This is a genomic window from Micromonospora musae (genome assembly GCF_003626545.1).
GTDB classification, from domain to species: domain Bacteria; phylum Actinomycetota; class Actinomycetes; order Mycobacteriales; family Micromonosporaceae; genus Micromonospora; species Micromonospora musae.
The window spans coordinates 56,957-114,627 of sequence record NZ_RAZS01000016.1 but is presented as its reverse complement, the minus strand read 5'-3'; the positions used below and the strand labels follow the sequence as shown (position 1 = coordinate 114,627).

The window sequence follows — 57,671 nt, the reverse complement described above, 5'->3', positions numbered from 1 at the left end:
GCTGGAGGATCTGGCCTTCGGCACGCTCTTCCCGAAGCGGTTCGAGGAGATCAACCGGCTGATCGGGGAGCACCAGCCGCAGCGGGAGGCGCTGCTGCGCCAGGTCACCCAGAAGGTCTCCACCGACCTCAAGGCCGCCAAGATCAAGGCGGAGACCACCGGCCGGCCGAAGCACCTCTACTCGATCTACCAGAAGATGATCGTGCGGGGTCGCGACTTCAACGACATCTACGACCTGGTCGGCGTGCGGATCCTGGTCGACACGGTGCGCGACTGCTACGCGGCGTTGGGCGTCATCCACGCGAACTGGCAGCCGGTGCCGGGCCGGTTCAAGGACTACATCGCCATGCCCAAGTTCAACATGTACCAGTCGTTGCACACGACGGTCATCGGGCCCACCGGCAAGCCGGTGGAGATGCAGATCCGCACCTACGCGATGCACCGCACGGCCGAGTTCGGTATCGCCGCGCACTGGAAGTACAAGGAGCACAAGGGCGTCCCGGTGGTCGGCCCGCCGGCGCACATCGACGAGATGACCTGGCTGCGTCAGCTGCTGGACTGGCAGCGGGAGGCGGCCGACCCGAGCGAGTTCCTCGACGCGCTGCGCTTCGACCTGTCCAGCCAGGAGGTGTACGTCTTCACCCCGAAGGGTGACGTCATCCCGCTGCCGACGGGGTCGACGCCGGTGGACTTCGCGTACGCGGTGCACACCGAGGTCGGGCACAAGTGCATCGGGGCGCGGGTCAACGGCAAGCTGGTGCCGCTGGAGTCGACGCTCTCCAACGGCGACGTCATCGAGATCTTCACCTCGAAGTCCGACACCGCCGGCCCGACGCAGGACTGGCTCGGCTTCGTCAAGAGCCCGCGGGCCCGTACGAAGATCCGCCAGTACTTCAACAAGGAGCGGCGCGAGGAGGCGATCGAGGCCGGCAAGGACGCGATCGTCAAGGCGATGCGTAAGCAGGGCATGCCGTTGCAGCGGATGCTGACCTCGGACGCGTTGATGGGGATCGCCCGGGACCTGCACCTGGCCGACGTCGCCTCGCTCTACGCCGCGGTCGGTGACAGTCAGGTCAGCGCCCAGTCCGTCGTGCAGAAGCTGATGGCCTCGTACGGCGGCGAGGAGGGCGCGGCGGAGGACATCGCCGAGACCGCCGTCGCGACCCGCCCGCCGCGCAGCCGCGCGAGCAGCCACGACCCGGGCGTGGTCGTCCGGGGCGTCAGCGACGTCTGGATCAAGCTGGCCCGGTGCTGCACCCCGGTGCCGCCGGACGCGGTCTTCGGTTTCGTCACCCGCTCCGGCGGGGTGAGCGTGCACCGGGACGACTGCGCGAACGCCGAGGACCTGAAGGCCCAGAGCGAGCGGGTGGTCGAGGTCAGCTGGAAGCTCACCTCCGCCTCGACGTTCCTGGTGGCCATCCAGGTCGAGGCGCTGGACCGGCACAAGCTGCTCGCCGACGTCACCCGGGTCCTCTCCGACGAGCGGGTCAACATCCTCTCCGCCACCGTCACCACCACCCGGGATCGGGTGGCGGTCAGCCGGTTCAGCTTCGAGATGGCGGACCCGAAGCACCTCGGCCACCTGCTGGCCACGGTTCGCAAGGTCGACGGCGTCTTCGACGCCTACCGGGTCACCTCCGGCGCCTGACCCGGCCCCGTCCTGGGCCCGTGAGTGCGTCCGGCCCAGTGCTGGGTCGGTGGGCCGGCCTTCGGGCGCCTTGATCGACTCGACCTCAAGGAAGTCGGGGTGTCCGCGTGTCAGGACACCCCGATTTCATGGAACCCGAGTCGATCAAGGCGCCCGCCGCCTGCCGCGGCCGCCCGTCCGGCCCGGCTGCCCGTCCGTGTCCGGGCGGGGCAGGAGACGAAAGCGCCCGCCGGGGAAACCGGCGGGCGCTTCGCGGTACGGGTACGGGTCAGCTCTGCGGGGCGCTCATCGTCAGCTTCTTGATGACGACCTCCTTCTTCGGGTGACCGCCACCGGCCTGCTGTGCGAAGGCACCGTCGTCGCCGGTCTTGGCCACGTCCTTGACGAGGTCCATCCCGCTGGTGATGGTGCCGAGCACGGTGTAGTCCGGGTCCAGCGGCGAGTCGCCGAAGACGATGAAGAACTGGCTGCCCGTGCTGCCCGGCTGTTGCGATTTCGCCATCGCGATCACGCCCTCCGGGTACGGGGGCCGCTTGTCGGTCGGCAAATTCTCCTCGGCCATCCGGTAGCTCGGCCCGCCGGTGCCGTCGGTCTCCCGCCACCCGGTGCCGGTCGCGCTCGGGTCGCCGCACTGGAGCACCTGGATGCCCTCGGTGACGAGCCGGTGGCACTTGGTGTTGTCGAAGAAGTTCTTCTCCGCCAGGTGGGTGAAGCTGCCCGCGGTGCACGGCACCAGGGACCGGTCGACCTTGGCGGTGATCGGGCCCAGGTTCGTGTCGAGGGTCAACGTCTGGACGCCGACGTTCGACTGCTGGTTGGACGGCACCCCGACGTCCTTGATCTCCTTGGTCCGCTGGTCGGCGGGGATCTCGACGTAGGGACACTGGACGAGGTCCTGTGCCGCCGTGTCGGTGCCGGCGGCGTCGTCGTCCCCGCCCAGGCTGGTGGCGAGCCAGACGGTGCCGGCCACCACCAGCAGCAGGGCGAGACTCGCCCCCACGATCGCCTGGGTCTGCCGGCGCCTGCGGGCCCGGGCCCCGCGCTCGGCCATCTCCTTCTCGAGCCGGGCGCGTGCCGCCGCGCGCTGCCGCTCTCTGGTGGACGTCACGCCTGATCCTCCTGGACTGTCTGTCGGGGCGCGGTGGGGTGCCGTTGCGAGGTCTGGGGTCGCTCAGCCGGCGTTCGGGCTGGGCGGGGCGACCGAACCGGACGGCGTCGCCACCGGCGCGCCGGTCGCCGGCTCGCCGACGGTGAGGCTCTGGATCACCACGTCGGTCTGGGGCTTGACCTTGGCCCCGGCCCCATTGTCCACGGTCGGGAGCTTGCCGATCTTCTCCAGGACGTCCAGGCCGCCGGTGACCTTGCCAATGATCGGGTAGGTCGCCTCGTCGGGGGCGTAGTCCTTGAAGAAGAGCAGGAACTGGCTGCCGTTGGAGCCCGGCGGGTTGGCGATCATCGCGACCGTGCCCTTCGGGTACGCCGGCGGTCGCTTCTCGGTCGGGCTGGCCGACGGGCTCGGCTCCGGCACGTCCGGCACGTTCTCGTTGTAGAACGAGTAGGTGGGGCCGCCCAGGCCGGTGCCGCTCGGGTCACCGCAGCGCAGCGCGCCCTCGGCCATGATCTCGTGGCACTTGGTGTTGTCGAAGAACGACCGGCTCGACAGGTGGGCGATGCTCGCCGCGGCGCACGGGGCCGAGGCCAGGTCGAGTTCGGCGGTGATCGGCGCACCCTGGTTGGTGGTGACCGTCATCGCCCGGGTGCCGTCGGTGGGCAGGCCGGTGGTCTCCGGGGTGCCGACGTCCTTGAGGCTGGCGTTGGCGGTGCCGTCCTGAGGCGTCCAGAGGCAGACCTCTTCGGCGGCGGTGTTCTCCTTCGGCTCGGAGTCGAAGGCTCCGAGCGCCCAGGCCGAACCGACCACGATCAGCGCGAGCACCACGGCGGCGCCCACACCGGCCTGGATCTGTCGCCGTCGCTTGACCCGCGCCGCCCGGCGGACCATCTGGCGATCGAGCTTGGCCCGTGCCAGTTTGCGCTGCCGGTCCCTGCTGGAAGCCACCCGTGCTCCCCTTCCTCTACCCTGGTCGTCGCCGGCGCCGTGGACGTTGCACGCCCGTGTGGGGCAGTGCGCCACGCCACACGCTCGCCAGAGTGTACGGCTACGAGCTGTGTGTGTGGTGTACGAGGTCCTTGCTGTGCTTATCGGAGCGCGTCACTGTGTCTGGCGGGACCGGCGGGGCGGATGGTCCGGCGAATATGCCGCGCGGCGCCGGTTAGGCTGATCAGGGACGGACCTCATGTCGACGGAAGGGGAGCGGACGTGCTCGTGGCCGGCTTTCCCGCCGACGCCTTCGGCACCAACTGCTACGTGGTGGCCACGGCGCCGGGGGAGCAGTGCGTGGTCGTCGACCCCGGCATCGGCGTACTCGACCGGCTCGACGCCGTGCTCGCCGAGCACCGCCTGCACCCGGCCGCCGTGCTGCTCACCCACGGCCACCTCGACCACACCTTCTCGGTGGCGCCGGTCTGCGGGGCGCGGGGCATCACCGCCTACGTCCATCCGAGCGACCGGGAGCTGCTCGCCGATCCGGCCAAGGGTCTCTCCCCTGATCTCGCCGCGCTCTTCGGCGGTCGGTTGACCTACTCCGAGCCGGAGGACGTCGCCGAGCTGACCGACGGCGCCACCCTGACGCTGGCCGGCGTGGAGATCACTGTCGACCACGCACCGGGCCATACCGGCGGGTCGGTGCTGTTCCGGATGCCCGGCGCCGGCTCGCGCTGGGAGGCGGAGGAGATCTGCCTCTCCGGCGACGTGCTCTTCGCGGGCTCGATCGGTCGCACCGACCTGCCGGGCGGCAGCATGCCGGCGATGCTCACCAGCCTGCGGGACAAGATCCTCCCGCTGGCCGACGAGACCGTCGTCCTGCCCGGCCACGGCCCCACCACCACGATCGGCCGCGAGCGCGCGACCAACCCGTACCTCATCGAGGCGGCGGGGTCCGGCGACGCGCGCCCGGCCGTACCCACCCGAGGCCTCTGATCCGCCCCCGCGCCCGGCGCGGGCACCGACCGACCGCGCGGCGCGCGGAAGTCAAGGAGTACGTCATGAGCAAGCCCACGCCCATCTCCGGCTTCCCGGAGTGGTCGCCGTCGCAGCGGATGATCGAGCAGTACGTGCTCGACCGGATCCGCGCCACGTTCGAGCTGTACGGCTTCGCCCCGCTGGAGACCCGTGCCGTCGAGCCGCTCGACCAGCTGTTGCGCAAGGGGGAGACCTCCAAGGAGGTCTACGTGATCCGGCGGCTGCACGACGACGAGGCGGGCCCGGCCGGCGACGACGCGCTCGGCCTGCACTTCGATCTGACCGTGCCGTTCGCCCGGTACGTGCTGGAGAACGCCGGCAAGCTGCAGTTCCCGTTCCGGCGCTACCAGATCCAGAAGGTGTGGCGGGGGGAGCGGCCGCAGGAGGGGCGCTACCGCGAGTTCGTCCAGGCCGACATCGACATCGTCGACCGGGACACCCTCGCTCCGCACCACGAGGCGGAGATGCCGCTGGTGATCGGGGACGCCCTGCGGTCGCTGCCGATCCCCGAGGTCCGGATCCAGGTCAACAACCGCAAGATCTGCGAGGGCTTCTACCGGGGTATCGGGTTGACCGATCCGGAGGCGGCGCTGCGCGCGGTCGACAAGCTCGACAAGATCGGCCCGGCGAAGGTCGCGGAGCTGCTGGCCCAGACCGCCGGGGCGAGCGAGGCGCAGGCGAAGGCGTGCCTGGCGCTGGCCGAGATCTCCGCCCCGGACGCGTCCTTCGCCGACGCGGTGCGCGCCCTCGGGGTCACTGACCCGCTGCTGGACGAGGGAATCGAGGAGCTGGTCCGGGTGGTGGAGACCGCGGCCGAGCACTCGCCGGGGCTCTGCGTGGCCGACCTGCGCATCGCCCGGGGCCTCGACTACTACACCGGGACGGTCTACGAGACCCAGCTGCGCGGCTACGAGCGGTACGGCTCGATCTGCTCCGGCGGCCGGTACGACAACCTGGCCAGCTCCGGGGCGGTCCGCTTCCCCGGCGTGGGCATCTCGATCGGGGTCACCCGGCTGCTCGGCCTGCTCTTCGGCACCGACGCGCTGGAGATCTCGCGGGACGTGCCGACCGCCGTCCTGGTCGCGGTGACCAACGAGGAGCAGCGGGCGACCAGCAACCGGGTCGCCGAGGCGCTGCGTCGGCGGGGGATCCCGACCGAGGTGTCGCCGAGCGCCGCGAAGTTCGGCAAGCAGATCCGGTACGCCGAGCGGCGGCGGATCCCGTACGTCTGGTTCCCGGGCACGGACGGCGCCGGCGACGAGGTGAAGGACATCCGCTCGGGCGACCAGGTGGCGGCGACGGCCGAGGCCTGGACGCCGCCGGCGGTCGACCTGAAGCCGCTGGTGAGCTGACCGGCAAAGCGGTGATGGCCGCGTGCGGGCCGCTCGTGGGCCCGGACGCGGCCGTGGTCCGCAGCTGGCCGGGCTGCCTGGCCGCCGTGATCGCGGGCTCGGTCCGCGCTGCCGCGCCCGGCCCGGCCCGGTCCTGCCCGGCCCGGTCCTGCCCGGCCCGGTCCTGCCCGGCCAGATCGCCGTGCCCGGCTCAGGGCGCGGGGGTGACCGGGAAGATCAGGCAGGTGCTCGTGGCGTGGGCGATCAGGCGCGAGTCGGCGTCGGTGATCCGCGCCTCGGCGAGCGCCGTACGCCGGCCGCGCTGCAGCACGGTGCCCACGCAGACGAGGGTGCCGGAGTCGACGGTGGCCGGGCGGAGGAACTTCACGTTGAGATCCAGCGAGGTGTAGGCGACGCCGGCCGGCAGGGTGCTGTGCACGGCACATCCGGCGGCCGTGTCCAGCAGGGTGGAGAGGATTCCGCCGTGGATGCTGCCGAGCGGGTTGTAGTGGAACTCCTGGGGCACCATCTCGACGGTGACGAGTCCCTCGTCGACGGTCATCCGGGACATGTCGAGCAGCCGGCTCACCGGCGGCGGGGGCAGCTCGCCGGAGAACGTCGCGCGGAGCGTCTCGAGACCACTGCGGCGGCCGAGCTCGGCGGCGTTCACCGCCGGGTCGGACCAGGAGAAGGTGCGGCTGCGCGTCGAGTCCTGCGTCTGCGTCATGGACTCAGGGTGGCAGCGCCTTGCTGAGTCTGTCAACGAGACCTAGCCTGGCGTCATGAGACCCGCGGCGCTCGACTGGTCGGTGGAGAACTGCACCATCGGCCGGGCGATGGAGATCCTCGGCGAGAAGTGGACCCTGGTGGTGCTCCGCGAGGTGTTCAGCGGCATCCGCCGCTTCGACGACATGCGGGTACGCACCCAGATCCCGCGCCAGGTCCTCACCAACCGCCTGGCGGTCCTGGTCGAACGGGGGGTCCTGCGCCGGGAGCCGTACCGGGAGCCGGGCAGCCGGGTGCGACACGAGTACCGGCTCACCGAGATGGGCCTGGACCTCTGGCCGGTGCTCGTCGCGGTGCTCGGCTGGGGAGACCGCTACCTCGCCGACCCGGACGGCGCGCCGCTGAGCGTCGGGCACCGGGACTGCGGCGGCGAAGTCCGCGTCGAGCTGCGCTGCGACCAGGGGCATCTGGTGGATCAGCCCCGCGACGTGATCCCCCGCCCCGGCCCCGCCGCCCGCCCCCAATCCACCTGACCCACCCCCACCCCACCCGGTCCCGGGCCCCTCACGCCCGGTCCCGCTGCGTTGATCATGAAGTTAGCGGCGACAAATCGGGCAGATTGCGCCGCTAACTTCATGATCAACGGGTGGGGTGGGGTGGGGTGGGCTACCAGTTGAAGCCGGCGGGGTAGGAGATGGTGGCCAGCACCTGCTGGCCGCTGGCGTTCGGGTGGAAGTAGTCCCAGCCGGAGAGCTGGTTCAGCGTGAACGGGTAGCCGAACACGGCGTTCCCGTCGAAGTCGCAGTTCGGGCCGTACGCCGCGCAGGCCTGGGCGAGCTGCGTGTTGTAGTCGACGACCCGCTGGCGTACGCGGTTGCGCCGGTCGACGTCCGCCTGGGCGGTGGAGGTCGGGTTGGCCAGCAGCGACTGGCAGATGCCGAAGAGCGACCAGGCCGTACGGGCGCTGCCGCTGCCCTTGCCGACCGACCAGAGCCGGTGCACGTCCGGGATGCTGATCACGAATACCCGGGCGTCGGGCAGCCCGGTGCGGAGGCGGTTCAGCGCCGAGTCGATGTTGGCTCGGAACGTGCTCACCGGGGTCATGCTCGACTCCGAGCCGGTGCACGCGTCGTTGGCGCCGATCAACATGGTGACGTAGTCGACGCCCTGGCCGACCGCGGTGCCGGCCTGTCCGTACATGTCGGCGGACTTCGCGCCGGTGCGGGCGTCGTTGTGGTTGTGGCCGTTGATGGCCGGGTCGACCGCCCGCACGCGCAGGTAGTGGCTGTTGACGGCGGAGTTGTCGCCGGTGCTGAACGACCGTGAGGTGCAGTCGACGTACCACCCGCAGGCGTTGAACCCACGGGTGATCGAGTCGCCGAGGCTCGCCATCGAGCCCGGCGGCGGACCGGGATCGGCGACCGCCGGGGCGGCGGGAAGCAGGGTGAGGGCGGTGAGCGCGGCGAGTGGGGCGAGTAGGCGCCGGAAGGGGGACATGGGGGCCTCCGGATCGCGGTAGCCGACGGGTATCGGTGCGCTGACCAGATCGTATAGATGTCCATCTGTGTCCACAATGCTGCCGGTCGGCGGCCGCCCGGGTCCGCGGAGATGGGCGGAGAGCGCTCTTGTTAAGGATCTTAAGCATGTGAATACTTCATTGCGTTCGGCCGGTTCCCCCAGTTCGGCCGGACCCTTCCGGGCCCCGCCGCCCCCGGCGAGGGCCGTCGCCCCCTCTTTGGAGGTTGTTAATGCGACCCACGAGGTCCACACTCCGCCACGCCGCCACCATTGCCGTGGCCGGAACCCTGGTCGTCGGCTCGCTCATCGGCGCACCGGCCCAGGCAGCCCCCGCCGCCTCCCCCGACGCCGCCACCACCCTCTCCGAGCGGCTCGGCGCCCGCTCCGCCGGCGCGTACGCCGACGCCAGCGGCAAGATGGTCGTCACCGTGACCGACGAGGCCGCCGCCCGCGAGGTCCGCTCCGCCGGCGCGACCCCGAAGTTCGTCGAGCGCGGCGCGGCCGAGCTGGCCCGGGTCACCTCCGACCTGGAGCGCAGTGTGAGCATCCCGGGCACCGCCTGGTGGAACGACCCGGTGAGCAACCAGGTCGTCGTCTCTGTCGACCCCACCGTGACCGGCGCCAAGCTGGACCGGGTCAAGGCCGCCGTGGCGCGGGCCAACGGCGCGCTGCGGATCGAGTCCGAGGCCGGCGTGCTGAGCACCCGCATCTCCGGTGGCCAGGCCATCTACGCCGGTGGCGGTGGCCGCTGCTCGCTGGGCTTCAACGTCCGTAGCGGCAGCACCTACTACTTCCTCACCGCGGGACACTGCACCAACATCTCCGCGAGCTGGTACTCGAACTCCAGCCAGACCAGCCTGCTCGGCACCCGCGCCGGGACCAGCTTCCCGGGCAACGACTACGGCATCGTCCGGCACAACAACTCGGCGAACGCGACCGGCAACGTCTACCTCTACAACGGCAGCTACCGGGACGTCACCGGCGCGGGCAACGCCTCCGTCGGCCAGTCCGTGCAGCGCTCCGGCAGCACCACTGGCCTGCGCAGCGGCTCCGTGACCGCGCTCAACGCCACCGTCAACTACCCGGAGGGCACCGTCCGCGGCCTGATCCGCACCACGGTCTGCGCCGAGCCGGGCGACAGCGGCGGCTCGCTCTTCAGCGGCAGCACCGCGCTGGGCCTGACCTCCGGCGGCAGCGGTAACTGCCGCACCGGCGGCACCACCTACTTCCAGCCGGTCACCGAGGCGCTGAGCGTCTACGGCGTCAGCATCATCTGACCGTCATCTCGCCAGCGGGCCGCCGGAGTCGTCCGGCGGCCCGCGTCGCGTCTCCGGCCCGCGGCCCGAGCGGCGCTGCGCGGCGCACGGCACGCGGCCCGAGCGGCGCTGCGCGGCGCACGGCGCCCGGCCCGAGCGGCGGTGCGCGGCGCACGGCGCGCGGCCCGAGCGGCGGTGCGCGGCGCACGGCGCGCGGCCCGAGCGGCGGTGTCGGGCGCGCGGCCCGAGCAGCGGGCCGGAGTGCTCTCAGCGGGCGCTGGACCTGGCGGCGAGCTGCGCCCGCCGGGCGGAGAGCACCGCCAGCAACGGCCAGAGCGCGACGGCCAGCGCGGTCACCCGCTCGGCCAGCCCGGTCCGGGAGCCGACGTTCACCTCCAGCGCGAACCAGCCGACGAGGCCCAGCAGCAGCGCGGTGACGCTCAGCCCGACCGCCCGGCGGAACGCCCAGGGCGGCTCGGGGGGAGCCAGGTGTCCGACGACCGGCCCGCGCGGCAGCCACAGCGCCGTACCGGCCGGCCAGAGTGCCAGCGCGAGGACCGCCACGGTCGCCACGGTGCCGTGACCGAGGGAACCGCCGACCGACGGCCGGGGGAAGGCGATCAGCGCGATGGTGGCCACCCCGCCGAGGGCGAGCAGGAAGCGGCTGGGCAGGCCGGCCGAGTGCAGCGCCGCGGCGATCGCCAGATAGCAGCAGCCGAAGAGCAGCAGCGCGCCAGTCATGATCCAGGGATCGGTGGCGTCCGGCCCGGCCAGCTCGCTGATGGTGTCCCGGACCGGGTCGTACCCCGCGGGCTGCCGCGCGCCCGCCACCGTCCAGCCCGTCGCGAGCAGCACGGGCGCCGCCGCCGCGGTGGCGACGGCCCACGTGGGTACGGCCCGCATCCGGCCACGGTAATCGGCCCGGCGCTCCGTCGGCTCGGGTTCGCCGGTTCGCCCCCCGATGGCTCGTACTGTCGTTGCGTCCCGCTGTCCCACCAGCTCGGTGACATCGCGAAAAGCAGCCGGGGACCGGGCCGCCGCCTGCGCTCAGGCCGCCGTCATCATGGCGTCGGAGAGCACCACCAGCGTGGTGGGGAGTTCACAGTCGATGCGCAGGGTGACCTCGTCGGCGCCCTCCACACTCGCCGACAGGGTATTCGTCGAGTCCTGCCGGGCCTCCGAGCCCCCGCGCGTTATCCGGTTGACCGTGCCGTCGTCCTGTTTCTGGGCGACGATGACAGAGACGTACACCTTTGCCATCGGGTCCTCGGGGGAGTACGGCCTGATCGTGGCGGTCAAGTTCAGATAGCGCTGGTGCAGCGCGTATGTCACCTCGTGGTGCGGGTCTCGGGGAGTGTTCTCCGGACAGGTCACGACGATGGAACGTTCGTATCCGGGCCGTCCGGCCAGCGCGCGGGGAAGGGCGACCAGGTTGCTCGCGCCGCCCTGTGCCGGCAGGCCGGCAAGTTGCGTGCCCGCCGTTCGGGTGGGCGGCACGGTGCCGCTCGACGCTCCGTTCTCCGGGCCGGTGCTGCCGGTCGGCGTGCTCAAGTGGGCGGTCGGGCTTGCCGCAACCGCATCGGGCGAACTTTCCCAGCCGAAGTAATCCCGGAGCAAGCTGCCGCCGCCGATCAGGAGGCCGATGACGGTCGCCGCAGCTGTCAGGAGAATTCCCCAGCGCGGGCGGCCCGTGCCCGGAGCCGGGTCGGTGCCGGTGGGCTGTCCCTCGTCGACGGTTGCCACGTCTCTCCCCGCTCGTCGTCGGCCGGCGCATCGCGACGGTGTTTCTATCATCACGGGACGGCCAGTGGACGCAGCGGTGATCACTGTCGCCAATGTGATAGCGGCGAGTACGCGTTTGTGAGATAAAGGCGCGCCTGTCGGGCGAGATCAATAGCTACGTCTTCTCGGAGGTGTGCTCGTGAGCGAGCCGCGCGGATCGCACAACTTTGCCGGCCAATCGGTTCCGGGTTCGACCGAGCCCGCCGGGCCCCAACCACCTCGCGTGGCTCGTCCGGCCGGCCACCGGATAGCCCTGCTCGCGGTCGGCGTCGCGACGCTGGCGTTGCTCGTGGCGTTCGGTGCGTTCGGCTTCGCGTGGCGGGCCGTCGACCGAGCCGAGGACGCGAAGACGACCGCGCTCGGCCAACCGGCTCAGGATCCCACACCGTCGTCGGCGTCCGGCGGCGAGACGGCAACGCCTGAGGAGTCCGCCACCGTTGACGCACCCACCCCGGCCAACCCTCGGAGCCCTGGCGAGGCGCCGTTGCTCAACGAGCGGACCGTCTACCGGCCGAAGTACGACAAGCAGACGCTCATTCTGAAAACGAGGTGCGGCTACTCGATGTACGCCGACCTGGACGAGCCGCGGGCGCAGAACGAGGACACCGGCGCGGACCTGCGCCTTGTCATGGGGTGCGGGGGTGACCCGACGGTGTTCCGGCTCGGCGACGGAGTCGAGGGCAGCGACGCGGCCGAGTCCGGAATGGGCCCGCAGGACTGCGCGGACAAGATCCGCATCGCGCCCGTCGGGGAAGGAGCGCCGGTGCCGGTACGCAAAGGCGCCGCGCTCTGTATCACGACCGACTACGGCAGGGCTCGGGCGAGCGGGGACGAATGGCGGATGGTGCTGATCGAGGTGATGGGCGTGGCCAACGACGGGGCGACGACGGTCCAGGTGACCGCCTGGGACATCCCGGACGCCTGAGCCCGGGCGGGCCGGTGGCACACCAACATGCGGCGAATGATCTCCCACACCGGGTTGCCGGGTGGCGCGGAGCGCACTCCGACGAGCTGACAGAATGCGGGGGCAGCCCGATCAGTGACGAGGAGACGCAAGCCGTGATCCGTACCCACAACGCCGGAAGCCTGCGCGCCACGGACGCCGGCACCACGGTGACGCTCGCCGGCTGGGTGGCCCGCCGGCGCGACCACGGCGGTGTCATCTTCGTCGACCTGCGCGACGGCTCCGGCGTGGTCCAGGTGGTGTTCCGCGAGGAGGACGCGCACGCGCTGCGCAACGAGTTCTGCGTGAAGGTCACCGGCGAGGTGACCCGCCGCCCGGAGGGCAACGAGAACCCGGAGCTGCCCACCGGTGAGGTCGAGGTCACCGCCGTCGAGCTGGAGGTGCTCTCCGAGGCTGCGCCGCTGCCGCTGCCGGTGGACGACCAGGTCGAGGCGGGCGACGACATCCGGCTCAAGTACCGCTACCTGGACCTGCGGCGCGGTGGCCCGGCGAAGGCCATGCGGCTGCGCTCGCGGGCCAACCAGCTGGCCCGCAAGGTGCTGCACGAGCGGGACTTCCTGGAGATCGAGACTCCGACGCTGACCCGCTCGACGCCCGAGGGTGCCCGCGATTTCCTGGTGCCGGTCCGGCTGCAGCCGGGCAGCTGGTACGCGCTGCCGCAGTCGCCCCAGCTGTTCAAGCAGCTGCTCATGGTGGGCGGCATGGAGCGCTACTACCAGATCGCCCGCTGCTACCGGGACGAGGACTTCCGCGCCGACCGGCAGCCCGAGTTCACCCAGCTCGACATCGAGATGTCCTTCGTCACCGAGGACGACGTGATCGACCTCGGTGAGGCGATCGTCTCCGAGCTCTGGTCCGACCTCGCCGGCTACGAGATCTCCCGGCCCATCCCGCGGATCACCTGGCACGACGCGATGGCCCGCTACGGCTCCGACAAGCCGGACCTGCGCTACGGCGTCGAGCTGACCGAGCTGACCGACTACCTGCGCGGCACCGAGTTCCGCGTCTTCGCCGGGGCGATCGACGCCGGCGGCTACGTCGGCGCGGTGGTCATGCCGGGCGGCGCGAGCCAGACCCGCAAGGAGCTGGACGGCTGGCAGGACTGGGCGAAGGCGCGCGGCGCGCGTGGCCTCGCGTACGTGGTGCTCGACGCCGAGACCGGTGAGGCGCGCGGCCCGGTGGCGAAGAACCTCTCCGAGGCGCACCTGGCCGGGCTGGCCGACGCCGTCGGCGCGAAGCCGGGCGACGCGGTCTTCTTCGCCGCCAGCACCAACACCCGCGAGGCACAGGAGCTGCTCGGCGCGGCCCGGATCGAGATCGCCAAGCGGTCCGGGCTCATCGACGAGAGCGCCTGGGCGTTCTGCTGGGTGGTCGACGCGCCGATGTTCGAGAAGACGGAGGAGTGCGGCTGGACGGCCGTGCACCACCCGTTCACCTCGCCGAACGGCGAGTGGGTGGACCGCTTCGAGGAGGCGCCGGACCGGGCGCTGGCGTACGCGTACGACATCGTCTGCAACGGCAACGAGATCGGCGGCGGCTCGATCCGTATCCACCGGGGCGACGTGCAGCAGCGCGTCTTCGACCTGCTCGGCATCACCCCGGAGGAGGCGCAGGACAAGTTCGGCTTCCTGCTGGAGGCGTTCAAGTACGGCGCCCCGCCGCACGGCGGCATCGCCTTCGGCTGGGACCGGGTCTGCATGCTGCTCGCCGGCGCGGACTCCATCCGCGAGGTGATCGCCTTCCCGAAGACCCGGGGTGGCTTCGACCCGCTCACCGGCGCGCCGACGCCGATCACCGCGCAGCAGCGCACCGAGGCGGGCATCGACGCCAAGCCGAAGCCGCAGGCGGCGCCGCAGGTCGGCACCGCCGGCCCGGCCGCCCCCGTCGCCGACCCGACCTGATCCCCACGCTGGCGGAGCGGCTTGGCGATCAAGAGGTTTGCGTCATGATCGCGTGTCAGGATGACGCAAACCTCTTGATCACCTGGGTTGAGGAGGGCGTGGCGTGACGGTTCTGGTGGCGGGGGCGAGTGGGTTCCTGGGGGCGGAGGTCTGCCGGCAGGCGGTTGCCGCGGGTGAACGGGTGGTGGGGACGTACCACTCGGGCGTCGTCGAGATCGCCGGCGTCGAGGCGCACCGGCTCGACGTCACCGACCGGGCCGCGGTCCGGGACCTGGTCGCGCGGATCCGGCCCACGGTGGTCATCGGCACGCCCTACCGCTACGGGGACTGGGCGGTGACCGCCGACGGGGCGGCGCACATCGCGTACGCCGCCGCCGAGGTGGGTGCCCGGCTCGTGCACATCTCCAGCGACGCGCTGCACGCCGGCCGCTCCGAGCCGTACGGGGACGACGAGCCACCCACCCCGATCTTCGCGTACGGGGCCGCGAAGGCGGCGGCCGAGACCGCGGTACGGGTGATCGATCCGGCCGCGGCGCTGGTCCGGACGTCGCTGATCCTGGGGGAGCGGAGCAAGCAGATCCAGCTCTGCCGGGACGCGCTCGCCGGGCGGGCCGCCCTCTTCACCGACGAACTCCGCTGCCCGATCGACGTCGACGACCTCGCCGGCGCGGTGCTGGAACTGGCCGGCAGCGACTACGCCGGCACACTCAACGTGGCCGGGGCGGACGCCGTCAGCCGCGCCGAACTCGGCCTGCTGGTGGCCCGCCGGGAGGGCCTCGACCCGACCCTGTTGAAGACCACCACCGGCGTCGAGGTCGGCGTGGTGCGCCCCACCGAGGTACGCCTCGACTTCACCCGCGCCACCGCCCTGCTGCGTACGCGGCTGCGCGGCGTACGCGAACTCCTCGCCGTCTGACCCCCGCCGGACCGCGCGGCCGGTACTCCGCGCGGCGGCCCGTACTTCGCCCGACCCGCACTCCGTGCAATCGACCGCCCGGCGTGTGCACAAATCTTCTGCACAAGACTTGTGCACACATCTTATGCACAGATATTGTGCATGCATGTCCGACGCTCCCCGCACCGATCGGCCCGCGCCGCGCGAGGTACAGCTCGACGCCCGGCAGATCCGCGTCCTCGCCCACCCGCTGCGCATGCGCCTGCTCGGCACGCTGCGCGTCGACGGGCCGGCAACGGCGACCGCCCTGGCCGACAAGCTCGACACCAACACCGGAGCGACCAGCTACCACCTGCGGCAACTCGCCGACGTCGGGCTGGTCGCCGAGGACCCCGACCTCGGCACCGGCCGGCAACGGTGGTGGCGGGCCGTGCACGACATCAGCAACTTCGAGCCCACCGACTTCGACGACGACCCGGACGCCCGGGCGGCGGTGCGGTGGATCGAGGCCAACCACGTCCGGCTGATGGCCGAGCAGGCCGAGCGGTGGATGGCGGTCGCGGAGGAGCACCCGAAGGAGTGGCGGGACGCCGTCGGCATGAGCGACATGGTGCTGACGCTCCCGCCGGCCCGGCTGCGGGCCCTCAACGACGAGCTGTGGCAGGTCATCATGCGCTACCACGACGAGTCGGTGACCGACGCGCCGGACGCTCGGCAGGTGCAGGTCTACCTGGCCGCCTTCCCCTGGACGGAGGGTGCGCGATGAGCGCGTTGTCCGTACGCCAGGTGCGGTTCCGCTTCCTGCTGCTGCACGGGCTGCGCTGGCTGCCCACCGGTCTGACCATCCCGGTGATGATCCTGCTGATGCAGGAGCGTGGGCTCTCGCTCTCCCAGATCGGCCTGGTCACCGTTGCCCAGGGGGTGGTCGTACTGGTGCTGGAGCTGCCCACCGGCGGGCTCGCCGACGCCCTCGGCCGGCGCCCCGTCCTGCTGGTGGCCTGGCTGCTGGGCCTCGTCTCGCTGCTGGTCTTCGCGGTGGCCGACTCGTTCGCGCTCTTCTTCCTGGTCTGGGCGATGCAGGGCGTCTTCCGAGCACTGGACAGCGGCCCACTCGAGTCGTGGTACGTCGACGCCACCCTCGCCGCCGACCCCGACGCCGTCTACGAGCCCGGCCTCGGCTACGCCGGCACCGTCATCGGCGTGGCGATCAGCGCCGGAGCGCTGCTCAGCGGCGGTCTGATCGCCCTCGGCCCGATGGGGCCGGTCAGCGCGCTCACCGTGCCCGTCCTGGTCGCCGCCGCGCTGCAGGCGGTCGCGATCGGGTTCCTGCTCGTGCTGCTGAAAGAGGTGGGTCCCGCCAAGGGCCGCGGCGCGCTGCGGGCGTCGATCGTCGAGGCCCCCCGGATGATCGGGCAGGCGGCCGGCCTGCTGCGCCGCTCCCGGGTGCTGCTCGCCCTGGTCGCCGTCGAACTCTTCTGGGGCTTCGGCATGGTCACGTTCGAGTCGCTGCTGCCCGTACGCCTCTCCGAGGTGGTCGGCGACGCGGACCGGGCGGCGGCGCTGCTCGGGCCGGCGAACTCGGCGGCCTGGCTGGCCTCGGCGGCCGGCGCGGCGCTGACCCCGCTCCTGCTGCGCTGGCCGGGCGCGGCGCCCGGTGCCGCGCTGCTGCGGATCGCCCAGGGGGTGACGGTCGTCGGCATGGGGTTCCTCGCCGGCCCCGTCGGGGTGCTCGTCGCGTACCTGGCCTGCTACACCGTGCACGGCGCGTCGAACCCGCTGCACGTGGGCCTGCTGCACCGGCAGGTCGACGGCCCCTACCGGACCAGTGTCATCTCGCTGAACTCGATGATGGGCCAGCCCGGCTTCGCGGTCGGCGCCGTGCTGCTCACCGCGCTCGCCGACCGGTCGAGCGTCACGACCGCGATGCTGGTCGGCGCGGTGGTGCTCGCCGTGGCCGCGCCGCTCTACCTACCCGCCTGGCGCTCCGGCCGGCGGCCCGTCGAGGAGACGGGCCCGCCGGCCCCGGCCGACCCCACGCCGCCGTCGTCCGACCCCACGCCGCCGGTGCCTGGTCCTACGCCGCCGTCGTCCGGCGGTCCGGTCGACGTCCGATCGTCGGCGAGCGACGGGGCCCCGGTGGTCGGGTCGGCGGGTTGAAGTCCGGCAGGCCGGGGTGATCGACTCGGGTTCATTGAAGTCGCGGTGTCCCTCGACGGGGATGCCCCGACATCAGGGAACTCGAGTCGATCACCTTGCCGCCGCGCCGCCGCGCCGGGCCGCGCCGCGCCGCGCCGCCGCGCCGCGCCGGGCCGCGCCGCGCCGTTCCGGGCCGGGCCGCCGGGCCGTGCCGGGCCGTGCCGGGCCGTGCCGGGCCGTGCCGGGCCGTGCCGGGCCGTGCCGGGCCGTCCGGCGGGCTCAGGCGAGACGCAGGGAGGTGCGGGTCGCCGTGTTGGTGAAGCCGAGGCGGCGGTAGAGCCGGATCGCGCCGACGTTGACCAGGTAGACGCCGAGCGCGGCCTGGTCGTACCGGGCGATCAGCGCCCGGGTCATCGCGGCGGTGAGCGCCGCGCCGAGGCCACGGCCGCGCTGCTGCGGGGCGACGGTCAACCCGGCGAGGAAGCCGATGTCACCCCGGCTGCGGTCCGCCCCGCAGGCGACGAGGCGGTCGCCGTCGCGGATGCCGTACCAGCCGACAACCCCCGGCGCGCCGGGCCGGGAGGTGGTGCTCGGGAACGCCTCGTCGATCAGGGCGGTGAGCGCCGGGTAGTCCGACTCGGTGAGGCGGACGACCTCCTCCTCGCCGGGCTGGGGCGGGGGCGCCTGCGTGGTCCAGAGGAAGTGCCACTCGTCGCGTTGCGCCACCGGCAGCCGGTCGGTGAGGCCCGCCGGGTCGATCCGGGGCAGGTTCAGCCACTGGCCCGTCCCGAGTACGCCCTCGGCGATCAGGTCGGCGCAGACGTCCAGGGCCGGCCCGGCCGCGCCCAGGGCCGCCACCGCCGGCCCGTGCCCCGCCGGCAGCACCCACACCACGGCGCCGTCGCGCTGCCAGCCCCGCGGCTCGCTGTCGCGCCCGAGCGAGTGCCGGGCGTACGGGTGGTGGCCGGTGGCGGCCAGGACGGCGGCCCGACCGTCGAGGATCTGGTCGGCGATGATCATGCACTCAGCCTAGGAGGCGACGGGGGAGGCGCTGCCGTCGGTGCCCGAACCGGGTCGGGTTGTCCACGGTGGAGATTGACGAGCGGTCCGATCGGGTACATCCGGCGACAACCTACTGGGAACCCCCACCGGAGGACGTCATGCTCGCCATTCTCGCGGCGATCGTATTCGGCTTCGCCCTGCTGCTCGACCTGATGGACACCAACTTCGGAGCGCCGGACCTGTTCAACTGGAACACCCTGGTGCTCGTCGGGCTGCTGCTGCTCTCGCTCTACCTGGCCGGTGTCGGCCGCGGCCCCGGTGGCGGCGGCGGACGCTGGTACCGGGGCCGTCGACCGGGCCGTGGTTAGGAGACTGTCGAGAAACCCCGCGGCGGCTGCGGCGAGTCCAGGGTTTCACGACAGTCTCTGACCGGAACCGATCAGTACGGGTCGGGTCCGTGGCGCGATTCCGGCGTCACCGGCCCGGCCCGGTACTGTTCTCGTGATGCAGTCCGACGCCCTGTTCTCCCTCGGCGAGCCCGCCGGAGCGCCCAGCGCCCCCGCGGGTTCCGGTGGTGCCGACGGATTCACCGACGTGGGGCCGGATTCGCCCCTACCCGTCCGGATGCGCCCGGCGAGCCTCGATGAGTTGGTGGGGCAGGAGCACCTGCTCGCGCCCGGTGCGCCGCTGCGGCAGCTGGTCTCCGGTGGTGCTCCCATGTCGGTCATCCTCTGGGGACCGCCGGGCAGCGGCAAGACCACCATCGCGCACCTGGTCGCCCGGGCCACCGACCGCCGGTTCGTCGCCATGTCGGCGCTCTCGGCCGGGGTCAAGGACGTCCGGGCGGTGATCGACTCGGCTCGCCGGCAGCGCCGCAGCGGCGGCCCGCAGACCGTGCTCTTCATCGACGAGGTGCACCGGTTCAGCAAGACCCAGCAGGACTCACTGCTCGCCGCCGTCGAGGACCGCACCGTCACGCTGCTCGCGGCCACCACCGAGAACCCGTACTTCTCGGTCATCTCGCCGCTGCTGTCGCGGTGCGTGCTGCTCACCCTGCAACCGCTGGACGACGACGCGGTCCGCGGGCTGCTGCGCCGGGCGGTCACCGACGAACGGGGCCTCGCCGGTGCGCTGGTCCTGGAGCCGGCCGCCGAGGACCACCTCGTCCGGCTCGCCGCCGGCGACGTACGCAAGGCGCTGACCGCCCTGGAGGCCGCGGCGGCCTCGGCCGGAGCCCTGGGCACCGGACGGATCGACCTCGGCACCGCCGAACAGGCGGTCGACGTGGCGGCCGTCCGCTACGACCGGGACGGCGACGCGCACTACGACGTGATCAGCGCGTTCATCAAGAGCATGCGCGGTTCGGACGTCGACGCCGCGCTGCACTGGCTCGCGCGGATGCTGGTGGCCGGTGAGGACGCCCGGTTCATCGCCCGCCGCCTGGTGATCTTCGCGAGCGAGGACGTCGGCATGGCCGACCCCAGCGCGTTGAGCGTGGCGACCGCCGCCGCGCACGCCGTGGAGTACGTGGGTCTGCCGGAGGTGCAGCTCAACCTCGCCCAGGCCGTGATCCACATGGCCACGGCGCCGAAGTCGAACTCGGCGACCAGCGCGATCGGTGCGGCGATGGCCGACGTACGGGCCGGGCGGGGTGGCCCGGTGCCCCGCGGCCTGCGCGACGCCCACTACGCCGGCGCCCGCGGTCTCGGCCACGGCACCGGCTACCGCTACCCGCACGACGATCAGCGGGGCGTGCTCACCCAGCAGTACGTGCCGGACGACCTCGTCGGCACCGACTACTACCGGCCGACCCAGCACGGCGCGGAGCGGGCGGTGGCCGGGCGGCTGCCGCTGCTGCGCCGTATCGTGCGCGGCCTGCCCACCCCGGTCACCCGCCCCGAGGCGACGGATGCGCCCACGATGCGCTCCGATGCCCCTGCCGCGTCGGCGCCGGACCCGGCGGACGGCCGGGGGAGCGGGCCGGAGCAAGCTTCGGACGATCCGGCGGTGGCTTCGCCGGCGGCGACCCAGGCGGTCCGACCCGCGCCGACCGCTACGGCGGCCAACGGCGGCCGGACGATGGGGGCGCGCGACGCCGACGCGGAGAAAGATGGCGGCAGGCCAGCCGTCGGAGAGGGTCAGCAGTGAGATCGCGTGGTGCGGAGCGACCGGAGGACGGCCCCGACGAGCGGCGCGATCCCCGCGCCAAGGGCCGCCGCTGGGGACGGAACCGGGCCGAGGCCGAACCGGAGGAGCCGGTCAGCGGCGAGGAGTTCGGCTGGATCGACGACCTGCGGTCGGCCAAGCAGCAGCGGGCCGAGCTGGGGCCCGACGCGCCGGACGGATCCGCGCCGGCCGCACCCCGGGGTGCTGGTCGAGCGCCGGCCGGCCGGCCCGGACCGGAGGGCCCACCGCCCGCCGGAGCGCCGGTGCCGCCGGCCGCGCCGCCCGTGCGTCGTGGCGGCCCGGAGACCCCCGGCCCGCGGCCGCGCCCGGTGGACGGGCCGTGGCCCGGCGCGCCGGAGCCACAGCCGGCTGCCCGTCGGCCGGAGCAGCGACCCTCCGCGCCCCCGTCCGACGTGCCCGGTCCCGCACCGGCCGCGCCGCAGCAGGCCCGCCCCGGCGCAGCCGCGCCGCAACCACCCATTGCCGGGCCGGGCGCCCCCGGCCAGCCCGGCCGTGGCGCCGTACCGGTAGCGGGCACCGGCCCGCACCCGAACGTCGGTGGGCCGACGGGTCCGCAGGCTCGTCCGAGCGCGGGTGGGTCGACTGGCCCGCAGGCTCGTCCGAACGTCGGTGGGCCGACGGGTCCGCAGGCTCGTCCGAACGTGGGTGGGCCGACGGGTCCGCAAGCTCGTCCGAACGTGGGTGGGCCGACCGGTCCGCAGCCCCGCACGGCGGGTCCCCGGCCGGGCTCGGGTGAGCCGATCGGCCCGCCGCCGGGCCCGGTCCCAGGCAGCCCGCCGGCCCCGTTCGGCCCGGCACGGCCCGGCGGCGACCCGGCCGGGCCCACCGGCCCGTCCGCCGGCCGCGCTGCCGCCGCGGTGCCGCCCCCCGGCGGCCCCGCCGCACCCCCCGCACACCCCGTCCCCGGCGCGCCGGGGGCACCCGGGCACCCGACCTCCGGTGCGCCGTTCGGGCAGCGACCCGAGACGACACCGCCCCGACGGCGCGCCGGTGCGGAACACACCCGGACCGGCGAAGGCGCGCCCGTGGGACGGCGCGCGGCCGCCGACCCGACCGACCCGGCCCGGGCCGCCGCGCCCCCCGGCCCCGCCGACCGCTCGACGGCGACGAATCCGTCGCTCAGCGCGGAGCCGGCGTCCGGCCCGGCCGCGGCGCCCGAGCGGCGGGCCAACCCGCGCCGCCGGGGGGCCGCATCGACGTCGGGGCCGTCAGGCGCCGTGCCGGTAGTCGGTGAGGCGTCCGCCCCGGGCGGCCGCCGCCGGGCGCCCGAGCCCGACGAGCCGACGAGCGACAACCGAACGGTCCCGGGAGAACCCCGCGCAGCCGAGCCGGCCTCCGGTCGCGGCGGGCGCCGCCGGCGGGCGGCTCCGGAGGAGACGGAGACCGGCGCACACCACGTTCCGGTGCCGGAGGAGTCCGACGTCGCGGTCGGCCGCCGCCCGGCCGACGAGGCCGGCCGCGCTCCGGGTCGCCGCAGGGCCGCGGAGGAGAAGGATCCGGCCAGCGGCCGTCGTCCGGAGCCGGACGCCGAGGCCACCCGCGGCGAGCGCCCCGAGCGTCCCGCCGACTGGCTCCGGCAGGCCGGCCGGACACCGCACACCGACCAGCATCCGGTGATCGAAGCCGGCGCGGCGACGCCGCCCGCGCCGCCGGCCTCGGACCGGTCCACCGGCAGGCGACCGGCTCCCGGTCTCGTCCCGCCCGGTCAGGATCGCGCGCCTGGTCGCGCGAGCGGGCGTCGTGGCGCTCGCGCCGCGGTACCGCCGGCCGACGAGCCGACCGGTGAACGGCCGAGCGCGGCGCGCGGTGCCAAGCCCGCCGACGGCCCCGCCGGTGCCCGGCACGGCGCGTCGGAGGAGCCGACGCGGGACGAGCCGCTCGGCCGCTCCGCCGTGCCGCCCCGTCCGGGCGACGACCCGCGTGGCGCTGCCCGACCCGGCCGACCGGCCGCCGGTCGCTCGGCGACCGGGGAACCCACCTCCGGCGCCCCCGCCGGCCCCTCGACGCCGGGCCGTGCCCCGGCCCGCCCCGCGCCCGGCCCGGACGGTCCGCCCCGTGGGGCCGCCCGCTCCGGCCCCGCTGTGGAGCCGGGACCGGATGGTCCGCCCCGTGGGGCAGCTCGCCCCGGTCCGGGTCCCGGTTCCGAGCCCGGCCGGCAGGCTCCGCCCCGTGGCGCGGCTCGCCCCGGCCCCGAACCCGGTCCGCGGCCGGGTCCCGACGCACCGGCCCGTGGGGCGGCTCGTCCCGCACCGACGCCCGAGCCGGCTCCGCGCCCAGGGCCGGACGGCCCGCCCCGCGGTCCGGGGCCGGACGGCCCGGCCCGACCCGTTCCCGGCGCGGCCCGACCCGTTCCCGGCCCGGAGGTCGTACCCGGCCAGGAAGTCCCGCCCGCCCCGGCACGGGGCGGGGCCCGCACCGGAGCCGACGGTCCGGCCCGTGGCGCGGCCCGCCCCGACGGTCCGCCCCGGCCCGATGTGGCCGGACGGTCCGGTCCGGACGGTCCGGCCCGGCCGGCCGGCGGTGTGGACGAGCACGGCCGTCCCATGGTCCGACGCTCCGCCGCCGTGGGGCGGCCGGAGTCGGACGATCGGGCCGCCGGCCGCGCCCTGCCGCCGCAGCGGGACCCGGGTCGGCCCGAACCGTCGGGTGTGTCGCCGGTCTCCGCTCACCCGGCGGAGTCGCCGGTGACCGCCCGGGCTGCGGCCGTCGTGCCGCCGCCCGGCCCGGAGCCGGAGGTCGCGCACCCCCAGCCGGTGGACGTGCCGGCGCTGCGCGACGCCGCCGACTCCGACGTGGCCGGTGCGTCCTCCGGCGGGCTGAGCGGCGCCCGCTCGGAGCTGCGCCGACAGATGCGCGAACGCCGGCGGCTGCGGATGGCCGCGCTGGCGCTGATCAGCCTGGTGCTGCTCGGAGCGGTGCCGCTCTTCTTCGGGTTCCGCACGATCAGCCGCGACCCGGTCTTCGACACCCTCGACGCGCTGGACGTGCCGGGTTGGGCGACGGCGAAGACGGACGACGACGTCAGCGGCAGCCGTTGGTGCCTCATCGAGTGCCGGTTGCGGGAACGCACCGTCACGTCCGAGCGGTCTCCCGAGGAGACGGTGCAGGTGTACGAGCAGGCGCTGCGGCAGGACGGCTGGCGCCCGTGGAAGGTGGCCATGTGCCCGGCCCAGCAGCAGGAGAAGGGCAGTTACACCTGCTGGCGCAGGGACGAGCTCACCCTCGACCTCTGGGTGCGCGCGCCGGCCTGCGTACCGCCACCGGTCGACGGGGAGCCGGCGATCGTGCCCTCTCCCGACCCGTCGACCGATGCGCAGACGTGTACCGGATCGTTGGTGTCGGTGAAGGTCCGTAACGCGATCGACGACGAGCGGACCCGGCCGCTGCCCAGCACCGACCCGTCCCTGACCGGGGATGAGCCGCTACCGACGCTGAGCGGGGATCCGCTCGGCGAGCTGACTCCCTCACCGTCGTGAGCCGAATTCCATCACGGACGGTAGGGTCTGGGGCTGGCAGGCCCGCCCGCGCCCGCTGACCGGCAACGGTCGTGGAGCGGCGGTGCGGGCGTAACGGTCGCGCGTTTCCGGGGACGTCCGGTTCGGTGTAGTTCTGCTCGAGGAGGACAGGCGTGGGCATTTTGGAGATCGCGGCGCTGATCGCGGCGATCGCGTTCGCGATGCTGGTGTTGATCCTGACCCTGCCCATCCTGCGGCTGCGGCACACCGTGGACGCCACCACCCGGATGATCAACGACCTGAGCGACCGGACCGGTCCGCTGCTCGGTGACGTGAACACCACGGTGAGGAACGTCAACGCCACTCTGGAGCAGGTGCAGACCTCCCTCGACGGGGTCAACCTCCAGCTGGCCAAGGTCGACACGATGACCGGGCACGCCCAGAACGTCACCGCCAACGTCGCCAACCTTGTCGCCGTGGTCTCCGCGGCCGCGGCGAACCCGCTGGTGAAGGTCGCCGCCTTCGGCTACGGCGTACGCAAGGCGGCTGCTGCGCGCCGGCACGCGGAGACCGAGCGTGAGGTGCGCGACACCATCAAGCAGCAGCGGCGGCGGACCGCCCGCAAGGTCGAGCACTGACCGTCGGCGCGAGCGGAGGGCGCGGAGGAACATGAGACGTTTGTTCTGGCTGGGCATCGGGCTGGCCGTCGGCGTGGTGGTGGTCCGCAAGGTGACCCGCACCGCACAGTCGTACACCCCGGCCGGCATCGCGAGCACGCTGTCACAATCTGCTGGCGACCTGACCGGGTCGTTGCGTAGCTTCGTGGCGGACGTCCGGGTCGGGATGGCCGAGCGCGAGCAGGAGATTCACGAGGCGTTCGCGCACGGCGAGGCGTTCGACGACAACTTCGCCGAACTGCGGGAGGACCCGCGGATCGGCGATCGAGAGATCTTTCCGGAGGAACACCAGCGATGAAGACGGCGGAGATCAAGCGGCGGTACCTCGCGCACTTCGAGGCGAACGGTCACGCCGTGGTGCCGTCCGCTCCGCTGCCCGCCATCAGCGATCCGAACTTGTTGTTCGTCAACGCCGGCATGGTGCAGTTCGTTCCGTATTTCCTGGGGCAGCAGGCTGCGCCGTATCGGCGGGCGGTGAGTGTGCAGAAGTGCATTCGTACGCCGGACATCGACGAGGTCGGTAAGACCAGTCGGCATGGCACGTTCTTCCAGATGAACGGCAACTTCTCCTTCGGTGACTACTTCAAGGCCGGGGCGATTCCGCTGGCCTGGGATCTGGTGACCACGTCGCAGGAGCAGGGCGGTTTCGGTCTGGATCCGGAGCGGATCTGGCCGACGATCTACCTGGACGATGACGAGGCGTTCGAGATCTGGCGTTCGGTGGGGGTGCCGGCGGAGCGGATCGTGCGTCGTGGCAAGGCGGACAATTTCTGGTCGATGGGTATCCCCGGCCCGTGCGGTCCGTCGTCGGAGTTGTTCTACGACCGTGGTCCGCAGTACGGCCGGGAGGGCGGCCCGGCGGTCGACGAGGACCGCTACATGGAGTTCTGGAACCTGGTCTTCATGCAGTTCGAGCGGGGTCCGGGCGTCGGCAAGGAGGACTACCCGATCCTGGGTGAGCTGCCGGCGAAGAACATCGACACCGGCATGGGCCTGGAGCGGATGGCCTCGATCCTGCAGGGTGTCGACAACCTGTACGAGATCGACGAGGTGCGGCCGATCCTGGACCGCGCGGCGGAGCTGACCGGCAAGCGTTACGGCGCGGGCTCCAGCCACGTGGCCAGTGAGTCGCATCCGGACGACGTGCGGTTGCGGGTGATCGCGGATCACGTGCGTACCGCGTTGATGCTGATCGGCGACGGTGTCACCCCGTCGAATGAGGGGCGGGGCTATGTGCTGCGCCGGATCATGCGGCGGGCGATCCGGGCGGTGCGGCTGCTCGGCTGGCAGGAGCGGGCGTTGCCGGAGTTGCTGCCGGTGGCGCGGGACTGCATGGCGCCGTCGTATCCGGAGTTGGCGACCGATTTCGAGCGGATCGCCGACTATGCGTACGCGGAGGAGGACGCGTTCCTGTCCACGCTGCGGGCGGGTACCACGATCCTGGACACGGCGATCGCTGAGACTCGTAGCGCGGGGCGGGCGGCGCTCACCGGTGAGAAGGCGTTCCAGCTGCATGACACGTACGGTTTCCCGATCGATCTGACGTTGGAGATCGCGGCGGAGCAGGGTCTGCAGGTCGACGCGGAGGGCTTCCGCCGGTTGATGGCCGACCAGCGGGCCCGGGCGAAGGCCGACGCGCAGGCCCGCAAGACCGGGCACACCGACCTGTCGGCGTACCGGTCGGTGCTCGACGCGGAGGGGCCGGTGGAGTTCACCGGTTACAGCGAGGTGTCCCGTGAGTCCCGGGTGCGGGCGCTGCTCGGCGGGACCGGCCCGCTCGGCGCGGCGGTCGAGGGTGAGCTGGTCGAGCTGGTGCTCGACACCACCCCGTTCTACGCGGAGGGCGGCGGCCAGCAGCCGGACCACGGCCTGATCACCGTCGGCGGCGGTCAGCTCGAGGTGCTCGACGTTCAGCAGCCGGTGCCCGGCCTGATCGTGCACCGGGCGCGGGTCATCCGCGGCGAGGTGCGTCCGGGCGAGAGCGCCTACGCCGAGATCGACACGAGCCGGCGGCGGGCCATCTCCCGCTCGCACACCGCGACCCACCTCGTGCACCAGACGATGCGTAACTTCCTCGGCGAGTCGGCGACCCAGGCCGGGTCGCTGAACGCCCCGGGCCGGCTGCGGTTCGACTTCAACACCCCCACCGGGGTGTCGCCGAGCGTGCTGCGGGATGTGGAGCAGCAGGTCAACGAGGTGCTGCTGGCCGACATGGAGGTGCACGCCTTCATCACCTCGCTGGACGAGGCGCGCCGGATCGGGGCGATGGCCCTCTTCGGCGAGAAGTACGGCGAGCAGGTGCGGGTCGTCGAGGTGGGCGACTACGCCCGGGAGCTGTGCGGCGGCACGCACGTGGCCCGCTCCGCGCAGCTCGGCCTCGTGAAGATCCTCTCCGAGTCGTCGATCGGTTCGGGCGTACGCCGGGTCGAGGCTCTGGTCGGGATGGACGCGTTCAACTTCCTGGCCCGGGAGCACCTGCTGGTCTCCCGCCTCGCCGAGCTCTACCGGGTGCCGTCGGAGCAGGTCGCCGACCGGGTGGAGCAGACCGTCACGCAGCTGCGGGACGCGGAGAAGGAGCTGGAGAAGCTCCGCGCCCAACTGGTGCTGGGGGGCGCGAGCGCGCTGGCCGCGCAGGCGAAGGACGTGCACGGGGTCGCCTACGTGGGCACCGAGGCGCCGGAGGGCGCGGGCGGCAACGACGTGCGGACCCTGGCCCAGGAGATCCGCGGCAAGATCGATCCGGCTCGTCCGGCGGTGGTCGCGGTGGCGGCCCGCAGCAACGGCAAGGCGTCGCTGGTGGTCGCGGTGAACCAGGCGGCCCGCTCGCGGGGTCTGGCCGCGTCCGATCTGGTGAAGGCGGCGTTCTCGGGCCGCGGCGGCGGAAGCCCCGACCTGGCCCAGGGCGGTGGCCTGCCGGCGGCCGAGGCGCCGAACCTGTTGCTCACTGTCGAGAAGGCGATCGCCGAGGCGTGATCGGCGACCGTCGGGAACCGGGGTGGACCAGCGGGTCCATCCCGGTTCGTCGTGATCGGGGTGGTGATCGTCCGTGACCGAGTTGTCGCGGGGAGTCCGGCTCGGGGTGGACGTCGGGCAGGTACGCATCGGGGTGGCTCGTTCCGACCCGCACGGGGTGCTGGCGACCCCGCTGCTCACCGTCGCCCGCGATCGGACGGCCGCGCCGGACGCGACCCCCACCGACCTGGTGGAGCTCGCCGCGCTGGTCGCCGAGCACGAGGCGGTGGAGGTGGTGGTCGGGCTTCCGGTCGATCTCGCCGGCCGGCACGGACCGGCCGCGGTGCAGGTGAAGGCGTACGCTGACCGGCTGGCCGATGTAATAGCGCCGGTGCCGGTAACGCTCACCGACGAGAGGATGTCAACGGTCGTGGCTTCTCGTAGGCTGGCCGAGCGTGGCGTCCGAGGCAAGCGCCAACGCGCGGTGGTCGACCAGGCCGCCGCGGTGGAGATTCTGCAGAGCTGGCTGGATGCGCAGCGGAGGCGGACGTAATGATCGACGATCTCGATCTGGGCTTTGACGAGGCGGAGCGGGGGGAGAAGGGCCGACACCGGCGCAGCTTCGTCCGTAAACGCAACGGCAAGGGTGGTGGCCGGGGCAAGACAGTCCTGGCGTTGCTGCTGGCCATGGTCCTGCTGGGCGGGATCGGCGGCGGGGCGTTCTACGGTTTCGACCGGATCCAGAACTACTTCGTCACCCCCGACTACGACGGTGGCGGCAGCGGTGAGGTCCAGGTCGAGATCAAGCAGGGCGCCCTGCTCGCCGACATGGCCGACGCGCTCTTCACCGCCGGGGTGGTGAAGAGCCCGAAGGCGTTCATCGAGGCGGCGGCCGACAACTCGCGCAGCAAGAACATCCAGCCCGGCTTCTACAAGCTGCGCAAGGAGATGAGCGGGGCGCACGCGGTCACCGCGATGCTCGACCTCAAGAACAAGATCGTCAACGGGATCACGATCCCGGAGGGCCGTACCGCAAAGAACATCTACAAGCTGCTCTCCGAGAAGACCAAGATCCCGGTGAAGGAGTTCGAGACCGCGGCGAAGGACCCGATCGGGCTCGGTGTGCCGGACTGGTGGTTCACGCGCAGCGACAAGAAGAAGATCACGCCGACGGTCGAGGGCTTCCTCTACCCGGACACGTACGAGATCCCGCCGAAGGCCACCGCGGAGGGCATCCTCTCGCTGATGGTGCAGAACTTCCTGACCGTCACCGGGCAGATGGAGTTCGCCGACCGGGTGCAGAGCGACCGGAAGATCGCCCCGTACGAGGCGTTGATCGTCGCGTCGCTGGCGCAGGCGGAGGCGGGCAACAAGGACGACCTGGGCAAGGTCGCCAGGGTCGCCTACAACCGGGTCTACGGCGACTTCCCGTGCAACTGCCTGGAGATGGACGTCACGGTCAACTACTACCTGGAGTCGATCGGCAAGCCGACCAAGCGGTCGGGCGACATGACCGCCGCCGAGCTCGACGACCCGAAGAACCCGTACAACCGGAAGCTGCGCGGCCTGCCGCCGAGCCCGATCAACAACCCGGGCAAGGAGGCCATGGCGGGGGCGATGAGCCCACCGCCGGGCAAGTGGTTCTATTTCGTGGCGATCGACAAGGCGGGGCACTCCGAGTTCGCGGAGACCTTCGAGCAGCACGAGCGCAACATGGAGAAGGCCCGGGAGGCCGGGATCATCTGATGACGGTGCGACGGCGGGCGGCGGTGCTCGGCAAACCGATCACGCACTCCCTCTCCCCGGTGATCCACAACGCCGGCTACGCGGCGGCCGGGCTGGCCGGGTGGTCGTACACCCGGATCGAGTGCGCGGAATCCGAACTGCCGGGCCTCGTCGCCGGCCTCGGCCCCGAGTGGGCCGGGTTGTCGGTGACCATGCCCGGCAAGGAGGCGGCGCTCGCGGTGGCCGACACCGCCTCGCCGGTCGCGGTCGCGGTCGGCGCGGCGAACACGCTGGTACGCCGCCCGGACGGCGCCTGGTACGCCGACAACACCGACGTGACCGGCATGGTCGAGGTGCTCGCCGGGGCGGGCGTACGACGCGGCGCGACGGTGACCGTGCTCGGCGCCGGCGGGACCGCGCGGGCGGCGCTCGCCGCGGCGGCCCGCCTCGACGCCCGCGAGGTGACAGTGGTGGCCCGCCGAGCGGCCGCCGTCGACGAGCTGCGTCCGGTGGCCGACGCCCTCGGCATCCCGATGGTCGGTGCGGCCTGGGTGGACGCCGCCGCGCGGCTGGACGCCGACGTGGTGCTCTCGACGGTGCCGAAGGGCGTCGCCGACCCGCTCGCCGCGACGGTCGCCTGGCGGCCACGGACCGTGTTCTTCGACGCGCTCTACGATCCGTGGCCGACCCCGCTGGCTGCCGCCGCCGCGGCGTCCGGCTGCCGTGTCGTCTCCGGGCTGGAGCTGTTGCTGGCCCAGGCGATCGGCCAGTTCGAGCAGTTCACCGGCGTGTCGGCGCCGCGCGAGGCGATGGCCGCCGCGCTCGCCGACGCCCGGCGGCAGTGAGGGCTGTCGACGGCCGGCGAGGCGCTGTTGCCTCCCTTATCCGACGGTTAAGAAGCTCTTAGGTCCCGCCGACTTGCTCACGGACTGTCGCTGTCATCGATACGCTGCACTCCGTTACCGAAGCAGACACAGGGAGTTTCCCGTGAGCAGGCACGGACTGCACCGCCTTCCCCGTAGCGGCCGTCCCCGGCGCAAGGCCCTCGCGCTCGGCGTGATCGGCGCGTCGGTGGTGACCGGCATCGTGGCGACGATGATGCCGTTGCTGGCCGCGGACGACACGTCGATCCAGGCGGTCGCCGACACCACGGCCACCCGGGTGTCGCAGGACGGCGACAACGCGGCGAAGACCACCCTCGCCACCTGCGCGACCCGCTGCGACGGCAACCCGCGCGGCGCCCGCGACGCGGTCATCCGGTTCGCGGTGACCACGCTCCCCGCGACGGCGGTCAACATCCGGGCGACGCTGCGGGTGCACTCCTGGCGGGCGTTCGCCGCCACGGTGACCGCGCACGCCTCCCCGGTCGACGCGGCGGTGCCCCGGCCGGCGCCGGTGACCCCGGGCCCCGCGGTGGACACCGTGACCGGCGTACGACCCGGCTTCAACGAGTGGGACGTGTCCCCGCTGGTGACCGGCAACGGCACCGTCACGCTCGCGTTGGCGCAGACCGGTCTGGAGACGCGGATCTACTGGGCCTCCACCGAGAACCGCGACCCCGAGCTGCGCCCCCGCCTGATGCTCAGCTACGACCTCGGCGACCGGCCGGCGCCCAACCCGACCACCGCCGCGGCGACGCCGCCGACGCCGAGCGCGTCACCGAGCGCCTCGACGCGACCGACACCGACACCGACGGCGAGCCCGAGCCGGCCCTCGCCGCGCCCCACGCCGAGCGCCTCCACCGGTTCCGGACGCTGCGGAGAGGTGTCGCCCGAACTCGTGCCCGCCTGCGGCGCCTGGTGGGGCATGTACTCGCCGACCAGCGCCGCCGACGGCTGGGACCACGGTCGGGCGGTCGCCGAGGTGGAGGAGCAGGTCGGGCGGCAGTTCGACATCGTGCACCGCTACCACGACTTCTCCGGCACCGGCAGCAACGGCGCCTTCCCCGACCCGTACCAGCGCGAGCAGATGCGCGAGGGGCGGATGATGTTCTTCGCCTGGGAGTCGCGGATCTTCTCCAGCGGCAAGGTGCTGACCTGGGCGGACGTCTACAGCGGCCGGTACGACGCGACGATCGACGCGGTGGCCGGCCGGATCAGGGACACCGGTGTGCCGGTCTTCATGGGCTTCGACCACGAGCCGGAGGACGAGCCGGAGAAGGGCACCGACGCCGAGTTCGTCCGCGCCTGGCGGTACGTGCACGACCGGTTCGCCGCCGCCGGGGCGCAGAACGCGGTCTGGGTGTGGACGATGATGGGCTGGTCCGGGCACTACGACCGGTACGCCGGCCTCTACCCCGGCGACCGGTACGTCGACTGGGTGGCGTACGACCCGTACAACTTCCACGTCTGCAACGGCAGCAAGGTGTGGAAGAGCCCCAGCACCACCATCGGCAACTTCTACCGGTGGCTGGACGAGCACGGCATCGGCGCCGGCAAGCCGCGGATGCTCGCCGAGTTCGGTACCAACTTCGACACCGCCGACCCGGCCGCCAAGCGACGGTGGTTCGAGGAGTTCCCGGCCGCGCTGAAGGCGCACCCGAAGATCAAGGCGGCGGTCTACTTCAACTCGCCCGGCATGACGACCAGCACGGCCAGCTGCAACATGACGATGAACCACGACGCCGCGGCGCTGGCCGGGTTCGCGCGGGCCGGGCAGGACGCCTACCTGCGCCAGCCCACTCCGGGAGGCCGCTGACGACCGTAGCCCCCAGCCGGCCGGTGGGGCCGGACCCGCCACCTCGCAAGTTCTGTCAGGTAACGGATCCACCGACCGCCCAATCGGCGGATGCCGTCTGCCACGGTCGGCGAGGCACGCTACGCGCGTTGTCATCCACCTTGGAGGCGCAGCGTGCCCGAGCTCCCGATTCGCCGGCAGCCCGCCGGAAGACTACGCATCTGGGCGGGGGCGGTCGCGCTGACCACCGTCGCCGCGTTGGTGGTAGTGCCGACCGCGTCCGCGGCGGCCGTCGTACCCGCCCCGGAAACCGCGACCCTCGTGGCGGCGAACCCCGCCAACAGCACCCCGCACGCCCGCGACGGCGAGACCCGCGCCTTCGCCCAGGTCGGCAACCTGGTCTACGTCGGAGGGAGCTTCACGCAGATCCGGCAGACCGCCACCGCCGCGTGGACCGCCCGGCGTTACCTCTTCGCGTACGACCGGAGCACCGGGACGATCTCCACCACCTTCCTGCCGGTGCTGGACGGCGCGGTCAACACGCTGGTCGCCGGTCCGGGCGGGACGCTCATCGTCGGCGGCGCCTTCAAGAACGTCAACGGCGTCTCGCGCAAGAACCTGGTGGCCCTCGACCCGAGCACCGGCGAGATCCTCGACAGCTGGGTCGGCCGCTCCGACGGCGGCAACGTCCGGGACCTGGCGTTGCACGGCAACCAGCTCTACGTGGCCGGCGCCTTCAACTGGTTGAACGGCACGGCGCACACGGGTCTCGCCCGGCTGAACGCCAGCACCGGCGCGATCGATCCGAGCTTCACCGTCGACGCCACCACCGGCCGGCACGGCACCTCGCCGTACGTCTGGACGATCGACGTCTCACCCGACGGCGCGACGCTGGTCGTCGGCGGCAACTTCCTCTACCTCGACGGGCTGCCCCGTAACCAGATCGGCCTCGTCGCACTGACCGGCACGCCGAGCGTGATCGACTGGAGCACGGAGAAGTTCGTGCCGCCGTGCGCCGCTCCCGAGACGTTCGTGCACTACGTGCAGGACGTCAAGTTCGGCGGCGACGGCAGCTGGTTCGTGGTCGGCAGCAACGGAGGTGGTGGCTGGCCGGCCGCGTACTGCGACGCGCTGGTCCGGTTCGAGACCGCCGCCCGCGGCACCGGCCAGCTCGCCACCTGGGTCGACTTCACCGGCAACGACACCATCACCTCGGTCGAGGTCGCCGACAACGTCATCTACCTCGGCGGACACTTCCGCTGGCTGAACAACCCGAACCGCAGCGACGCCGCCGGGGCCGGGGCGATCGACCGGCTCGGCATCGCCGCGGTCACCCCGGCCACCGGGTTGCCGGTGAACTGGAACCCGCGGCGCAGCGGCGGCTCGGCGCTGCCCTCCGGCGCCTCCTCCTGGGGCTCTGCCGTGCCGGTGCTCTGGCGCGGCTCCGACGGGCTCTACTTCGGGCACAACTCCGACGGCATGGGTGAGGAGTACCACGGCCGGCTCGGCATGTTCCCGCTCTCCGGCGGGCGCACCATCACCCCGAAGAACGCGCCCACCGAGACCACCGGCAACCTCTACGTCGGCACCGGGTCGGCGACGCTGGCGAAGGTGCCGTTCGACAGCGCCGGGCTCGGCACGCCCGCGACGGTCAGCCAGCCGAACTACGTCGGCGCGGGCGCGACCTGGCGGGTCGCCGACCGGATCTACTGGTCGCGTGCGGTCGCCGGCAGCCCCACCGGCAGCCGGATCGACATCTCGCTCTTCAACGGCGGTGCGATCGGCGCGCCGTGGGAGGCCTCCGGCTACAACGACTGGTTCAACCCGGCGGCGATGACGGGCGCGTTCTACCTGGACGGTCGGCTCTACTACACGCGTACCGGCGCCAACGCCCTCTACTACCGCTACTTCGAGATCGACGGCAACTACCTCGGTGCCACCGAGTTCACCCTGCCCACCACGGGGATCACCTGGTCCACGGTGCGCGGGATGGCCCGGGTCGGCGACCGGATCGTCTACGGCGCCACCGACGGGACGCTGCGCGGCGTGCCGTTCGACCCGACTGTCGCGCCGGCGGTGGACGGCACGGCGGTCACGGTGATCGCCCCGGCGGCGCCGGGACTCAGCTGGTCCACACCGTCGACATTCTTCTCCGTGCAGTGAGGATCAACCGTTCGTGACCAAACATCGATAGATTGTTCACTCCGGGCCGGCGGCGGGCGACCGTCGCCGGCTCCGCGGACGTGGGGAGGGGTCGTTGGTCGGCGCCGGTGGCTTGCGTGGTGGACGCCTCGTGCGCGCGGTGTTCGCGGTCAAACGTTCCTGGTACCGGCTCCGCTACCGGCGGCTCACCCTCGGCCGGGACGTCGAGATCCGAGGTCGGATCCGCCTGCGCCGTGGTGTGCGGGTGAGCATCGGCGACCGGACCCGGGTGAACAAGCTGGTCCGCTTCGCCGGTCCCGGCGAGGTCCGGGTGGGGTCCGACTGTCTGCTGAACGCCACCTGGATCGGCACCTGGACCTCGGTGACCGTCGGCGACCGCTGCCTGCTGTCCGACTGCGAGCTGCTGGACAACGACTTCCACAACCTGCCGCCGGCGCAGCGGCACGCCCCGCCCACGCCGGCCACCCGGGCGCCCATCGTCGTCGAGGACAACGTCTGGATCGGGGCGCACGCGTTGGTGCTCAAGGGAGTACGGGTCGGCCGCGATTCGGTGGTCGGCGCTGCGACGGTGGTGCGCGGTGACGTACCGCCCGGCGTCGTGGTGGTCGGCAATCCCCAACAGACGGTGAAGAAGTTCAATGACTGATACCACCTCCGGTTCCTGGCCCGCCGGCGGAACGCCCGGCGACGGGTCGGCGCGAACCGTCACGCTGACCGACCTGCTCCGCGTACCGCTGCACCGGGCACGACTGGTCGCGGGCGCGGCGGCGCTCGGCCTGCTCGCCGCGCTCGGTTACCTGATGCTGGTGCCGCCGCAGGTGACCGCGAGCGCGGTGGTGGCGGTACGGCCGGTGGTCACCGACGCGTTCACCCCCAGCGGCGCGGCCGCCGACCGCGCGGTGAACATGAACGTGGAGAGCGGCATCGCCACCGGCACCGAGGTGGTGCAGCGGCTCGCCGACTCGGTCGGCGGCGATCCTCGTGACATCCGCGCCGCGCTCGAGGTGGAGGTCCCCACCGGTGGGCAGATCCTCCGCTTCGTCTACCAGGCGCCCGACGCCGACCGCGCCGTACAGGCCGTCAACCTCGCCGCCCAGGCCTACCTGGACGTGCGGCGCGCCATGTACGAGAAGCAACGCGCCGAGATGCTGCGCTCCTACGACGAGAGCATCGCCAAGGTGGTCGCCCAGCAGGGCGCGGTGCAGCGGCGGGCCAACAGCGCCCGGGGCACCGCTGCCGCGGACGCCGCGGTGGCCGAGCTCGCCGGGATCAACAACCAGCTGACCCAGCTCAACGCCGCGCGCACCGAGATCGCCGCCGTCGACGTGAATCCCGGCTGGGTCACCCAGACGGCCGAGCGGGCGCTGGCCTCCTCCGCCGGGCACCGGCCGCTCTTCGTGATCGCCGGCCTGCTCGGCGGAGCCCTCCTCGGGGTGGTGCTGGCGTACGCCTGGGAGTCGGTGGACCGGCGGGTCCGGTCGGTGCGGGACGCCCGGGACGCCACCGGCCTGCCGATGCTGGGTACGGTGCGGCGGCAGCGCTTCCGTGGCCGGCGGCGCGCGGTCGACGCCGACGTGCGGTACGTGGCGATGGCGATCGCCGAGCGGGTCCGCCAGCCCGCCCGGGTCGCCCTGCTCGCCGCCCGGGAGGACCCGACCGCGCTCACCGCCAGCCTGGCCGTGGCGTTGTCCGCCGAGGGGCGGGAGGTCTACGTCGCCGACGACCACGGGCGGGTCGAGCGGTTGCGCGACGCCGTGCTCGCCGACCGGGGGCGGCTGCCGGCGGTCGCCGACGCGGCCCGGTCGATCGTGCCGAAGCCCCGGGTGGCCGGTACGCCGGTGGTGACCGGCCCGGCGGCGGAGTCCGGCGCGGCCCGGCGGCCGTCGCCGCACCCGCCCGCGGCCCGCCCGTCGAGCGACCCGGACGCCACCCTCACGCTGCCCCGGGTGGGGTCCGCGCCGGCCGCCCGCAACGGTCGGCTGATCGGCGCGGACGAGGTGACGGTGGGCATCGGCAGCGTGCGGTTCGGCAGCTGGCACCAGGGCGCCGACCACGGTCTGGTGCTCTACAACGCTCCACCGGCCGAGTCGGACGAACGCGGGGTGGCGATCGCCCGGCAGGGCACCGCCGTGGTGGTGGTGGAGCGGGACCGGACCCGGCAGGGCGACCTGCGCCGCCTCGTCGAGCGGCTGCGGGCCGCCGGTGTCAGCCCGCTCGGGTTCGTGCTCACCCGCAGCGGCTGGGGCTGAGACGTGGCCACCCGCGCCCCGGCGACCAGCGAACCGGGCGGGGAGGCGCCGCGCCCGATCGGATCGCTCGACCCGTCGCCGCCGCTCCCGGCCCCGCTGCTGCCGCTCTGGCCGCTGGCGATGATGTTCGGGCTGGTGCCGCTCTGGTGGCTGACAGGGTTCTTCTACCTCGGCTGGCCGCTCTTCGGCGCGCTGCTGCTCGCGCTCCTGCTGACCCGGGGAAGGGTGCCGCTGCCCCCGGCGTCGGGGAGTTGGCTGCTCTTCCTCGCCCTCGTCACGGCGAGCGCCACCCAGCTCCAGTCGGCCGGGTCGGTGCTCACCTTCGGCCTGCGGCTCGCGTTCTACGTCACCGCGCTGGTCGTCGGGGTGTACGTCTACGCCGCCGCCCGGGAACGGGCCGACCTGGTGCGCGTACTCACCCCGTTGACCGCGTTCTGGTTCGCCCTCGTCGTGCTGGGGTGGCTCGCGGTGCTGGCGCCACGGCTGGCGATGACCACCCCGGTGGAGGTGCTGCTCCCCGGTGGTGTCGCGAACACACCGTTCATCCAGGACATGGTGCACCTGAGCACGGCGGAGTACAGCGCGCGTTCGCTCAACCCGATCTACCGGCCGGCGGCGCCGTTCGCGTACACGAACAACTACGGCAGCGCGTACGCGATGACGCTGCCCTGCGTGGTCGCCTTCACCATGCTGCGCCGGCGCGGCCTGCTGCGGGTGGCGCTGCTCGTCTCGCTGCCGTTGTCGCTGCCGCCGGCGTTCCTCACTCTGAACCGGGCGATGTTCCTCAGCCTCGGCGTCGGCCTGGCCGTGCTCGGCGTCCGGGCCAGCCTCCGCGGCAACGTCCGGGTCGCCGCGTCGCTCGTCGGCGTGGTGGTGATCGGCGCGATCGCCGCGCTCTTCATTCCGATCGCCGACCTGATCAACCGGAGGGTCGAGTCGAGTGACACCAACGCGGACCGGCTCTCCCTCTACCTGGAGGTGCTGCGTCGGGTACGGGATTCCCCCTGGCTCGGCTACGGCGCCCCGGTCAACGTGGACACCGTCTCGGCGGACGCCCCGATCGGCACGCAGGGGCAGTTCTGGATGGTGCTGTTCAGCCACGGCGTGCCCGCGCTGCTCTGCTTCCTGGCCTGGTTCGTCACCGCGGCGCTGATCTGCGGCCGGGCCACGTCGGCGGCCGGCCAGTGGCTGGCCGTGGTGCCGGTGGTCTGCCTCGTGCAGATCCCGTTCTACGGCATGGCCAACCAGAACCTCGCGGTCGCCTTCTTCGCGGTCGCGTTCGCCATGGCGCTGAGCGTGCGGGAGCGACCGCGCGGTCCGGCGCGCCCCGTCGCGCGTCTTGCGGCGGTGCCCGCGTGACGGCCGTCGACACCGGTCGGGAGCCCACCCCCGGCGGTGGGGCCGACAGCGAGGCGGAGGCGCGGCGCAGCGTGCGCAGCGGCGCGGCCGGGCTGATCGGCGCGGCGACCAGCGGACTCTTCGGCTTCGTGCTCGCCGTGGTGATCACCCGCGGCTACGGCACCGTCGGCTCGGGCGCGTTCTTCGCCGCGATCGGGGTGGTCACCGTCGCCACCGCCGTCTGCACGCTGGGCGCGGAGACCGGGCTGATGTGGGCGCTGCCCCGGCGGCGGACCGGCACGCGCGGGGACGCCGCCCGGGTGCTGCCGGTCGCGCTGATTCCGCCGTTGGTCGTCGCGCTTGTGGTGGCCGTCGTCGGGGTGCTGAGCGCCGGAGCGTTGGCGCCCCGGTTGCTGGGCGGCTCCGGGGCCGAGGGCACTCCGCTGCTGGCGCTCGCCTTCGTGGCGGTGCCGGTGGTGGTCGGGACGACCCTGCTGCTCGCGGCGCTGCGCTGCGTACGCCCCATCCGCGCGTACGTCGGCGTGCAGTTCCTGCTGCTGCCGGTCGCCCGGCCGGTGCTGGTCGGCGCGGCGGCCCTGGCCGGTGGTGGCCTCGTCATCGGCGTGGGCGGCTGGCTGGTGCCGGCCGCCATCGCCCTGCTGGTCTGCCTCGCGCTCGTCGCCGGCCCCCTCGGCCTCGGGCGCGGGGCGACGCTGCGGCCGCAGCGGGCGGACTGGACGTGGTTCTGGGGCTTCGCGCTGCCCCGGGCGGCCTCGGCGGCGATCGACGCGGGCAGCATGTGGGTCGGGGTGCTGCTCACCTCGGTGCTCGCCGGGCAGGCCGACGCGGGTGTCTTCGGGGCGGTCGGCCGTTACATCCTCGCCGGGCAGTTGGCCATGCAGGGCCTGCGGGTGGCGGTGTCGCCGCAGCTGTCGCGGCTGCTCGGCCGCGGTGAGCGGGCCGCTGCGGCGGCGGTGCACCGGCGGCTCACCACCTGGGCGCTGGTGCTCTCCTGGCCGGTCTACCTGCTGCTGGCCGTCTTCGGGCCGGCCTTCCTGCAGCTCTTCGGCCCCGAGTTCGCCGCCGGCGCGCCCGCGATGACCGTGCTCGCCCTCGCCATGCTGATCAATACCGGGGTGGGCAACGTGCAGAGCCTGCTGCTGATGGGTGGACGCAGCGGCCTGCACCTGAGCGCCGCGCTCGCCGGCCTCCTCGTCACCGTCTCGCTGGGGCTGTGGCTCATCCCGGCGCACGGCGCCACCGGGGCCGCGCTGGCCTGGGCGACGGGGATCGCCACCGAGAACCTCGCGGCGGCCGGGTTCGCCCGGGCCGTCGTCGGCCGGCGGCTGGTCGACGTCGGGCTGCTGCGGGCGGCGGTCGGGACGCTCGCCGGGGTGGGCGCGGCCGCGCTGGTCGGCGTGCTCGCCGCCGGGCGGGGCATCCCGGGACTGGCGGTGGCGCTGGCCGTGCTGGCGGCCGGCTGCGTCGGCATGTTGACGATGCCCCGGGTGCGACGGCGTCTCCGGGCGACCATGGGACAGATCCGCGGGCGGGAGGGGGCGTCGGACGACGCCGGCCCCGCTGCGGCGACGAAGGGCAGGTGAGGTAACTCGTGCCGTCCATCCGTGACCGGGTCAAGCAGCTCGTGCCGACCCAGGTGACCAACCGGGTGAAGGAGTCCCTGGTCGACTACGGGGTGCGGACCAGCGACCGGCGTCCGCTACCGGACTTCCTGATCATCGGCACGAAGCGGGGTGGCACCACCTCGCTCTGGAACTACCTCATCCAGCACCCGCTGGTGCCGCGTCTCTTCCCGGCGTGGAACACGAAGGCGTCGCACTACTTCGAGGAGAACTGGCGCCGGGGTGAGGCCTGGTACCGGTCGCACTTCCCGACCCAGCGGCAGCGGGAGGCGCTGGCGAGCCGGCACGGCGGGCCGGTGCGGGTCGGCGAGGCCGCGCCGCTGTACATGTTCCACCCGCTGGCCGCGCAGCGCGTCGCCGCGCTCATGCCGTCGGTCCGGCTCATCGTCCTGCTGCGCGACCCGGTCGAGCGGGCGTACTCGCACTGGAAGGAGCGGCGCACCCACGGCATCGAGCCGCTGGACTTCGCCGACGCCCTCGCCGCCGAGGACGAGCGCACCGCGGGGGAGCGGGAACGGCTGATCGCCGAGCCGGAACACCACAGCGAGCGGTACGACTGGTACACCTACCGGGCCCGGGGGCGCTACCTGGAGCACCTGGAGCCGTGGCTGGCCCGGTTCGACCCGGAGCAGTTCCTCTTCCTGCCCAGCGAGAACCTCTACCGGGACGCCCGAGCGACCTACCGCCGAACGCTCGACTTCCTCGGCCTGCCCCACCACGACCTGCCGGAGTTCAAGGTCTACAACGACCGGCGCTCCGCCCCACTGGACCCGGGCGTACGGGAGGAGCTGACGGCGTACTACCAGCCGCACAACGACGCGCTGCGGCGACGGCTCGACCTGGACCTCGACTGGCCGGACCGGGCCGCGTGACGAGCGCCGTCGGCACCTCCCGCGATCCCCGGTCCCGTGGCGACGGACTGGGCTGGGTGACCCGTGCCGTCTTCGGCGACGAGCGGGTCACGCTGACCGTCGGCGCCGCCCCGCCGGCCGGTCACCGGGTGGCGGCCCGGTACGCGGTCGTCCCGTCGGTGTCCCGGGCCCGGTTCCTGCTGCCCCTCGGGGCGCCCCGGGCCACCGCGGCGGCGCTGCTGGCGTACAACGCGCTGCGGCCGCCCCGGGTACGCGCCGTACGGGCCGCGCTCGGCGGGCTGTCCCGGGTCGGCGCGGCGGGCCCGGCCTTCCCCACCCTCACCGTGTCGGTGCCGGGCGGCGTCACCCCGGCGGAGCTGCTGCTGGCCGAACGGCTCGGCGAGACGCTGGCCGCCGGTCCGCTGCACGCCGGCTGCGGGGTGCGCCCGCCGGACCCGAACCACAAGCCCACGCTGGCGCTCTTCACCGGGGACGGTCGCCCCCGGGGGTACGCGAAGATCGGCTGGAACGGCGCGACCCGGGCCCTGGTCACCGCCGAGGCCGCCGCGCTGCGTGAGCTGGCCGAGCTGACCGGGGTGCCGGACCATCCGGCCACGCCCCGGCTGCTCGCCCAGGTCGAGTGGGCCGGGCAGGTCGTCGCGGTGGTCGAGCCGCTGCCACCCCGGGTACGCGCGGTGCCGCTCACCGAGCCGCCCCAGATCGCCGCGCTGCTCGCGGTGGCCCGTCGGGGCCGTCCCGCGTCGCCGCCCCGGCCGTTGGCGGGTTCGTCCTTCCTCGACCGGCTCACCGCCGAGGCGGCCCGGGCGGGCGCCGCCGACGCGTCCGGGCGGCGCGCGGTCGCCGCCGTGGCGGCCCTGGCCCGGCGGCACGGCGGCACGGCGCTCGAGTTCGGGCACTGGCACGGTGACTGGGTGCCGTGGAACCTCGGCCGGCACGCCGGTGAGCTGGTCGCCTGGGACTGGGAGCACAGCGCGCCCGACGTGCCGCTCGGGTTCGACCTGGCGCACGACGCGTTCCAGCGGGCCCTGGTGCTGCGGGGCGAGCCGGCCGCGGCCGCCGCCGGGGCGGTCGACACCCGACTCGCCCGCTACGGCGACCAGCTCGGGCTCGATCCCGCGCGGCGCCAGGCGGTGGCCGACGCGTACCTGGTGGAGATGTGGCTGCGGACCTTCCGGCTGGCCGATGCCGGGGCGGGCTGGAACGCTGCCCTGCATCCCGCCCTGCTGGACGTCATCGAGAAACGACATAACGTCTGATCCTGGCGGTTCGCCGCGCCGAGGGGCGTTGACCGTTGGCGTAGCGTGACGGAAGAATTGCTCGTCGTGATGGCGGTCGATGGACTGCCGCGGCCGTTGTCCCCCGAGGTCACCGGCGGAACACCGATCGATCACCCAGTCGCCCTATACACCAGCCGGATGACCTGTGATCTGCTTCTGCCTGGCGCCGGCCGGAATTCCAAGCGAATCTGTGGGGAGTCGCGTGGACGTGAACATCGAGGACGGAGGGCCCCGGGTCCTGCTGCTGGTCGGGTCCAGCGGCGGACATCTGGCCCAACTGCTGGCCCTGCGACCGTGGTACGAGAAGTGGCGACGGTGCTGGGTCACCTTCGACACGCCCGAGGCGGTGTCGCTGCTCGCCGGTGAGGAGCTGGTGCCCGCGCACCACCCCACCACCCGGCACGTGCCGAACCTGCTGCGCAACGCCGTGCTCGCCTGGCGGGTGCTGCGCAGCCGGCGGGTCGCCGCGGTGGTGACCACGGGCGCCGGGGTGGCCGTGCCGTTCGTCGTGCTGGCCCGGCTGCGGCGCGTGCCGACCGTCTACATCGAGGTGTACGACCGGATCGACACGCCGACGCTGACGGCGCGGCTCTGCCGGCCGTTCCTCTCCGCGATGCTCGTGCAGTGGGACGAGCAGCGGCGGCAGTACCCGGAGGCGACAGTCGTGGGAACACTGCTGTGAGCGGGGACGCGAGCACGGGCACCGCCCCGACGCACCGGCCGGCCCCCGGCCGGTCCGCGCCGCACGTCACCCGCCCGGTCGGCCGTCCCGACCCGTCGCGGGTGCCCCGGCAACGCGAGCGCGCCGACTCCGCGCGACTGCAGCTGCTCGTCGCCGTCGGCACCGACAAGCACCCCTTCGACCGCCTGGTGAGCTGGCTGGAGGAGTGGCACGTCGAGACGGCCGACGAGGTCGGTCTCACCGTCCAGCACGGACACACCCGCCCGCCGGCCGTGCCCGGCGCGGTGCCCTTCCTCGGCCACGACGCGCTGCAAGCCGCGATGGCCGACGCCGACCTCGTGGTCTGCCACGGCGGGCCGGCGACCATCCTGGAGGCGCGCCGCCACGGTCACCTGCCGATCGTGGTCCCCCGGAACCCGACGCTGGGCGAGCACGTCGACGACCACCAGCAGCTCTTCGCCCGCCGGCTCGGCGCGGCCGGCATGGTCGCGCTCTGCGAGTCCCGCGAGGAGCTCCGGGACGCCCTCGCCGCCGGGCTGGCCGATCCGACCCGGTTCGCGGTCGCCACCGACGCCGCCGCGCAGCACGCCCAGCAGGCGGCCGTGACCCGGGTGGGTCAGATCGTGGACGAGCTGGTCGCCGCCGCGTCCCGACGCCGCCCCAGGTGGCGGCTGTGGAGCCGGTCGACCCAAGGTGCGGAGCGTGACAGGTGACGACCTTCCCCTCGGTCAGCGTCGTGGTACCCACCCGGGACCGGCCGGAGCTGCTCCGGGCCGCGATCCGGGCCATCCTCGACCAGGAGCACCCCGGCCCGATCGAGGTGGTGGTGGTCTACGACCAGTCCGACCCGGACCGGTCGCTGGAGGAGCTGTCGCGGCCCGACCGGCGGGTCCGGGTGCTCCGCAACGAGCGGACACCGGGGCTGGCCGGCGCGCGGAACACCGGCACCCTCGCTGCCGTGGGGGAGTTGGTCGCGTTCTGCGACGACGACGACGAGTGGCTGCCCGGCAAGCTCGCCGCCCAGGTCGAGGCGCTCGTCGCCGTGCCGGACGCCGAGTTCGTGAGCTGCGGCATCCGGGTCAGCTACGACGGACACACCGTCGACCGGGTGCTCGACCGGGACCGGGTCGCCCTCGCCGACCTGCTGCGGGACCGGATGACCGAGCTGCACCCGTCCACGTTCCTGATCCGCGCCACCGCCCTGCGCGACGGGTTCGGGCTGGTCGACGAGGAGATCCCGGGCAGCTACGCCGAGGACTACGAGTTCCTGCTCCGGGCCGCCCGCAGCGCCCCGCTGGTCAACCTGCGCACCCCGTACGTGCTGGTGCGCTGGCACAAGCGGTCGTACTTCGCCCAGCGGTGGGACACCATCTCCGCGGCGCTGCAGTGGCTGCTGGAACGCTACCCCGAGTTCGCCGGTCAGCCCGCCGGCGAGGCCCGGGTGGCCGGGCAGATCGCCTTCGCCCGGGCCGCCTCCGGGGACCGGCGCGGAGCGCTGCACTGGGCCCGCCGCACCCTGCGCCGCAACCCCCGCGAGCCCCGGGCCTACCTGGCGCTGGCCGTGGCCGGTCGGGTGGTCCGCGCCGACGCGGTCCTGCGCACCCTGCACCGGCGCGGCCGGGGGATCTGAGCCTGACCGGTCGGGGCGGGTCGGCGCGTCCCGGCCGGTCGGCGGACATCACCGTCCGCAGGGCGGGACGGGGTGGCCGCCGCACCGGTCCGACCACACGGCGTGACAAACTTGCGCCTGTGTTGCGCTGGCTGACCGCAGGTGAATCGCACGGACCCGCCCTCGTCGCGCTGCTCGAGGGGGTGCCCGCCGGAGTCGAGGTGACCACCGGCGACATCTCCGCCGAGCTGGCCCGCCGTCGGCTCGGCTACGGCCGGGGCGCCCGGATGTCGTTCGAGCAGGACGAGGTCGAGGTCATCGGCGGCCTGCGGCACGGCGTCACCCTCGGCAGCCCGGTGGCCATCCGGGTCGGCAACTCCGAGTGGCCGAAGTGGCGCACCGTCATGGCCGCCGATCCGGTCGATCCGGAGGAGCTGGCCGGGCAGGCGCGCAACGCCCCGCTCACCCGCCCCCGCCCCGGGCACGCGGACCTCGCCGGCATGCAGAAGTACGGGCACCTCGACGCCCGACCCATCCTGGAGCGGGCCAGCGCCCGGGAGACCGCGGCTCGGGTCGCCGTCGGCGCCGTCGGCAAGGCGCTGGTGAAGCAGACCCTCGGCATCGAGATCGTCTCGCACGTGGTGGAGCTGGGTCCGGTGAGCGTGAAGCCGGGGCTCCGGCCGCGGCCCGAGGACGCCGAGCGGATCGACGCCGACCCGCTGCGCTGCGTCGACCCGGAGGCGAGCGCGCGGATGGTCGCCGAGGTCGACGCCGCGAAGAAGGACGCCGACACCCTCGGGGGCGTGGTCGAGGTCCTGGCGTACGGGGTGCCGCCGGGCCTGGGCAGCCACGTGCAGTGGGACCGCAAGCTCGACGCCCGGCTCGCCACCGCGCTGATGTCCATCCAGGCGATCAAGGGCGTGGAGATCGGCGACGGCTGGCAGCAGGCCCGCTCGCGGGGCTCCGCGGCACACGACGAGATCGTCCCCACCGCCACCGGCGTCCGGCGGGTCACCGACCGGGCCGGCGGGCTGGAGGGTGGCATCACCACCGGGGAGCCGCTGCGGGTCCGGGCCGCGATGAAGCCGATCTCGTCGCTGAACCGGGCCCTGGCCACCGTCGACGTGACCACCGGCGAGCCGGCCACCGCGATCAACCAGCGGTCGGACGTCTGCGCCGTACCGGCCGCCGCCGTGGTGGCCGAGGCGATGGTCGCCCTGGTGCTCGCCGAGGCGACCATGGAGAAGTTCGGCGGCGACTCGGTCGCGGAGATCCGCCGTAACCTCGCCGGTTACCTGGACGCGCTGGTGATCCGGTGACCGGCGCGGCGGCAGCCGGGGTGACCCGGCCGGTCTGTGTACTGGTCGGCGCGCCCGGCTCCGGCAAGACCACGGTCGGGCAGGCGCTCGCCGCCGGGCTGGGGGTGGAGTTCCGCGACACCGACCTGGACATCGAGCGGATGGCCGGTAAGCCGATCCCGGAGATCTTCATCGACGAGGGTGAGGCGCACTTCCGGGCGCTCGAACGGGCCGCGGTCGCCGCGGCGCTCGCCTCCTGCCCGGGGGTGTTGGCGCTGGGCGGCGGCGCGGTGCTCGCCGAGGAGACCCGCGCGGCCCTGGTCGGGCACCCGGTGGTGCACCTCTCCGTCGAGCTGCCGGACGCGGTCAAGCGGGTGGGGCTCGGGGCCGGCCGCCCGCTGCTGGCGATCAATCCGCGGGCGACCCTCAAGCACCTGATGGACCAGCGTCGCCCCCTCTACGAGGAGGTCGCCACCGCGACGGTGTCCACCGACGGGCGCCTCCCGGAGGAGATCGCGGCCGAGATCCACGCCCTGCTGAAGCGCTGACGTCGCCCGGTCCCGGTTCGCTCGACTAGGCTGCCCGCGATGGACGAGGTGACCCGGATCCCGGTCGGCGGCGGTGAGCAGTCGTACGACGTGCTGGTGGGACGTGACCTGCTCGACACGGTGCCCGGTCTGCTGCCCGGGGCGACCCGGGTGGCGCTGCTGCACGCCCCGCCGCTCAAGGCGTTGACCGACTCGCTCGGCGAGCGGCTGCGCGCCGCCGGCGTCGAACCGCTGCCGATCGAGGTACCGGACGCCGAGGCGGGCAAGCGGATCGACGTCGCCGCGGCCTGCTGGGACCGGCTGGGCGAGGCCGGCTTCACCCGTACCGATGCGGTGGTCGGGGTGGGCGGCGGCGCCGTCACCGACCTGGCCGGTTTCGTCGCCGCCTGCTGGCTGCGCGGGGTGCGTTGGGTGCCGGTGGCCACGTCGCTGCTCGGCATGGTCGACGCCGCGGTGGGCGGCAAGACCGGGGTCAACACCGCCGCCGGCAAGAACCTGGTCGGCGCGTTCCACCCGCCGGCGGGGGTGGTCTGCGACCTGGCCACCCTGGACAGCCTCCCCCCGGCAGACCTGGCGGCGGGGCTCGCCGAGGTCGTCAAGTGCGGTTTCATCGCGGACCCGGCGATCCTCGACCTGGTCGAGGCGGACCCGGCGGCCGCCGTCGACCCGACCGGACCGGTGACCCGCGAACTGATCGAGCGGGCGATCCGGGTGAAGGCCGACGTGGTCTCCGGCGACCTGCGCGAGTCCGGCGTTCGTGAGGTGCTCAACTACGGCCACACCCTCGGGCATGCGATCGAGAAGGTCGAGGGCTACCGCTGGCGGCACGGCGACGCGGTCGCCGTGGGCGTCGTCTACGCGGGCGCGCTGGGCCGGCTCACCGGCCGGCTCGACGAGGCGACGGCGCGTCGGCATCGTACGGCGATGGCCGCTCTCGGCCTGCCCACCAGCTACCCGGCCGACGCCTGGCCGCAGCTGCTGGCCGCCATGCGGGTGGACAAGAAGGCCCGGGGCAACCGGCTGCGCTTCGTGGTGCTGGACGGGCTGGCCCGTCCGGCGATCCTCGAAGGCCCGGACGACGCCCTGCTGCGCGCCGCGTACGAGCAGGTGGCGCAGCCGTGAAGGTCCACGTGTTGAACGGGCCTAACCTCGGCCGGCTCGGCACCCGCGAGCCCGAGGTCTACGGGGCGAGCACCTACGCCGACCTCGTGGCGCTCTGTGAGTCGACCGGCCGGGACCTCGGCCTGGACGTCACGGTGCGGCAGACCGACGCCGAGCACGAGCTGCTCGGCTGGCTGCACGCCGCCGCGGACGAGGGTGCGGCCGTTGTGCTCAACCCCGCTGCCTGGTCGCACTACTCCTACGCGGTCCGCGACGCCTGCGCGATGCTGCGCGGGCCGTTGATCGAGGTGCACATCTCGAACATCCACACCCGCGAGGAGTTCCGGCACCACTCGGTGGTCTCCCCGGTGGCCACCGGGGTGATCTGCGGGCTGGGCCTCAGCGGCTACCGCCTCGCCCTGCACCACCTAGCCGCCGGCCAGGGCGCGCGCTGACCCTGCCCGACTAGGCTCGCCCGCCCCCGCCCCGCCTAGCCCGCCCGCGCGCCGCCCGGCGCGGGCCTGGTGCGGGGCCCGGTGCGGGGCCCGGCGACGATGATCAACTCGACTTGCCGAGATATCGGGGTGTCCGCACCGCCGCGACACCCCGATTTCAAGGAACTCGAGTCGATCACCCCCCTCGCGTGTCCGGCCCCGGCCGCGCCCTTCTCGCTGACCCCAACCCGGCCCCGGTCCGGTTCCCTGGCCGCTACCCATAACCCGGCCCGGCCCGGTCCGCCCCGGCCCGCCCCGGTCCGCTCCGCCCCGGCCCTCGGCGCCCGAGTGTCCGGCCGAGCCATCGGGTTGGTCAGGCCCGCAACCCCTGGCTTCCTCACGCTGAGTAATGCCCAACTGCTCGGGTCACCTCACCACTCCGCATCCTTTGCTCTGCTGCCCTATACGCACCACCCCGTTGAACTGCACTTCCAGCGGACCGCCCCGACTCCTGCCGTTCAGGCCCCAGTCACCTTCCGTTACCGGCGCGTTCAGGGGTGCAGGGCGAGCAGGCCGCCTGGTGGAGCGCTGGCGCGTTGGCTGGTGCAGAGCATGCGGGCCACCCGGTGGAGAGTTGGCGCGCATAGGGGTGCAGAGCCAGCGCGTCGGAAGGCGCGGAGCTGGCGCGTTGAGGGGGCAGAGCAGGGAGCCGGGGAGTCGCCGGCCGATGCGCGCTGGGCTGCGGAGAGTGACGTTGATCACGCGGTCGACCGCAGCGGGGAAGGCGGCGCCGGGGGTGCCGCGGTGGGCGGGTGCGGGGGGCGGACGGGGTCCGGCCGGGGCCGACGGCGGCGGGTCGGAGCTGCGGGCCGGGTGGAGCCGGGCCAGAGCCTGGCGGGGCTAGTAGACTTTCCAGGTCTGTCCGCCAATTGATGATCAAGGCAGGAAATGGCCACCACCAACGACCTGAAGAACGGCCTGGTACTCAACCTCGACAAGGAGCTCTGGGCCGTAGTCGAGTTCCAGCACGTCAAGCCCGGTAAGGGTGGTGCGTTCGTGCGCACCACGTTGAAGAACGTGCTCTCCGGCAAGGTGGTCGACAAGACCTTCAACGCGGGCACCAAGGTCGAGACGGCGACCGTCGACAAGCGCACGATGCAGTACCTCTACGCCGACGGCGAGGACTACGTCTTCATGGATCTGGAGACCTTCGACCAGATCACCGTGCCCGGCGGCACCGTCGGCGAGGCGGCGAACTACCTGCTGCCCGAGGCGGAGGCGACCGTCGCCACCCACGAGGGCGTGCCGCTCTACATCGAGCTGCCGACCAGCGTCGTGCTCGAGGTCACGTACACCGAGCCGGGTCTGCAGGGCGACCGCTCCACGGGCGGCAACAAGCCGGCGACGGTCGAGACCGGCGCGACCGTGCAGGTGCCGCTCTTCATCACCACCGGCGAGAAGATCAAGGTCGACACCCGCGACGGCCGTTACCTCGGCCGCTCCTGATGGCTGAGGGTCCCAAACAGCAGATGCCGGCGCGCCGCAAGGCGCGCAAGCGAGCGCTCGATGTGCTCTTCGAGGCGGACCTGCGCGACCACCCCCCGGTGGAGGTGCTGGCCGGCTACCTGGAGCGCATCGAGCGACCCCACCCGGAGCACCTGGGCTACGCGGTGCGGCTGGTCGAGGGGGTCGCCGACCACCTCGACCGGATCGACGAGCTGATCGCCAGCTACGCCGAGGGGTGGACGCTGGATCGGATGCCCGCGGTCGACCGCAACCTCGCTCGGATCGCCGTCTACGAGCTGCTCTTCCTCGACGAGATCGACGACGCGGTGGCGATCAGCGAGGCGGTCGAGCTGGCCCGGCAGATGTCGACCGACGACTCGCCCCGTTTCCTCAACGGGGTGCTCGGCCGGATCGCCGAGTACGCCACCCGCTGAACGGCTCCGCACGCCGCGGAGACGGCGACGCGGAGACCGCGACGCAGCGACAGCGCGACGCGGAGACGGCGACGCAGAGATAGCGCGACGCAGAGAGGGCCCGTGCCGTACGGCACGGGCCCTCTGCGCTGATCAGCCGGTCAGGAGGCGAAGAACGCCCGCGGGTCGGCGACGAGCACGCCGTGCTCGGTGAGCCGCTCGATGAGACCCGACGGCGAGGCGTCGTAGACGATCGCCAGCGCGCGCAGGTCGTCGGCGCGGATCGAGAGCACCCGCCCGTTGTAGTCGCCGCGCTGCTGCTGGATGGCGCGCGCGTAGCGGGCGACGTAGGCCAGGTCCTCGGAGGCCTCGTCGTAGAGCCGCTCCAGGTCCAGCACGATCTTGCTGGTGGGCTCGTGACGGACCCCACTGCCGTCGGGCAGCAGCTCCGAGACCGGCACGCGGTAGAAGTCGGCGAGCTCGGCCAGGCGGGACACCGTGACGGCCCGGTCACCGCGCTCGTACGACCCGACCACGACGGCCTTCCAGCGCCCGTTCGACTTCTCCTCCACCCCCTGCAGGGACAGCCCCTGCTGCTGGCGGATCGAGCGCAGGCGGGCACCCAGAGACTTGGCGTATTCAGAGGGCATTCGGACACTCCCAGTGCTGCGGGGGTTCTCCCAGCGATTTCGCTACGGAGCGTGACGGTACGGGGATTGAGCAACCTGGTCAAGTGTTCGTGACCTTACCGTTGGGGAGCGCGGGGGGAGTTATCCCCATTTCGTGACGCTGATCCGGTGGTCAGTAGCCGGCGGCGGCCGACCCGGTGACCACTGGTAACGTGGCGTGAAGCCTTCGCGTGGGCCGCCCGCGGCCAGCGGCGGAGGCGCCCGACATCCTTTAACGACCCGTCCCGTGAGGCGGGGAAGGAGGTCCGCCGTGGCCTGCCCACCGGCTGCCGAATCACCACCCGCGCGGCAACCCTCGGTGAAGGTGATCCTCGCCAGCGCCGACGTTCAGCGCGTGGTCGATCGCATCGCCCACCAGATCCTGGAGAAGACCCAGGGCGCCGCCGAGACCGTTCTGCTCGGCATCCCCACCCGGGGCGCGCCCCTGGCGCGGCGGCTCGCCGCCCGGATCAGCACCTTCGAGGACGTGGCCGTACCGGTCGGTGTGCTCGACATCACTCTCTACCGCGACGATCTGCGCCGCAACGCCACCCGCGCGATCGGCCCCACCCAGCTGCCGCCCGGCGGCATCGACGGGAAGCGGGTCATCCTCGTCGACGACGTGCTCTTCTCCGGGCGGACGGTCCGGGCCGCGCTCGACGCGCTCAACGACGTCGGCCGCCCGGCCTCGGTGCAGCTCGCGGTCCTCGTCGACCGGGGGCACCGGGAGCTGCCCATCCGCGCCGACTACGTGGGCAAGAACATTCCGACCTCGCTCGCCGAGAGCGTCAAGGTCACGCTCGCCGAGACCGACGGCGCGGACGGGGTCAAGCTCTACGGAGGGATCGCCTCATGATCCGGCACCTGCTCTCCGGCGCCGACCTGGACGCCGCCACCGCCACCCGGATCCTGGACACCGCGGCCGAGATGGCCACGGTCGCCGGTCGCGAGGTCAAGAAGCTGCCCGCGCTGCGCGGGCGCACCGTGGTGAACCTCTTCTACGAGGACTCCACCCGGACCCGCATCTCGTTCGAGGCGGCGGCGAAGCGACTCAGCGCCGACGTGATCAACTTTTCCGCCAAGGGCTCCAGCGTCGCGAAGGGCGAGAGCCTGAAGGACACCGCGCTCACCCTGCAGGCGATGGGCGCCGACGCGGTGGTCGTCCGCCACCCCGCCTCCGGCGCGGCGAACCGGCTGGCCGAGTGGGTGGACGGTTCGGTGGTCAACGCCGGCGACGGCACCCACGAGCACCCCACCCAGGCGCTGCTCGACGCGTACACCATGCGCTCCCGGCTGGGGCGGCTCGCCGGGCTGTCGGTGGCGGTCGTCGGCGACGTGCTGCACAGCCGGGTGGCCCGCTCCAACGTGCTGCTGCTCTCCACCCTCGGCGCGAAGGTGACCCTGGTCGGGCCGCCCACGCTGATCCCGGTCGACTGGGCCACCAGGGCGGCCACCGCGAACACCGCGGGGCAGGCACCCGACATCAGCGTCTGCTACGACCTCGACGCGGTGCTGCCGACGTCGGACGTGGTGATGATGCTGCGGGTGCAGCGGGAGCGGATGAGCGACTCCTACTTCCCCTCCGCCCGCGAGTACGCCCGCCGCTACGGGCTCGACGGGCAGCGGATGCGACGGCTGCCCGAGCACGCGATCGTCATGCACCCCGGCCCGATGAACCGGGGCATGGAGATCACACCCGAGGTGGCCGACTCGGCCCGCTCCACCATCGTCGAACAGGTCACCAACGGGGTCTCCGTCCGGATGGCCGTCCTCTACCTGCTGCTCGGGGGGAACAACGCATGACCGCGTACCTCGTCAAGGGGGTCAGCGTGCTCGGCGCCGCGCCGACCGACCTGCTGATCCGCGACGGTGTGGTCGCCGAGACCGGCGCCGACCTGGCCGCCGACGGCGTCACCGTGCTCGACGCCGCCGGGCTGGTCGCCCTGCCCGGCCTCGTCGACCTCCACACCCACCTGCGCGAACCCGGCCGCGAGGACGCGGAGACGGTGGAGTCCGGCTCCCGCGCGGCGGCGCTCGGCGGGTACACGGCGGTCTGCGCCATGGCGAACACCTCACCGGTCGCCGACACCGCCGGCGTCGTCGAGCAGGTCTGGCGCCTCGGCCGCGAAGCCGGCCTGGTCGACGTGCAGCCGATCGGCGCGGTCACGGTCGGGCTGGCCGGCGAGCGGCTGGCCGAACTGGGCGCGATGGCCGACTCCGCCGCCCGGGTGCGGATCTTCTCCGACGACGGGCACTGCGTCGCCGACCCGCGGCTGATGCGCCGCGCGCTGGAGTACGTGAAGGCCTTCGACGGGATCATCGCCCAGCACGCCGAGGAGCCCCGCCTCACCGAGGGCGCGCAGATGCACGAGGGGGCGGTCTCGACGCGCCTCGGGCTCACCGGCTGGCCGGCCGTGGCCGAGGAGGCGATCATCGCCCGGGACGTGCTCCTCGCCGAGCACGTGGGCAGCCGCCTGCACGTCTGCCACGTCTCCACCGCCGGCAGCGTCGAGGTGCTGCGCCAGGCCAAGGCCCGTGGCGTACGGGTCACCGCCGAGGTGACCCCGCACCACCTGCTCCTCACCGACGTGCGGGCCGAGACGTACGACCCGGTCTACAAGGTCAACCCGCCGCTGCGCACCGACGACGACGTCACCGCGCTGCGCGCCGCGCTGGCGGACGGGGTGATCGACATCGTGGCCACCGACCACGCGCCGCACGCCGTGGAGGACAAGGAGTGCGAGTGGGCGTACGCCCGGCCGGGCATGCTCGGCCTGGAGACGGCGCTCTCGATCACGCTGCAGGTGCTCGGCCCCCGCTGGGACCTGATCGCCGAGCGGATGTCCCGCACCCCGGCCCGGATCGCCGGGCTGGAGTCCCACGGTCTCGACCCGGCACCGGGCGTGCCGGCCAACCTCACCCTCGTCGACCCGGCCGCCCAGCGCCGGATCGAGCCCGGTGAGCTGGCGAGTCTGAGCCGCAACACCCCGTACGCCGGCATGACGCTGCCGGGTCGCGTCGTGGCGACCTTCCTGCGCGGCGAGCCGACGGTTCTGGACGGAAAGGCTGTCAAATGATCCGAGCGAGGAGTGCAGCGGAGCGGAGCCCCGCAGTCCGGGTCGAAGGGAATGCGGCATGGTGAAGCGCAGGCCGGCGATCCTGGTTCTCGAGGACGGCCGCACCTTCCAGGGCGAGGCCTACGGCAGCGTCGGGGAGACCTTCGGCGAGGCGGTCTTCAACACCGGCATGACCGGCTACCAGGAGACCCTCACCGACCCCTCCTACCACCGGCAGGTGGTGGTGCAGACGGCGCCGCACATCGGCAACACCGGCGTCAACGGCGAGGACGACGAGTCGTCCCGAATCTGGGTGGCCGGGTACGTGGTGCGTGACCCGGCCCGGATCGGCTCCAACTGGCGCGCCAGCGGCGGGCTGGAGGATCGGCTCGCCGCCGAGGGTGTCGTCGGCATCGCCGGGGTGGACACCCGGGCGCTGACCCGGCACCTGCGGGAGCGCGGTGCCATGCGGGTCGGCATCTCCAGCGTCGAGGAGGACCCGCGGGCGCTGCTGGCCCGGGTCCGGCAGACCCCGGAGATGGCCGGGGCGGACCTCTCCGCCGAGGTGACCACCGCCGAGTCGTACGTGGTGCCGGCGCAGGGCGAGCACCGGTTCACGGTCGCCGCGCTGGACCTGGGCATCAAGCGCAACGTGCCGCGGCGGCTGGCCGCCCGTGGGGTCACCACGCACGTGCTGCCGGCCTCGTCCACGATCGACGACCTGCTCGCCACCGGCGCGGACGCGGTCTTCTTCTCGCCGGGTCCGGGTGACCCGGCGACCGCCGACGGTCCGGTGGCGCTGGCCCGGGAGGTGCTGGGGCGGCGGATCCCGCTCTTCGGCATCTGCTTCGGCAGCCAGATCCTCGGCCGGGCGCTCGGCTTCGGCACCTACAAGCTCGGCTACGGCCACCGCGGCATCAACCAGCCGGTGCTGGACCGGTCGACCGGCAAGGTCGAGGTCACCAGCCACAACCACGGCTTCGCGGTGCAGGTGCCCGGCGCCGGGGTGGGGGCTGTCGTCCCCAACCAGGTGATCGACACTGCGTTCGGCGGCGTCGAGGTGTCGCACGTCTGCCTCAACGACAACGTGGTCGAGGGGCTGCGGGCCAAGGACGTGCCCGCGTTCACGGTGCAGTACCACCCGGAGGCGGCGGCCGGTCCGCACGACGCGGACTACCTCTTCGACCGCTTCGCGGAGTTGATCGAGGGCCGCGGCCTCGACCGGCGGCGCAGCGAGGGCCGCGGCCTCGACCGGAACCACAGCGAAGGCGGAAAGTGATGCCGAAGCGGAGCGACCTGAAGCACATCCTGGTCATCGGCTCGGGGCCGATCGTGATCGGGCAGGCCTGCGAGTTCGACTACTCCGGCACCCAGGCGTGCCGGGTGCTGCGCAGCGAGGGGATCCGGGTCAGCCTGGTCAACTCGAACCCGGCCACGATCATGACCGACCCGGAGTTCGCCGACGCCACCTACGTCGAGCCGATCACCCCGGAGTTCGTCGAGCTGGTCATCGCCAAGGAGCGCCCGGACGCGATCCTGCCGACCCTGGGCGGGCAGACCGCGCTGAACACCGCGGTCGCCCTGCACGAGGCCGGTGTGCTGGAGAAGTACGGCGTCGAGCTGATCGGGGCGAACATCGACGCGATCAACCGCGGCGAGGACCGGCAGCTGTTCAAGGAGATCGTGGCGAAGGCCGGTGCGCGCCTCGACTACGAGGACCCGTCGGCGCTGGTGCCGCGCTCGCGGGTCTGCCACTCGATGGACGAGGTCCGGGAGACCGTCGCCGAGCTGGGCCTGCCGGTGGTGATCCGGCCGTCGTTCACGATGGGCGGCCTCGGCTCGGGCATGGCGCACACCCAGGAGGACCTGGAGCGCATCGCCGGTGACGGCCTGGCCGCGAGCCCGGTGCACGAGGTGCTCATCGAGGAGAGCGTGCTCGGCTGGAAGGAGTACGAGCTCGAACTGATGCGCGACCGCCACGACAACGTGGTGGTGGTCTGCTCGATCGAGAACCTCGACCCGATGGGCGTGCACACCGGCGACAGCGTCACCGTGGCCCCGGCCATGACGCTCACCGACCGGGAGTACCAGCGCCTGCGCGACCTCGGTATCGCCGTGCTGCGCGAGGTCGGGGTGGACACCGGGGGCTGCAACATCCAGTTCGCGGTGAACCCGGCCGACGGGCGCATCGTGGTCATCGAGATGAACCCGCGGGTGTCGCGCTCCTCGGCGCTGGCGTCGAAGGCGACCGGCTTCCCGATCGCGAAGATCGCCGCGAAGCTCGCCATCGGCTACACCCTGGACGAGATCCCCAACGACATCACGCTGAAGACTCCGGCGGCGTTCGAGCCGACGCTGGACTACGTGGTCGTCAAGATCCCGCGGTTCGCCTTCGAGAAGTTCCCGGGTGCGGACGCCGAGCTGACCACCACCATGAAGTCGGTGGGTGAGGCGATGAGCCTCGGACGCAACTTCACCGAGGCGCTGAACAAGGCGATGCGCTCGATGGAGACGAAGGCGGCCGGCTTCTGGAGCGTGCCGGATCCGGTGGGCGCGACCAGGGAGAACACCCTCGCCGCGCTGCGTACGCCGCACGATGGCCGGCTCTACACCGTCGAGCGGGCGCTGCGGCTGGGCGCCTCCATCGCCGAGGTGGCGGCCGCCTCCGGCGGGATCGACCCGTGGTTCCTGGACCAGATCGCCAGCCTCGTCGAGCTGCGCGCGGAGATCGTGGACGCGCCGGTGCTCGACGCCGAGCTGCTGCGCCGCGCGAAGCGGGCCGGCCTCTCCGACCGGCAGCTGGCCGCGCTCCGTCCGGAGCTGGCCGCCGAGGAGGGCGTACGGACGCTGCGGCACCGGCTCGACATCCGGCCGGTGTACAAGACCGTGGACACCTGCGCGGCCGAGTTCGAGGCGACCACCCCGTACCACTACTCCACGTACGACCAGGAGACCGAGGTGGTCGGGTCGGCGCGGCCGAAGGTGCTGATCCTCGGCTCCGGGCCGAACCGGATCGGGCAGGGCATCGAGTTCGACTACTCGTGCGTGCACGCGGTCCAGGCGCTGCGCGCGGCCCCGGCGGGTGGCGCCGGGACCGGCGGCTACGAGACCGTCATGGTCAACTGCAACCCGGAGACCGTCTCGACCGACTACGACACCGCCGACCGGCTCTACTTCGAGCCGCTCACCTTCGAGGACGTGCTCGAGGTCTGGCACGCCGAGGACACCTCCGGCAAGGCGGCCGGCGGGCCGGGCGTGGTCGGGGTGATCGTGCAGCTCGGCGGGCAGACCCCGCTGGGGCTGGCGCAGCGGCTCAAGGACGCCGGGGTTCCGGTGGTGGGCACCTCCCCGGAGTCGATCCACCTCGCCGAGGAGCGGGGGGCGTTCGGCGCCCTGCTGACCCGGGCCGGTCTGCGCGCCCCGGCGTACGGCATGGCGACCTCGTACGACGAGGCCAAGACGATCGCCGACGAGATCGGCTACCCGGTGCTGGTGCGGCCCTCCTACGTGCTCGGCGGACGCGGCATGGAGATCGTCTACGACGACGCGACGCTGCGCGGCTACATCGGGCGGGCCACCGACATCTCGCCGAACCACCCGGTGCTGGTGGACCGGTTCCTCGACGACGCCATCGAGATCGACGTGGACGCGCTCTGCGACGCCGACGGTGACGTCTACCTCGGCGGCGTCATGGAGCACATCGAGGAGGCCGGGATCCACTCCGGGGACTCGTCCTGCACCCTGCCGCCGATCACCCTGGCCGGTTCGCACCTGGCCGAGGTCCGCCGGTACACGGAGGCGATCGCCCGCGGCGTCGGCGTACGCGGCCTGCTGAACGTGCAGTACGCGCTCAAGGACGACGTGCTCTACGTGCTGGAGGCGAACCCGCGGGCCTCGCGTACCGTCCCGTTCGTCTCGAAGGCGACCGCCGTGCCGCTGGCGAAGGCGGCGGCCCGGATCGCGCTCGGCGCCACGATCGCCGAGCTGCGGGCCGAGGGGCTGCTCCCGGCGACCGGGGACGGCGGCACCATGCCGGCGGACGCCCCGATCGCGGTGAAGGAGGCGGTGCTGCCGTTCAAGCGGTTCCGCACGCCGGCCGGCAAGGGGATCGACTCGCTGCTCGGCCCGGAGATGAAGTCCACCGGCGAGGTGATGGGCATCGACACGAACTTCGGTCACGCCTTCGCCAAGTCGCAGTCGGCCGCGTACGGCTCGCTGCCGACCGGGGGCCGGATCTTCGTCTCGGTGGCGAACCGGGACAAGCGCGCCATGATCTTCCCGATCAAGCGCCTGGCCGACCTGGGCTTCGAGATCGTCGCGACGGCGGGCACGGCCGAGGTGCTGCGCCGGCACGGCATCGCGTGCGAGCAGATCCGCAAGCACTACGAGGAGGGTCAGGGCGAGGACGCGGTCTCGATGATCCTCGGCGGTGACGTGGCCCTGGTGCTGAACACCCCGCAGGGCTCGGGCGCGAGTGCCCGCTCCGACGGCTACGAGATCCGCAGCGCGGCGGTGACCGCGGACATCCCGTGCATCACCACGGTGCCCGGTGCGGCGGCGGCGGTCATGGGCATCGAGACCCGGATCCAGGGCAACCTGCGGGTCCGGCCGCTCCAGGAGCTGCACGCCGCCCTGCGGGCCGCCCAGTGACCGGGCGCACCACGGCGTTGATCATGAGGTTGCCGTCGACCGGCGCGGCGTGTCGCCGGGGCAACCTCATGATCGACCATGGTCGGGGCGGCGCGGCGTGGTGATGTTCGAGCGCGTCGTACGACCCGTGCTGTTCCGGCTCGGGGGCGGCGACGCCGAGACCGCGCACGAGTGGACGCTGCACCGGCTGGCCGCGGTGTCCCGGCGGCCGGCGGCGCTGGCCGCGCTGCGGGCCCGGTACGCGGCACGGGTCC

The 57,671-nt window shown here is 73.1% G+C and carries 50 protein-coding genes (2 of these 50 running past the window's edge); 42 read left to right on the top strand and 8 right to left on the bottom strand.

Features of this window, described 5'->3' with window-relative positions; translation table 11 throughout:
* Nucleotides 1–1,648, top strand: partial view of a RelA/SpoT family protein gene (locus D7147_RS30650; RefSeq protein WP_407663404.1) — the 3' portion only. 836 nt of this gene lie to the left of the window's left edge; only the last 1,648 of its 2,484 coding nucleotides appear in the window; its start codon lies off the left edge, out of view; it ends in the stop codon at nucleotides 1,646–1,648.
* 268 nt (nucleotides 1,649–1,916) lie between these two features.
* On the opposite strand, the gene D7147_RS30645 is transcribed toward D7147_RS30650, so the two are convergent.
* Nucleotides 1,917–2,756: a peptidylprolyl isomerase gene (locus D7147_RS30645; protein WP_120683962.1), complete on the bottom strand. Its 840-nt coding sequence runs from the start codon at nucleotides 2,754–2,756 to the stop codon at nucleotides 1,917–1,919.
* A gap of 63 nt (nucleotides 2,757–2,819) precedes the next feature.
* Nucleotides 2,820–3,704 (bottom strand): peptidylprolyl isomerase, encoded by an 885-nt coding sequence (locus tag D7147_RS30640; protein WP_120683960.1) that lies wholly within the window; start codon nucleotides 3,702–3,704, stop codon nucleotides 2,820–2,822.
* A 261-nt stretch (nucleotides 3,705–3,965) separates the two neighbouring features.
* Between D7147_RS30640 and D7147_RS30635 the strand changes: the two genes are divergently transcribed.
* Nucleotides 3,966–4,685, top strand: a complete 720-nt coding sequence (locus tag D7147_RS30635) for an MBL fold metallo-hydrolase (protein ID WP_120683958.1) — start codon at nucleotides 3,966–3,968, stop codon at nucleotides 4,683–4,685.
* A gap of 65 nt (nucleotides 4,686–4,750) precedes the next feature.
* Nucleotides 4,751–6,079: a histidine--tRNA ligase gene (gene hisS, locus D7147_RS30630; RefSeq protein WP_120683956.1), complete on the top strand. Its 1,329-nt coding sequence runs from the start codon at nucleotides 4,751–4,753 to the stop codon at nucleotides 6,077–6,079.
* 190 nt (nucleotides 6,080–6,269) lie between these two features.
* Here the strand turns inward: hisS and D7147_RS30625 are convergent, their stop codons facing one another.
* The gene (locus D7147_RS30625) at nucleotides 6,270–6,785 is read right to left on the bottom strand and encodes a PaaI family thioesterase (RefSeq protein WP_120683954.1); all 516 of its coding nucleotides are present in this window, start codon (nucleotides 6,783–6,785) and stop codon (nucleotides 6,270–6,272) included.
* Nucleotides 6,786–6,840: 55 nt separating this feature from the next.
* Between D7147_RS30625 and D7147_RS30620 the strand changes: the two genes are divergently transcribed.
* Nucleotides 6,841–7,317 (top strand): winged helix-turn-helix transcriptional regulator, encoded by a 477-nt coding sequence (locus tag D7147_RS30620; RefSeq protein ID WP_120683952.1) that lies wholly within the window; start codon nucleotides 6,841–6,843, stop codon nucleotides 7,315–7,317.
* A 133-nt stretch (nucleotides 7,318–7,450) separates the two neighbouring features.
* Here the strand turns inward: D7147_RS30620 and D7147_RS30615 are convergent, their stop codons facing one another.
* Nucleotides 7,451–8,281, bottom strand: a complete 831-nt coding sequence (locus D7147_RS30615) for a GDSL-type esterase/lipase family protein (protein ID WP_120683950.1) — start codon at nucleotides 8,279–8,281, stop codon at nucleotides 7,451–7,453.
* Between the two features lie 251 nt (nucleotides 8,282–8,532).
* Between D7147_RS30615 and D7147_RS30610 the strand changes: the two genes are divergently transcribed.
* Complete coding sequence (locus D7147_RS30610) at nucleotides 8,533–9,579, top strand: S1 family peptidase (protein WP_120683948.1); 1,047 nt, start codon at nucleotides 8,533–8,535, stop codon at nucleotides 9,577–9,579.
* Nucleotides 9,580–9,825: 246 nt separating this feature from the next.
* Here D7147_RS30610 and D7147_RS30605 read toward each other — a convergent pair whose 3' ends face one another.
* Both D7147_RS30605 and D7147_RS30600 read right to left on the bottom strand, forming a co-directional pair.
* Nucleotides 9,826–10,461: a DUF998 domain-containing protein gene (locus D7147_RS30605; protein ID WP_120683946.1), complete on the bottom strand. Its 636-nt coding sequence runs from the start codon at nucleotides 10,459–10,461 to the stop codon at nucleotides 9,826–9,828.
* Nucleotides 10,462–10,605: 144 nt separating this feature from the next.
* The gene (locus tag D7147_RS30600) at nucleotides 10,606–11,301 is read right to left on the bottom strand and encodes a hypothetical protein (protein WP_120683944.1); all 696 of its coding nucleotides are present in this window, start codon (nucleotides 11,299–11,301) and stop codon (nucleotides 10,606–10,608) included.
* A gap of 262 nt (nucleotides 11,302–11,563) precedes the next feature.
* Here D7147_RS30600 and D7147_RS30595 point away from each other — a divergent pair, with 262 nt between their 5' ends.
* From D7147_RS30595 to D7147_RS30575, 5 genes are all read left to right on the top strand, one after another.
* Nucleotides 11,564–12,265 (top strand): hypothetical protein, encoded by a 702-nt coding sequence (locus D7147_RS30595; RefSeq protein WP_120683942.1) that lies wholly within the window; start codon nucleotides 11,564–11,566, stop codon nucleotides 12,263–12,265.
* A gap of 134 nt (nucleotides 12,266–12,399) precedes the next feature.
* A complete protein-coding gene (gene aspS, locus D7147_RS30590) occupies nucleotides 12,400–14,205 on the top strand; it encodes an aspartate--tRNA ligase (RefSeq protein ID WP_120683940.1) in 1,806 nt (601 codons plus the stop codon).
* A 103-nt stretch (nucleotides 14,206–14,308) separates the two neighbouring features.
* The gene (locus D7147_RS30585; RefSeq protein ID WP_120683938.1) at nucleotides 14,309–15,121 is read left to right on the top strand and encodes a sugar nucleotide-binding protein; all 813 of its coding nucleotides are present in this window, start codon (nucleotides 14,309–14,311) and stop codon (nucleotides 15,119–15,121) included.
* 145 nt (nucleotides 15,122–15,266) lie between these two features.
* Nucleotides 15,267–15,866, top strand: a complete 600-nt coding sequence (locus tag D7147_RS30580) for a helix-turn-helix domain-containing protein (protein WP_120683936.1) — start codon at nucleotides 15,267–15,269, stop codon at nucleotides 15,864–15,866.
* Nucleotides 15,863–17,257: an MFS transporter gene (locus D7147_RS30575; protein WP_120683934.1), complete on the top strand. Its 1,395-nt coding sequence runs from the start codon at nucleotides 15,863–15,865 to the stop codon at nucleotides 17,255–17,257. Before D7147_RS30580 ends, D7147_RS30575 begins: the two co-directional genes overlap by 4 nt.
* A gap of 258 nt (nucleotides 17,258–17,515) precedes the next feature.
* Here D7147_RS30575 and D7147_RS30570 read toward each other — a convergent pair whose 3' ends face one another.
* Nucleotides 17,516–18,256: a GNAT family N-acetyltransferase gene (locus tag D7147_RS30570; protein ID WP_120683932.1), complete on the bottom strand. Its 741-nt coding sequence runs from the start codon at nucleotides 18,254–18,256 to the stop codon at nucleotides 17,516–17,518.
* A 140-nt stretch (nucleotides 18,257–18,396) separates the two neighbouring features.
* On the opposite strand from D7147_RS30570, the gene D7147_RS30565 reads away from it, so the two are divergent.
* The 26 genes from D7147_RS30565 to nusB all read left to right on the top strand — a co-directional run bounded on the left by D7147_RS30565 (nucleotide 18,397) and on the right by nusB (nucleotide 49,064).
* Nucleotides 18,397–18,606 carry a hypothetical protein gene (locus D7147_RS30565; protein ID WP_120683930.1) on the top strand — a complete coding sequence of 70 codons (210 nt, stop codon included), beginning with the start codon at nucleotides 18,397–18,399 and terminating at the stop codon, nucleotides 18,604–18,606.
* Nucleotides 18,607–18,742: 136 nt separating this feature from the next.
* On the top strand, nucleotides 18,743–20,386 hold the full coding sequence (locus D7147_RS30560; RefSeq protein ID WP_120683928.1) for a replication-associated recombination protein A: 1,644 nt from the start codon (nucleotides 18,743–18,745) through the stop codon (nucleotides 20,384–20,386).
* A gap of 2,888 nt (nucleotides 20,387–23,274) precedes the next feature.
* The gene (locus D7147_RS30545; protein WP_120684012.1) at nucleotides 23,275–23,901 is read left to right on the top strand and encodes a hypothetical protein; all 627 of its coding nucleotides are present in this window, start codon (nucleotides 23,275–23,277) and stop codon (nucleotides 23,899–23,901) included.
* 152 nt (nucleotides 23,902–24,053) lie between these two features.
* Complete coding sequence (locus D7147_RS30540; RefSeq protein ID WP_120683921.1) at nucleotides 24,054–24,518, top strand: DUF948 domain-containing protein; 465 nt, start codon at nucleotides 24,054–24,056, stop codon at nucleotides 24,516–24,518.
* A gap of 31 nt (nucleotides 24,519–24,549) precedes the next feature.
* Nucleotides 24,550–24,855: a hypothetical protein gene (locus D7147_RS30535; protein WP_120683919.1), complete on the top strand. Its 306-nt coding sequence runs from the start codon at nucleotides 24,550–24,552 to the stop codon at nucleotides 24,853–24,855.
* Entirely contained in the window at nucleotides 24,852–27,530 is a 2,679-nt protein-coding gene (gene alaS / locus D7147_RS30530) for an alanine--tRNA ligase (RefSeq protein ID WP_120683917.1), read from the top strand. The genes D7147_RS30535 and alaS overlap by 4 nt, the downstream gene beginning before the upstream one ends.
* Nucleotides 27,531–27,603: 73 nt before the next feature.
* Nucleotides 27,604–28,062 carry a Holliday junction resolvase RuvX gene (gene ruvX, locus D7147_RS30525; RefSeq protein ID WP_120683915.1) on the top strand — a complete coding sequence of 153 codons (459 nt, stop codon included), beginning with the start codon at nucleotides 27,604–27,606 and terminating at the stop codon, nucleotides 28,060–28,062.
* Nucleotides 28,062–29,255 carry an endolytic transglycosylase MltG gene (gene mltG, locus D7147_RS30520; protein WP_120683913.1) on the top strand — a complete coding sequence of 398 codons (1,194 nt, stop codon included), beginning with the start codon at nucleotides 28,062–28,064 and terminating at the stop codon, nucleotides 29,253–29,255. The genes ruvX and mltG overlap by 1 nt, the downstream gene beginning before the upstream one ends.
* Complete coding sequence (locus D7147_RS30515) at nucleotides 29,255–30,079, top strand: shikimate dehydrogenase (protein WP_120683911.1); 825 nt, start codon at nucleotides 29,255–29,257, stop codon at nucleotides 30,077–30,079. Before mltG ends, D7147_RS30515 begins: the two co-directional genes overlap by 1 nt.
* Nucleotides 30,080–30,221: 142 nt before the next feature.
* A complete protein-coding gene (locus tag D7147_RS30510) occupies nucleotides 30,222–31,931 on the top strand; it encodes a glycosyl hydrolase (RefSeq protein WP_120683909.1) in 1,710 nt (569 codons plus the stop codon).
* 198 nt (nucleotides 31,932–32,129) lie between these two features.
* On the top strand, nucleotides 32,130–34,073 hold the full coding sequence (locus D7147_RS30505) for a delta-60 repeat domain-containing protein (RefSeq protein WP_233563584.1): 1,944 nt from the start codon (nucleotides 32,130–32,132) through the stop codon (nucleotides 34,071–34,073).
* 130 nt (nucleotides 34,074–34,203) lie between these two features.
* Nucleotides 34,204–34,719, top strand: a complete 516-nt coding sequence (locus tag D7147_RS30500; RefSeq protein WP_407663403.1) for an acyltransferase — start codon at nucleotides 34,204–34,206, stop codon at nucleotides 34,717–34,719.
* Nucleotides 34,712–36,322, top strand: a complete 1,611-nt coding sequence (locus D7147_RS30495; protein ID WP_120683903.1) for a lipopolysaccharide biosynthesis protein — start codon at nucleotides 34,712–34,714, stop codon at nucleotides 36,320–36,322. Before D7147_RS30500 ends, D7147_RS30495 begins: the two co-directional genes overlap by 8 nt.
* A gap of 120 nt (nucleotides 36,323–36,442) precedes the next feature.
* Nucleotides 36,443–37,681 (top strand): O-antigen ligase family protein, encoded by a 1,239-nt coding sequence (locus D7147_RS30490; RefSeq protein WP_120684010.1) that lies wholly within the window; start codon nucleotides 36,443–36,445, stop codon nucleotides 37,679–37,681.
* The gene (locus D7147_RS30485; protein WP_120683901.1) at nucleotides 37,678–39,264 is read left to right on the top strand and encodes a lipopolysaccharide biosynthesis protein; all 1,587 of its coding nucleotides are present in this window, start codon (nucleotides 37,678–37,680) and stop codon (nucleotides 39,262–39,264) included. The genes D7147_RS30490 and D7147_RS30485 overlap by 4 nt, the downstream gene beginning before the upstream one ends.
* An 8-nt stretch (nucleotides 39,265–39,272) precedes the next feature.
* The gene (locus D7147_RS30480; RefSeq protein ID WP_120683899.1) at nucleotides 39,273–40,175 is read left to right on the top strand and encodes a sulfotransferase family protein; all 903 of its coding nucleotides are present in this window, start codon (nucleotides 39,273–39,275) and stop codon (nucleotides 40,173–40,175) included.
* Nucleotides 40,172–41,431 (top strand): hypothetical protein, encoded by a 1,260-nt coding sequence (locus D7147_RS30475; RefSeq protein WP_120683898.1) that lies wholly within the window; start codon nucleotides 40,172–40,174, stop codon nucleotides 41,429–41,431. Before D7147_RS30480 ends, D7147_RS30475 begins: the two co-directional genes overlap by 4 nt.
* Nucleotides 41,432–41,654: 223 nt before the next feature.
* Nucleotides 41,655–42,134, top strand: a complete 480-nt coding sequence (locus D7147_RS30470; protein ID WP_120683897.1) for a glycosyltransferase family 28 protein — start codon at nucleotides 41,655–41,657, stop codon at nucleotides 42,132–42,134.
* A gap of 101 nt (nucleotides 42,135–42,235) precedes the next feature.
* A complete protein-coding gene (locus D7147_RS30465; RefSeq protein WP_407663405.1) occupies nucleotides 42,236–42,847 on the top strand; it encodes a glycosyltransferase in 612 nt (203 codons plus the stop codon).
* Complete coding sequence (locus D7147_RS30460; RefSeq protein WP_120683895.1) at nucleotides 42,844–43,764, top strand: glycosyltransferase family 2 protein; 921 nt, start codon at nucleotides 42,844–42,846, stop codon at nucleotides 43,762–43,764. The genes D7147_RS30465 and D7147_RS30460 overlap by 4 nt, the downstream gene beginning before the upstream one ends.
* Nucleotides 43,765–43,883: 119 nt before the next feature.
* Nucleotides 43,884–45,062: a chorismate synthase gene (gene aroC, locus D7147_RS30455; protein WP_120683892.1), complete on the top strand. Its 1,179-nt coding sequence runs from the start codon at nucleotides 43,884–43,886 to the stop codon at nucleotides 45,060–45,062.
* Between the two features lie 20 nt (nucleotides 45,063–45,082).
* Entirely contained in the window at nucleotides 45,083–45,589 is a 507-nt protein-coding gene (locus D7147_RS30450; RefSeq protein ID WP_120684006.1) for a shikimate kinase, read from the top strand.
* A 39-nt stretch (nucleotides 45,590–45,628) separates the two neighbouring features.
* On the top strand, nucleotides 45,629–46,711 hold the full coding sequence (gene aroB / locus D7147_RS30445; protein ID WP_120683890.1) for a 3-dehydroquinate synthase: 1,083 nt from the start codon (nucleotides 45,629–45,631) through the stop codon (nucleotides 46,709–46,711).
* Complete coding sequence (gene aroQ, locus D7147_RS30440) at nucleotides 46,708–47,145, top strand: type II 3-dehydroquinate dehydratase (RefSeq protein ID WP_120683888.1); 438 nt, start codon at nucleotides 46,708–46,710, stop codon at nucleotides 47,143–47,145. Before aroB ends, aroQ begins: the two co-directional genes overlap by 4 nt.
* A 927-nt stretch (nucleotides 47,146–48,072) precedes the next feature.
* Nucleotides 48,073–48,630, top strand: a complete 558-nt coding sequence (gene efp / locus D7147_RS30435; RefSeq protein ID WP_120683886.1) for an elongation factor P — start codon at nucleotides 48,073–48,075, stop codon at nucleotides 48,628–48,630.
* Nucleotides 48,631–48,653: 23 nt separating this feature from the next.
* Complete coding sequence (gene nusB, locus D7147_RS30430) at nucleotides 48,654–49,064, top strand: transcription antitermination factor NusB (protein WP_187399017.1); 411 nt, start codon at nucleotides 48,654–48,656, stop codon at nucleotides 49,062–49,064.
* Nucleotides 49,065–49,204: 140 nt separating this feature from the next.
* Here the strand turns inward: nusB and bldD are convergent, their stop codons facing one another.
* Complete coding sequence (bldD, locus tag D7147_RS30425) at nucleotides 49,205–49,693, bottom strand: transcriptional regulator BldD (RefSeq protein WP_013285505.1); 489 nt, start codon at nucleotides 49,691–49,693, stop codon at nucleotides 49,205–49,207.
* A gap of 289 nt (nucleotides 49,694–49,982) precedes the next feature.
* Between bldD and pyrR the strand changes: the two genes are divergently transcribed.
* The 6 genes from pyrR to D7147_RS30395 all read left to right on the top strand — a co-directional run.
* Nucleotides 49,983–50,567 (top strand): bifunctional pyr operon transcriptional regulator/uracil phosphoribosyltransferase PyrR, encoded by a 585-nt coding sequence (pyrR, locus tag D7147_RS30420; RefSeq protein WP_120683882.1) that lies wholly within the window; start codon nucleotides 49,983–49,985, stop codon nucleotides 50,565–50,567.
* Entirely contained in the window at nucleotides 50,564–51,514 is a 951-nt protein-coding gene (locus tag D7147_RS30415; RefSeq protein WP_120683880.1) for an aspartate carbamoyltransferase catalytic subunit, read from the top strand. The genes pyrR and D7147_RS30415 overlap by 4 nt, the downstream gene beginning before the upstream one ends.
* Complete coding sequence (locus tag D7147_RS30410; protein ID WP_120683878.1) at nucleotides 51,511–52,788, top strand: dihydroorotase; 1,278 nt, start codon at nucleotides 51,511–51,513, stop codon at nucleotides 52,786–52,788. Before D7147_RS30415 ends, D7147_RS30410 begins: the two co-directional genes overlap by 4 nt.
* Nucleotides 52,789–52,849: 61 nt before the next feature.
* Nucleotides 52,850–54,046, top strand: a complete 1,197-nt coding sequence (gene carA, locus D7147_RS30405) for a glutamine-hydrolyzing carbamoyl-phosphate synthase small subunit (RefSeq protein WP_199734302.1) — start codon at nucleotides 52,850–52,852, stop codon at nucleotides 54,044–54,046.
* Entirely contained in the window at nucleotides 54,046–57,417 is a 3,372-nt protein-coding gene (gene carB, locus D7147_RS30400; RefSeq protein ID WP_120683874.1) for a carbamoyl-phosphate synthase large subunit, read from the top strand. Before carA ends, carB begins: the two co-directional genes overlap by 1 nt.
* A 100-nt stretch (nucleotides 57,418–57,517) precedes the next feature.
* A protein-coding gene (locus D7147_RS30395) for a quinone-dependent dihydroorotate dehydrogenase (protein ID WP_120684004.1) crosses the window boundary here: on the top strand, nucleotides 57,518–57,671 show its start. 878 nt of this gene lie beyond the right edge of the window; 154 of the gene's 1,032 nt are visible here — the first part of the coding sequence; its start codon is at nucleotides 57,518–57,520; its stop codon lies off the right edge, out of view.

Coding starts and splice junctions, on each gene's coding strand:
- efp (WP_120683886.1), top strand. CDS start 48,073: ATGGCCACCACCAACGACCTGAAGAACGGCCTGGTACTCAACCTCGAC.
- D7147_RS30570 (WP_120683932.1), bottom strand. CDS start 18,256: ATGATCATCGCCGACCAGATCCTCGACGGTCGGGCCGCCGTCCTGGCC.
- D7147_RS30410 (WP_120683878.1), top strand. CDS start 51,511: ATGACCGCGTACCTCGTCAAGGGGGTCAGCGTGCTCGGCGCCGCGCCG.
- D7147_RS30610 (WP_120683948.1), top strand. CDS start 8,533: ATGCGACCCACGAGGTCCACACTCCGCCACGCCGCCACCATTGCCGTG.
- D7147_RS30535 (WP_120683919.1), top strand. CDS start 24,550: ATGAGACGTTTGTTCTGGCTGGGCATCGGGCTGGCCGTCGGCGTGGTG.
- D7147_RS30490 (WP_120684010.1), top strand. CDS start 36,443: ATGATGTTCGGGCTGGTGCCGCTCTGGTGGCTGACAGGGTTCTTCTAC.
- D7147_RS30560 (WP_120683928.1), top strand. CDS start 18,743: ATGCAGTCCGACGCCCTGTTCTCCCTCGGCGAGCCCGCCGGAGCGCCC.
- alaS (WP_120683917.1), top strand. CDS start 24,852: ATGAAGACGGCGGAGATCAAGCGGCGGTACCTCGCGCACTTCGAGGCG.
- D7147_RS30545 (WP_120684012.1), top strand. CDS start 23,275: ATGCGCGAACGCCGGCGGCTGCGGATGGCCGCGCTGGCGCTGATCAGC.
- D7147_RS30580 (WP_120683936.1), top strand. CDS start 15,267: ATGTCCGACGCTCCCCGCACCGATCGGCCCGCGCCGCGCGAGGTACAG.
- D7147_RS30515 (WP_120683911.1), top strand. CDS start 29,255: ATGACGGTGCGACGGCGGGCGGCGGTGCTCGGCAAACCGATCACGCAC.
- mltG (WP_120683913.1), top strand. CDS start 28,062: ATGATCGACGATCTCGATCTGGGCTTTGACGAGGCGGAGCGGGGGGAG.
- D7147_RS30495 (WP_120683903.1), top strand. CDS start 34,712: ATGACTGATACCACCTCCGGTTCCTGGCCCGCCGGCGGAACGCCCGGC.
- carB (WP_120683874.1), top strand. CDS start 54,046: ATGCCGAAGCGGAGCGACCTGAAGCACATCCTGGTCATCGGCTCGGGG.
- D7147_RS30625 (WP_120683954.1), bottom strand. CDS start 6,785: ATGACGCAGACGCAGGACTCGACGCGCAGCCGCACCTTCTCCTGGTCC.
- D7147_RS30620 (WP_120683952.1), top strand. CDS start 6,841: ATGAGACCCGCGGCGCTCGACTGGTCGGTGGAGAACTGCACCATCGGC.
- D7147_RS30615 (WP_120683950.1), bottom strand. CDS start 8,281: ATGTCCCCCTTCCGGCGCCTACTCGCCCCACTCGCCGCGCTCACCGCC.
- D7147_RS30565 (WP_120683930.1), top strand. CDS start 18,397: ATGCTCGCCATTCTCGCGGCGATCGTATTCGGCTTCGCCCTGCTGCTC.
- D7147_RS30575 (WP_120683934.1), top strand. CDS start 15,863: ATGAGCGCGTTGTCCGTACGCCAGGTGCGGTTCCGCTTCCTGCTGCTG.
- nusB (WP_187399017.1), top strand. CDS start 48,654: ATGCCGGCGCGCCGCAAGGCGCGCAAGCGAGCGCTCGATGTGCTCTTC.
- aroB (WP_120683890.1), top strand. CDS start 45,629: ATGGACGAGGTGACCCGGATCCCGGTCGGCGGCGGTGAGCAGTCGTAC.
- D7147_RS30605 (WP_120683946.1), bottom strand. CDS start 10,461: ATGCGGGCCGTACCCACGTGGGCCGTCGCCACCGCGGCGGCGGCGCCC.
- hisS (WP_120683956.1), top strand. CDS start 4,751: ATGAGCAAGCCCACGCCCATCTCCGGCTTCCCGGAGTGGTCGCCGTCG.
- D7147_RS30415 (WP_120683880.1), top strand. CDS start 50,564: ATGATCCGGCACCTGCTCTCCGGCGCCGACCTGGACGCCGCCACCGCC.
- bldD (WP_013285505.1), bottom strand. CDS start 49,693: ATGCCCTCTGAATACGCCAAGTCTCTGGGTGCCCGCCTGCGCTCGATC.